The sequence below is a fragment of the Cupriavidus sp. IDO genome (assembly GCF_000812465.1).
Classification (GTDB): domain Bacteria; phylum Pseudomonadota; class Gammaproteobacteria; order Burkholderiales; family Burkholderiaceae; genus Cupriavidus.
Genome location: NZ_JWMA01000104.1, coordinates 56135 through 113008, shown reverse-complemented (window position 1 = coordinate 113008; position 56874 = coordinate 56135). Strand labels below are relative to the sequence as shown.

52 protein-coding genes and 1 tRNA gene (2 of these 53 only partly in view) are annotated in these 56874 nt (G+C 65.8%); 31 read left to right on the top strand and 22 right to left on the bottom strand.

Annotated features, from left to right (window positions below):
• From RM96_RS25240 to recA, 9 genes are all read right to left on the bottom strand, one after another.
• Positions 1-1544, bottom strand: the 5' portion of a protein-coding gene (locus RM96_RS25240) for a PglL family O-oligosaccharyltransferase (protein WP_039014459.1). Its footprint begins 253 nt before the window's first position; only the first 1544 of its 1797 coding nucleotides appear in the window; its start codon is at positions 1542-1544; its stop codon lies off the left edge, out of view.
• A gap of 121 nt (positions 1545-1665) precedes the next feature.
• Positions 1666-3489 carry a PglL family O-oligosaccharyltransferase gene (locus tag RM96_RS25235; RefSeq protein ID WP_039014458.1) on the bottom strand — a complete coding sequence of 608 codons (1824 nt, stop codon included), beginning with the start codon at positions 3487-3489 and terminating at the stop codon, positions 1666-1668.
• 59 nt (positions 3490-3548) lie between these two features.
• Complete coding sequence (locus RM96_RS25230; RefSeq protein ID WP_039014457.1) at positions 3549-4007, bottom strand: pilin; 459 nt, start codon at positions 4005-4007, stop codon at positions 3549-3551.
• Positions 4008-4312: 305 nt separating this feature from the next.
• On the bottom strand, positions 4313-5008 hold the full coding sequence (locus tag RM96_RS25225; RefSeq protein WP_039014456.1) for a TerC family protein: 696 nt from the start codon (positions 5006-5008) through the stop codon (positions 4313-4315).
• A gap of 242 nt (positions 5009-5250) precedes the next feature.
• A complete protein-coding gene (gene sucD, locus RM96_RS25220) occupies positions 5251-6132 on the bottom strand; it encodes a succinate--CoA ligase subunit alpha (RefSeq protein ID WP_039014455.1) in 882 nt (293 codons plus the stop codon).
• Positions 6133-6231: 99 nt separating this feature from the next.
• Complete coding sequence (gene sucC, locus RM96_RS25215) at positions 6232-7398, bottom strand: ADP-forming succinate--CoA ligase subunit beta (protein WP_039014454.1); 1167 nt, start codon at positions 7396-7398, stop codon at positions 6232-6234.
• A gap of 89 nt (positions 7399-7487) precedes the next feature.
• Positions 7488-8192, bottom strand: a complete 705-nt coding sequence (locus tag RM96_RS25210; RefSeq protein WP_039014453.1) for a DUF2889 domain-containing protein — start codon at positions 8190-8192, stop codon at positions 7488-7490.
• A gap of 308 nt (positions 8193-8500) precedes the next feature.
• Positions 8501-8974 carry a recombination regulator RecX gene (gene recX / locus RM96_RS25205; protein WP_039014452.1) on the bottom strand — a complete coding sequence of 158 codons (474 nt, stop codon included), beginning with the start codon at positions 8972-8974 and terminating at the stop codon, positions 8501-8503.
• Positions 8975-9075: 101 nt separating this feature from the next.
• Complete coding sequence (recA, locus tag RM96_RS25200) at positions 9076-10143, bottom strand: recombinase RecA (RefSeq protein WP_039014451.1); 1068 nt, start codon at positions 10141-10143, stop codon at positions 9076-9078.
• A 230-nt stretch (positions 10144-10373) separates the two neighbouring features.
• Between recA and RM96_RS25195 the strand changes: the two genes are divergently transcribed.
• From RM96_RS25195 to RM96_RS25175, 5 genes are all read left to right on the top strand, one after another.
• Positions 10374-11063: a response regulator gene (locus RM96_RS25195; protein WP_039014450.1), complete on the top strand. Its 690-nt coding sequence runs from the start codon at positions 10374-10376 to the stop codon at positions 11061-11063.
• A 70-nt stretch (positions 11064-11133) separates the two neighbouring features.
• The gene (locus tag RM96_RS25190) at positions 11134-12684 is read left to right on the top strand and encodes a sensor histidine kinase (protein WP_039014449.1); all 1551 of its coding nucleotides are present in this window, start codon (positions 11134-11136) and stop codon (positions 12682-12684) included.
• Entirely contained in the window at positions 12681-13004 is a 324-nt protein-coding gene (locus tag RM96_RS25185) for a DUF4212 domain-containing protein (protein ID WP_039014448.1), read from the top strand. The genes RM96_RS25190 and RM96_RS25185 overlap by 4 nt, the downstream gene beginning before the upstream one ends.
• Before the next feature lie 251 nt (positions 13005-13255).
• Positions 13256-14956 carry an MFS transporter gene (locus RM96_RS25180; protein ID WP_039014447.1) on the top strand — a complete coding sequence of 567 codons (1701 nt, stop codon included), beginning with the start codon at positions 13256-13258 and terminating at the stop codon, positions 14954-14956.
• Positions 14957-15114: 158 nt separating this feature from the next.
• Positions 15115-15191, top strand: a tRNA-Met gene (locus tag RM96_RS25175).
• Between the two features lie 103 nt (positions 15192-15294).
• Here RM96_RS25175 and RM96_RS25170 read toward each other — a convergent pair.
• The 6 genes from RM96_RS25170 to RM96_RS25145 form a co-directional block, all read right to left on the bottom strand.
• Positions 15295-15855 carry a YcbK family protein gene (locus tag RM96_RS25170; RefSeq protein ID WP_039014446.1) on the bottom strand — a complete coding sequence of 187 codons (561 nt, stop codon included), beginning with the start codon at positions 15853-15855 and terminating at the stop codon, positions 15295-15297.
• Positions 15856-15885: 30 nt separating this feature from the next.
• On the bottom strand, positions 15886-17583 hold the full coding sequence (locus tag RM96_RS25165; protein ID WP_082016701.1) for a L,D-transpeptidase family protein: 1698 nt from the start codon (positions 17581-17583) through the stop codon (positions 15886-15888).
• Between the two features lie 55 nt (positions 17584-17638).
• The gene (locus RM96_RS25160; RefSeq protein ID WP_052279733.1) at positions 17639-19297 is read right to left on the bottom strand and encodes an IS200/IS605 family accessory protein TnpB-related protein; all 1659 of its coding nucleotides are present in this window, start codon (positions 19295-19297) and stop codon (positions 17639-17641) included.
• Positions 19288-19923 (bottom strand): IS607 family transposase, encoded by a 636-nt coding sequence (locus RM96_RS25155; RefSeq protein WP_052279732.1) that lies wholly within the window; start codon positions 19921-19923, stop codon positions 19288-19290. Before RM96_RS25155 ends, RM96_RS25160 begins: the two co-directional genes overlap by 10 nt.
• Positions 19924-20296: 373 nt before the next feature.
• The gene (locus tag RM96_RS25150) at positions 20297-20707 is read right to left on the bottom strand and encodes a carboxymuconolactone decarboxylase family protein (RefSeq protein ID WP_039014577.1); all 411 of its coding nucleotides are present in this window, start codon (positions 20705-20707) and stop codon (positions 20297-20299) included.
• A 70-nt stretch (positions 20708-20777) separates the two neighbouring features.
• The gene (locus RM96_RS25145; RefSeq protein ID WP_039014445.1) at positions 20778-21845 is read right to left on the bottom strand and encodes a CaiB/BaiF CoA transferase family protein; all 1068 of its coding nucleotides are present in this window, start codon (positions 21843-21845) and stop codon (positions 20778-20780) included.
• 348 nt (positions 21846-22193) lie between these two features.
• Between RM96_RS25145 and RM96_RS25140 the strand changes: the two genes are divergently transcribed.
• Positions 22194-22640 carry a universal stress protein gene (locus tag RM96_RS25140; RefSeq protein ID WP_039014444.1) on the top strand — a complete coding sequence of 149 codons (447 nt, stop codon included), beginning with the start codon at positions 22194-22196 and terminating at the stop codon, positions 22638-22640.
• 52 nt (positions 22641-22692) lie between these two features.
• Here RM96_RS25140 and RM96_RS25135 read toward each other — a convergent pair whose 3' ends face one another.
• Both RM96_RS25135 and RM96_RS25130 read right to left on the bottom strand, forming a co-directional pair.
• Positions 22693-23718, bottom strand: a complete 1026-nt coding sequence (locus tag RM96_RS25135) for a serine/threonine protein kinase (protein ID WP_039014443.1) — start codon at positions 23716-23718, stop codon at positions 22693-22695.
• A 26-nt stretch (positions 23719-23744) separates the two neighbouring features.
• Complete coding sequence (locus tag RM96_RS25130; RefSeq protein ID WP_039014442.1) at positions 23745-25322, bottom strand: DEAD/DEAH box helicase; 1578 nt, start codon at positions 25320-25322, stop codon at positions 23745-23747.
• Between the two features lie 279 nt (positions 25323-25601).
• Between RM96_RS25130 and RM96_RS25125 the strand changes: the two genes are divergently transcribed.
• The 15 genes from RM96_RS25125 (at position 25602) to RM96_RS25050 (ending at position 41587) form a co-directional block, all read left to right on the top strand.
• A complete protein-coding gene (locus RM96_RS25125; RefSeq protein WP_039014441.1) occupies positions 25602-27296 on the top strand; it encodes a ClcB-like voltage-gated chloride channel protein in 1695 nt (564 codons plus the stop codon).
• Between the two features lie 108 nt (positions 27297-27404).
• Positions 27405-27782, top strand: a complete 378-nt coding sequence (locus RM96_RS25120; RefSeq protein ID WP_039014440.1) for a hypothetical protein — start codon at positions 27405-27407, stop codon at positions 27780-27782.
• Positions 27783-27866: 84 nt separating this feature from the next.
• The gene (miaB, locus tag RM96_RS25115; RefSeq protein WP_039014439.1) at positions 27867-29219 is read left to right on the top strand and encodes a tRNA (N6-isopentenyl adenosine(37)-C2)-methylthiotransferase MiaB; all 1353 of its coding nucleotides are present in this window, start codon (positions 27867-27869) and stop codon (positions 29217-29219) included.
• Between the two features lie 35 nt (positions 29220-29254).
• Positions 29255-30256, top strand: coding sequence for a PhoH family protein (locus RM96_RS25110; protein ID WP_039014438.1), 1002 nt, complete (start codon positions 29255-29257; stop codon positions 30254-30256).
• Positions 30257-31021: an rRNA maturation RNase YbeY gene (gene ybeY, locus RM96_RS25105; RefSeq protein ID WP_039014437.1), complete on the top strand. Its 765-nt coding sequence runs from the start codon at positions 30257-30259 to the stop codon at positions 31019-31021. It abuts the gene before it with no gap.
• A 117-nt stretch (positions 31022-31138) separates the two neighbouring features.
• Entirely contained in the window at positions 31139-32026 is an 888-nt protein-coding gene (locus tag RM96_RS25100; RefSeq protein ID WP_039014436.1) for an HlyC/CorC family transporter, read from the top strand.
• Positions 32023-33597 carry an apolipoprotein N-acyltransferase gene (gene lnt / locus RM96_RS25095; RefSeq protein WP_039014435.1) on the top strand — a complete coding sequence of 525 codons (1575 nt, stop codon included), beginning with the start codon at positions 32023-32025 and terminating at the stop codon, positions 33595-33597. Before RM96_RS25100 ends, lnt begins: the two co-directional genes overlap by 4 nt.
• A gap of 569 nt (positions 33598-34166) precedes the next feature.
• Positions 34167-35117: a glycine--tRNA ligase subunit alpha gene (gene glyQ / locus RM96_RS25085; protein WP_039014433.1), complete on the top strand. Its 951-nt coding sequence runs from the start codon at positions 34167-34169 to the stop codon at positions 35115-35117.
• Entirely contained in the window at positions 35114-35746 is a 633-nt protein-coding gene (locus RM96_RS25080; RefSeq protein ID WP_039014432.1) for a hypothetical protein, read from the top strand. Before glyQ ends, RM96_RS25080 begins: the two co-directional genes overlap by 4 nt.
• Positions 35747-35781: 35 nt before the next feature.
• Positions 35782-37905, top strand: coding sequence for a glycine--tRNA ligase subunit beta (gene glyS / locus RM96_RS25075; RefSeq protein WP_039014431.1), 2124 nt, complete (start codon positions 35782-35784; stop codon positions 37903-37905).
• Between the two features lie 21 nt (positions 37906-37926).
• Positions 37927-38505, top strand: coding sequence for a D-glycero-beta-D-manno-heptose 1,7-bisphosphate 7-phosphatase (gene gmhB / locus RM96_RS25070; protein ID WP_039014430.1), 579 nt, complete (start codon positions 37927-37929; stop codon positions 38503-38505).
• A gap of 16 nt (positions 38506-38521) precedes the next feature.
• On the top strand, positions 38522-39274 hold the full coding sequence (locus RM96_RS25065) for a lysophospholipid acyltransferase family protein (protein ID WP_039014429.1): 753 nt from the start codon (positions 38522-38524) through the stop codon (positions 39272-39274).
• A complete protein-coding gene (locus tag RM96_RS25060; protein WP_039014428.1) occupies positions 39271-40137 on the top strand; it encodes a M48 family metallopeptidase in 867 nt (288 codons plus the stop codon). Before RM96_RS25065 ends, RM96_RS25060 begins: the two co-directional genes overlap by 4 nt.
• A 127-nt stretch (positions 40138-40264) precedes the next feature.
• Positions 40265-40672 (top strand): lactoylglutathione lyase, encoded by a 408-nt coding sequence (gene gloA, locus RM96_RS25055; RefSeq protein WP_039014427.1) that lies wholly within the window; start codon positions 40265-40267, stop codon positions 40670-40672.
• Between the two features lie 63 nt (positions 40673-40735).
• Positions 40736-41587 (top strand): DMT family transporter, encoded by an 852-nt coding sequence (locus RM96_RS25050; RefSeq protein ID WP_052279742.1) that lies wholly within the window; start codon positions 40736-40738, stop codon positions 41585-41587.
• Positions 41588-41619: 32 nt separating this feature from the next.
• Here the strand turns inward: RM96_RS25050 and trpS are convergent, their stop codons facing one another.
• The 5 genes from trpS to RM96_RS25025 all read right to left on the bottom strand — a co-directional run bounded on the left by trpS (position 41620) and on the right by RM96_RS25025 (position 48579).
• Entirely contained in the window at positions 41620-42654 is a 1035-nt protein-coding gene (gene trpS / locus RM96_RS25045; protein WP_039014425.1) for a tryptophan--tRNA ligase, read from the bottom strand.
• Positions 42655-42718: 64 nt separating this feature from the next.
• Entirely contained in the window at positions 42719-43555 is an 837-nt protein-coding gene (gene rsmA, locus RM96_RS25040) for a 16S rRNA (adenine(1518)-N(6)/adenine(1519)-N(6))-dimethyltransferase RsmA (RefSeq protein WP_039014424.1), read from the bottom strand.
• An 18-nt stretch (positions 43556-43573) separates the two neighbouring features.
• Positions 43574-44629 carry a 4-hydroxythreonine-4-phosphate dehydrogenase PdxA gene (gene pdxA / locus RM96_RS25035; RefSeq protein ID WP_039014423.1) on the bottom strand — a complete coding sequence of 352 codons (1056 nt, stop codon included), beginning with the start codon at positions 44627-44629 and terminating at the stop codon, positions 43574-43576.
• Positions 44630-44649: 20 nt separating this feature from the next.
• Entirely contained in the window at positions 44650-46137 is a 1488-nt protein-coding gene (locus RM96_RS25030) for a peptidylprolyl isomerase (protein ID WP_039014422.1), read from the bottom strand.
• Between the two features lie 9 nt (positions 46138-46146).
• Entirely contained in the window at positions 46147-48579 is a 2433-nt protein-coding gene (locus RM96_RS25025; RefSeq protein ID WP_039014421.1) for an LPS-assembly protein LptD, read from the bottom strand.
• 158 nt (positions 48580-48737) lie between these two features.
• Between RM96_RS25025 and RM96_RS25020 the strand changes: the two genes are divergently transcribed.
• From RM96_RS25020 to purH, 10 genes are all read left to right on the top strand, one after another.
• Positions 48738-49772, top strand: a complete 1035-nt coding sequence (locus RM96_RS25020; protein WP_039014420.1) for an aminoglycoside phosphotransferase family protein — start codon at positions 48738-48740, stop codon at positions 49770-49772.
• A gap of 94 nt (positions 49773-49866) precedes the next feature.
• A complete protein-coding gene (locus tag RM96_RS25015; RefSeq protein ID WP_238587406.1) occupies positions 49867-50562 on the top strand; it encodes an AzlC family ABC transporter permease in 696 nt (231 codons plus the stop codon).
• Positions 50559-50882, top strand: a complete 324-nt coding sequence (locus RM96_RS25010; RefSeq protein ID WP_039014419.1) for an AzlD domain-containing protein — start codon at positions 50559-50561, stop codon at positions 50880-50882. The genes RM96_RS25015 and RM96_RS25010 overlap by 4 nt, the downstream gene beginning before the upstream one ends.
• Positions 50879-51640: an N-acetylmuramate alpha-1-phosphate uridylyltransferase MurU gene (murU, locus tag RM96_RS25005; protein WP_052279730.1), complete on the top strand. Its 762-nt coding sequence runs from the start codon at positions 50879-50881 to the stop codon at positions 51638-51640. The genes RM96_RS25010 and murU overlap by 4 nt, the downstream gene beginning before the upstream one ends.
• A gap of 95 nt (positions 51641-51735) precedes the next feature.
• The gene (locus tag RM96_RS25000; protein WP_039014418.1) at positions 51736-53130 is read left to right on the top strand and encodes an aminopeptidase P N-terminal domain-containing protein; all 1395 of its coding nucleotides are present in this window, start codon (positions 51736-51738) and stop codon (positions 53128-53130) included.
• On the top strand, positions 53127-53600 hold the full coding sequence (locus tag RM96_RS24995; RefSeq protein WP_039014417.1) for a hypothetical protein: 474 nt from the start codon (positions 53127-53129) through the stop codon (positions 53598-53600). Before RM96_RS25000 ends, RM96_RS24995 begins: the two co-directional genes overlap by 4 nt.
• Positions 53563-54807 carry a UbiH/UbiF/VisC/COQ6 family ubiquinone biosynthesis hydroxylase gene (locus RM96_RS24990; protein ID WP_052279729.1) on the top strand — a complete coding sequence of 415 codons (1245 nt, stop codon included), beginning with the start codon at positions 53563-53565 and terminating at the stop codon, positions 54805-54807. The genes RM96_RS24995 and RM96_RS24990 overlap by 38 nt, the downstream gene beginning before the upstream one ends.
• 346 nt (positions 54808-55153) lie before the next feature.
• Positions 55154-56215 (top strand): tRNA dihydrouridine synthase DusB, encoded by a 1062-nt coding sequence (gene dusB, locus RM96_RS24985; protein WP_039014416.1) that lies wholly within the window; start codon positions 55154-55156, stop codon positions 56213-56215.
• Positions 56212-56445 carry a Fis family transcriptional regulator gene (locus tag RM96_RS24980; RefSeq protein WP_039014415.1) on the top strand — a complete coding sequence of 78 codons (234 nt, stop codon included), beginning with the start codon at positions 56212-56214 and terminating at the stop codon, positions 56443-56445. The genes dusB and RM96_RS24980 overlap by 4 nt, the downstream gene beginning before the upstream one ends.
• A gap of 22 nt (positions 56446-56467) precedes the next feature.
• A protein-coding gene (gene purH / locus RM96_RS24975; protein ID WP_039014414.1) for a bifunctional phosphoribosylaminoimidazolecarboxamide formyltransferase/IMP cyclohydrolase crosses the window boundary here: on the top strand, positions 56468-56874 show its 5' end (the start). 1168 nt of this gene lie beyond the right edge of the window; the window shows 407 of its 1575 coding nt (coding positions 1-407); its start codon is at positions 56468-56470; its stop codon lies beyond the right edge, outside the window.

The following is a 56874-nucleotide window of genomic DNA, read 5'->3' as shown; positions in this document are numbered from 1 at the left end:
AGCAGGCTGGCAGCATTGTCCGGCGTGATGACCGCACGCTCGGCAATGTCCGCTTCGGCATGCTGGCGAAACCAGAATCGCGGCAACGGCAGCGTGTCGCGGCGCTCGGCACCGGCGTACTCGCGCGCCTCCACGCGGCGATAGTCCTGCCACATCGTCACCAGCACGGTGGCGGAAATGGTAACGAAGGCCGCGACAAGGCTCGTCGACATCCAGCGCGGCATGCGCCACTGCCCGAAGCCCGAAGGCTCCAGCCAGCCCAGCATGAAGCAGAACGGCAGGAAGAAGTACAGATAGTGCAGCGGATACTCCAGCATCGAGTGCGCGCACAGCATCGCCAGCCAGGTCAGCACCAGCACCGTCTGCTTGCGCTCCTCGCTATCGCCATGCCAGAGGCGAACCCGGATCACGCGCCAGAGCCAGGCAAGCAGGATCAGTCCGACACCGGCGGCACCAACGATGCCAGTCTTCGCCAGCAGGTCGAGAATGGCGTTGTGAGCGTGCAGGGACATCTCCACCTTCACCCGGACCTGCTCCATCTGCTGGAACTGCGCCCAGCCAAACTCGCCCCAGCCTACGCCGAGCCAGGGATGCGAGCGGAACATGGCGATGGCGTGGGTCCACAAGGCGCCGCGCGCGGAAATCTGGTCCTCGGCCTTCAGTTGAGCGAGCGTATCGAACAGGCGCCAGTCGAAAGCCTGCCCGGCTGCCTTGATCGTTGGATGCAGCACCAGCAGCATTACCACCATCGCGATCGCTGCGACGACCAGCCCCATGGGCCGGCGCATGGGATCGGCATCGCGTCGCACATCGCGAGCCAGCCATGCTGCCACCAATGCGTACACCGCTGCGAGCCCGACATGCAGCACGCCGGTGCGGGAGCCGGACAGTACGATGCCGCTTTCCAGCAAGGCAACTGCGACCAGCCACATCGGGAAGCGCAGTGAGCCGCGCGAGGCTAGCCACACTGAGGCCACCAGCGCGAGGCCTTCAACGGTGGCCTGGTGGTTGGGCTGGTTCAGGTTGCCCCAGAGGCGGCGGTTGTCGTCGTAGAAGTAGGGAGAGACTAGGCCGAAGGTCTTGGGTTCGAGGTGGAACAGCTGCACCCATTGCGCCAGGGTACCGAAGAGACCAGCGACGAGGAAGGCGACGGAGATGGCTGTCGTGACACCTTGCATTGCATCACGGTCGCCGCAGCTGCTCAAGCGCCAAGCGGCACACATGACTGCCGCGCCGAGGGCCAGCACCAGTTGGGTGGCCATACGACTGCCGGTGTAGTCAATTACGCCGGCTGCTGCCTGGATCAGGCTCGTCAGAATGAGCCACAGCGGGACAAGGACTACCCAGGGGACTGCCTTGGCATTAGCGGCGCCGGTCTGCCTTGCAGCGGCGTACCGGCTTACTACGGCGAAACAGAACAGTGCTGCGCTGGCCCATTCGCCGTAGAAGGTGGCAAGTGGCAGGGTGTGCTTGGATACCAATAATGGAAGTACCAACACCAAGGCAACTAGCCCTTCCAGAGCTGGCAAACTACGGACTGGCATGTGACAGTTGCCCCGTTGAAAGCGTGCATCATATCGCGAAATGAGTCACGCCTTCGCTGACCAGCCTCAGGGCTAGACGCTATCCCTAACTTCCTTAATGGCAGCCGCAAGGCGGCTGTACCTACCTGCCATATGCTATTACCGGATTACCGTCCACGCTCAACGTCTGCGAGACGCCAATCTTTTCCGCCTTGGGCTGCCCGTAGAGATTGAGCAATTTCTGCTTAAACTCATCGATTGCGCCCTTTTGCTCATCACACATTGCCAGCAGGCGTGCATACTGAACGTCAAACTGTCCATTAGACAAGTTCTTTAGACGCTGAACCTGAAGCAATGCCTCGCGGGGTCGATTATCTAGCGCCAACAGGACAGTGTAGCGTCGGATCATATTTGGAGTTGCCGATATGGTAAGCGCATTCTCATGCATCGCCAGCTTTTCAGACAGCAATTCCGGATCTAACTCCATTGCACCTGTCAGGCCATAGCGTGCCCAGTCTGCAAAAATGAAAGACGGGCTGGCAAAGTATCGTAATGCCCCTCTTTGCTCGTAAACCACTTCGGCTTTCCGATAGTCGAAGTAGCCTGCCACCAGACCTGCAGAGACGGTTACCAGCATGGCAATCGTCACTCCCGTTGAGAGACCTCTACTCATCCCTTGCCAGTACCGCGTTTCCGCCAACCCCATCATAAAGCATATCGGCAGCAGGAAGAACGCATAGTTCTGGGGGAACTCAAGCATTGCGTGCACCGCCACGACCGACACTACAGTAATGCAGTAAATACGCTGGACTGCGAAATCGCCTGCGCGGATCGCCCTAATACTGCACCAACACCAATACAGGCACGGTAGCAGGGTTGCCGCTGCTCCAACGAGCCCGGTCTTTGCCAGGAGATCGAGCACTATGTTGTGCGCGTTGTTGCCCATTTCCACGGGACCGAGACGGTCTGCGATCAAGTACTGCGCTCGAACATACTCACCCCAGCCAACCCCGAGCAAGGGATTCTGCTTAAAGACCTCAAATGCATAGCGCCACAGGGCCAGGCGTGGTGATATCTGGCCTTGTTCACTCATGCGCTCCGCCGCGGACGTAGCGAGACGAAGATCGAATGTCTGATTCAACCACGCCACAAAGAGCATCGCCGCTATCACAGCAAGTACAGGCAAAGCCCCGAACAAGGCAGCGCGCCACCATTTCACTGGAGGATATTCCGCTTCTTGCACACGCGCCATGATCAGCGCTGCCGCGGCTACGACTGCGGTTTGAATGATAGGGGTGCGCGATGCCGTCAGCGCTATGCCGATTGCAAGCACAATCAACACTCCCATTAGTGCAAAGCGACCAATGTCATGCATTCGACGGAGATAGAGTGCGCCGGCCATGGCCAAGGCGATGACGGTGCCGAGATGATTTGGTTGATATAGGTTGGCAAAAAGTCTTCGCCCGCTATCGTAGGGATAAGTTGCCACCCAGGGTGAATAGTGCGCCTCGATACCGAAGGCTTGCACCCATGCCATGCCAAACGAAATCAAGCCACAGAGCACGCTGCCAACGGCACATGCCCGCAATAGCCGCCTAGTTCTGTTGCGGTCGCAACCAAGCCACAATCCTGCTTGAATGGAAAGTATCGCGCACAAGCAAAAGAAAATAGCAAAGAACGACGGCACCGGACGCGAAACGCGCATCACGGTCAATTGGACCAACAACGCGACAATGAGGCCCACGGGAGCCCACGAAACCATGGCAATTGGGAGTTGACCGCCCCGACATATACGCATTAGCAATGCCGCGCCTGCTAGCAAAACTGAGATGGCAATCGCAAGGGATTCCGAGTAAAACGTCGAGATGGGAAAAGTGTGAGGAACGATCAGGAATGGTGCGGACCAGAGCATGAGTGTTAGGAAGAGCGCTGACCACGAACTGCTTGCATTGAGCGCGGCTTTCATTGCCCGTCTCCATAAGAAAAAGGGCATCCGAAGATGCCCTCTCTTGAGCTTGAAACGGCTTAGACGCCGGTCTGCGACTTGGTGCAACCACCGCCATCGGTCGCCGCCCACGTCACTGCATTGGATGTAAGCGTCGGAGTCAAGGTCACTGTGCAGGTAGTACCGAGTTGTGCCTTCGCTGCCATCAGGATAGCCGCGGTGGTGCCAGTAATCGTTACCGATGCGTTGGCCGGAGTCGGCAGTGTGGAATAACCTACTTCGCTGGTCAGCGCGGCAAGCGTATCACACGAGGTCACGCCGCCTGCATTGGTCTGAGTGCATTGCGCGATGGCCAACTTCAACGGTGCCACCTGCGAATACACATCCGACCAACGGCTACGCGTCACATAATCCTGATACTGCGGAATCGCAATCGCCGCCAAAATACCAATGATCGCCACAACAATCATCAGTTCGATCAGCGTAAAGCCCTTCTGGACACGGCGGCCCAGCTTCTTCAGTTGTTGTACCCGTTGCATGATTTGACCCCTCGAAGAGATTTTGGTTAAGCACTGCACGTCTTCGTAAACGCGACGCCAGAGCCATACAGCAGAATGCGTGCCAGCCTGCGATTCCCCATATGTGGGGTTCGATGCGACAAATTTCGTCACCCGCTCAGGTGATGGCTGCGGCAACTGGCAAATTTTGTCATCTGGACGCCGAAGCCGGCTCCGAAGCGACAAAATGTGCGATCACTCACATGAGTTAGTCGCCGAACTTCCGGTGCCGGGAATGACAAAGGCGGCTCGCAATGAGCCGCCTTTGTTGTGGCGCCGGACGCCCGTCAGGCCGTCTGCGCTGCCCGACGGCCCATCAGCTTGCCGACCAGAACCACCAGAATCGCCCCGGCGGCACCGAACACCAGGTGAGCGTGCGGGACGTTGACTTCGAACCACGCCGCATCGACCGGATCGCTGACCAGCATTTCACCGGCGAGGTAGCCCAGCAGCGCGGCGCCCAGCACGATGATGACCGGGAAGCGTTCCATGACCTTCAGCAGGATGGTGCTGCCGAACACGATCAGCGGGATCGACAGGCCTAGGCCCAGGATCAGGAGCATCAGCTGGCTGCCTTCGGGGCCCTTCTGGGCGGCGGCGGCCACGGCGACGACGTTGTCGAGCGACATCACGAGGTCGGCGATCAGGATGGTGCGGATGGCGGCCCAGATGTTGTCCTTGGCGTCGTGCCCTTCCTCGTCGTCATCGCCGTTCAGCAGCTGCACGCCGATGTAGACCAGCAGCACGGCGCCGATGATCTTCAGGTACGGCAGGCTCAGCAGCTTGACGGCGGCCACGGTCAGCACGACCCGCATGACGATGGCGGCGGCGCTGCCCCAGAAGATGGCCTTCTTCTGCTGGGCGGGCGGCAGATTGCGCGAGGCGAGCGCGATGACCACCGCGTTGTCGCCGGACAGGACGATATTGGTCAGGATGATCGATCCCAACGCAATCCAGAACGTGGTGGTGGACAACAATTCCACGGCAAGGCTCCTCAGTTTCTAGCTGTTTGTGTTTCCCGAACGCGCGCCACTGCGTGCTTTCGGATGTCTGAATTCACAGACATAGATGTTTATCGTACGAACCTTTCGGTTCGGTTTCAAACTGCATGTCGCTGGCTCAGGAGATACCCTAAGAAGCCGCTCACCAGAATGACATTGCCCCCGCACGGAGGCGGGGGCAATGAGACGCTGGGTTCCCGCCTTCGCGGGAACGACAGGCGCAGTTACAGCATCGCCTTGAGCAGGCGGGCCATTTCCGACGGGTTCTTGGTGACCTTGATGCCGCAGGCTTCCATGATTTCCAGCTTGGCCTGGGCGGTATCGGCGCCGCCCGAGATCAGCGCGCCGGCGTGGCCCATGCGCTTGCCCGGAGGCGCGGTCACGCCAGCGATGAAGCCAACCACCGGCTTCTTCATGTTTTCCTTGATCCAGTAAGCCGCATTGGCTTCGTCCGGACCACCGATCTCGCCGATCATGACCACGGCGTCCGTTTCCGGATCGTCGTTGAACATCTTCATCACGTCGATGTGCTTCAGGCCGTTGATGGGGTCGCCACCAATGCCGACAGCCGACGACTGGCCCAGGCCCAGCGCGGTCAGCTGGCCCACGGCTTCGTACGTCAGCGTGCCCGAGCGCGACACCACGCCGATGCGGCCCTTGCGGTGGATGTGGCCCGGCATGATGCCGATCTTGATTTCGTCCGGCGTAATCAGGCCCGGGCAGTTCGGTCCCAGCAGCAGGGTCTTCTTGTTCTCGCGGCGCATGCGGTCCTTGACTTCCATCATGTCGCGCACGGGGATGCCTTCGGTGATGCAGACCACCAGGTCCAGGTCGGCGTCAACGGCTTCCCAGATCGCGGCAGCGGCGCCTGCGGGCGGCACGTAGATGACCGACACGGTGGCACCGGTCTGGGCCTTGGCGTCCTTGACGCTGGCGTAGATGGGAATGCCTTCGAAGTCTTCGCCGGCCTTCTTGGGGTTCACGCCCGCGACGAAGCAGTTCTTGCCATTGGCATAGTCGCGGCAGCCACGGGTGTGGAACTGGCCGGTCTTGCCGGTGATGCCCTGGGTGATGACCTTGGTGTCTTTGTTGATCAGAATCGACATGCTGTAATCCTTTGCTTGGCTACGAGCGGCGCGCACAGGGGCTCAAGGGAGCGCCTGCGCACCGCTCGCGTTCGCGTGTGGTTGCGTTCGTGCGACGGCTTACTTGCCAGCGGCAGCGGCCACCACCTTCTGGGCGGCTTCTTCCATCGTGTCGGCGGCGATGATGGGCAGGCCCGATTCGGCCAGCATCTTCTTGCCGAGATCTTCGTTGGTGCCCTTCATGCGCACGACCAGGGGCACCGTCAGGTGCACGGCCTTGGAAGCGGAGATCACGCCTTCGGCGATCACGTCGCAACGCATGATGCCGCCGAAGATGTTGACCAGGATGGCCTGCACGTTCGGGTTCTTCAGCATCAGCTTGAAGGCTTCGGTCACCTTCTCGGTGGTGGCACCGCCGCCCACGTCGAGGAAGTTGGCCGGCTCGCCGCCGAACAGCTTGATGGTGTCCATGGTGGCCATAGCCAGGCCGGCGCCGTTCACCAGGCAGCCGATATTGCCGTCCAGCGAGATGTAGGCCAGGTCGAACTTCGAAGCCTCGATTTCGTTGGCGTCTTCTTCATCCAGGTCGCGGTAGGCGACGATTTCCGGGTGACGGAACAGCGCGTTCGAGTCGAAGTTGAACTTGGCGTCCAGCGCGATGACCTTGCCGTCGCCGGTCAGGATCAGCGGGTTGATTTCAGCCAGCGAAGCGTCGGTTTCATAGAACGCCTTGTACAGGCCTTGCAGGGCCTGGCGGGCTTGCGCCACGCTTGCGTCGGGCACCCCGATCTTGCGGGCGATGTCGTCGGCTTCAGCGTCGGTCAGGCCGACCGACGGCTCGATGATCAGGGTGTGGATCTTTTCCGGGCTGTGGGCAGCGACTTCTTCGATGTCCATGCCGCCTTCGCTCGACGCCATCAGCGCGACCTTCTGCGAAACGCGGTCCACCACCAGCGAAACGTATAGTTCCTTCTTGATGTCGGCGCCTTCTTCGATCAGCAGGCGGTTGACCTTCTTGCCTTCCGGACCGGTCTGGTGCGTGACCAGCTGCATGCCCAGGATGTTCGAAGCGTAGGTCTTGACGTCGTCGATGCTCTTGGCAACCTTCACGCCGCCGCCCTTGCCGCGGCCACCCGCATGAATCTGGGCCTTGACGACCCACACCGGGCCGCCGAGCGTTTCTGCGGCCTTCAGGGCCTCGTCAACCGAGAACGCGGGAATGCCGCGCGGAACCGGCACATTGTATTTGCGCAGGATTTCCTTGCCTTGATACTCATGGATATTCATGCGTGTTTCCTTTCGGGTAGGCGTAAAAGGTAGAAGGGAAGAATCTGAATGGAGACGAACTCTCTCGTCTGGCTGGCCGGTCCTGAGGATCAGCCGGAAGTGCCGGTCGGCCGGTCGGCCGGGACAGCGCCGTTGCCGTCGTTTGCGTGACCACCGCGGTCGCCATTGGCCGCGGCGGGCGCCTGAGGCGCGGTTGCGGCGGCAGGTGCTGCCTCGGCCCGTACCTTGGGCTTCGGCTGGTAACCATACCAGCGCGGGTAAAACTCGCGGACCACCTCGCCATCGAAGCGCAGCGCATGGCAGCCATGCAGCTGGTAAGGCGGTTCGGGATTGGGATCGTCGTCGCCGTTGTCGCGAATATTGATGACTTCGCCGGCAAATGCCTGGATTGCGGTGCTGGGCAATACGCCCGCAGCCTCGGTCAGGTGGGAGCAGCCCTGCACGCCGCCCAGTTGCTCACGAACCGCCTTGCGGAAGCCCTTGCGCAGGTTCAGGCCGATCAGCTTGCGGTAAGCCGGGCCGACCGTGTCGCAATGCGTCGGATACGGCACCCAGTCGGAGCAGGCCTCGGCATCCAGCACTGTCATGTTTTCGTCGATCGTGACGCGCAGCCACAGGTCGTGCAGGGGCTGGCCGACCGGCCGGATGCGGTTGCCGGCCAGGGCGATATCGCGCGGCTTGGTGTCGGTGAGGCGGACTTCGATGTCCCAGAGACCATCGTCCCGCAGATAAGCCTCGGCCGTGATGGCGCGGCGATGACGCGGGGAGCGGTTGACGGGCTGGGAGAGAGGCATGACCAGACTGGGAATACGGGGCAGGACGGCAGCAACGCCGAATAACCGGGGGAGTTTAACATGCCGGGGCGCATTGCCCGGGAACATCCTTGTGCGCCGGCTGTCGGCGCGGGATTGTCGTCCGACCAAAGCGGTGGAGGCAGGCCGCCCGCGGTTGGAAACCGGCAATTTTCTGCGGAAATCTCAAGGAGACCGGCCAGCCGGCAGCGGGAGCCGAACCTGCAGCGTATGCAAGCGTGGAGGCTGAATACACCTGCCGGCGGCGCAGGTAATCGACGGGATAGTGCTCAATAACGCACCAACGCAGGCTATTCCGCGGAATCCTCCCCGATCTCATCCTCGGCCCCCTTGATGACCTTACCGATCACCGAGCGCGAAAAGCCACGCGCCATCATGAAGCGGATCTGCTTGGCCCGCTCTTCCGGCGTCGCAGGTGGGGTTCCGAAGCGCTTGTGCCACACCTCGCGCGCGCGCTCGGGCTCCGTGGCGCGCAGCCGCTCCTGCAGATCGCTGAGCTGCTCGCCGCCAAGCTGGTGCGTCTTGGCTTCCTGCATCACGCGCGCCGTGCCATAGCGGCTGCCGCGCCGGTGCACCAGGCTATCGGCAAAGCGCTCGTTGGACAGCCAGTTCTCGCGCTCCAGGGCGTCGAGCAGGCGCTCCACTTCTTCCGGCGACTCGGCGTGTGGCGCCAGCTTGCGCGCCAGTTCGGCGCGGCTGTGCTCGCGGCGGGAAAGGTAGCCGACGGCGCGGGCCTTCAGGGACAGCGGGGGGCGGGTGATCATTGACGCTAATGAGCAATGGAAAGCCGTCGCGGCAAAGGAGAATGCAAAAGGGCTGGCGCACTGTCATGCGCCAGCCCTCGGGCTCGCCTCGCCGCCGACGCTTAGTCTTCCAGCGTCGCGGTCGCGGCCGCCGCCGGAACGCCGTTCATTGCCACGACGCCCAGCGCCGCACGGACCTTGTTCTCGATCTCGTCGGCAATATCCGGGTTCTCGCGCAGGTATTCGCGCGCGTTGTCCTTGCCCTGGCCGATCTTGTCGCCGTTGTAGCTGTACCAGGCACCCGACTTCTCGACGATCTTGGCGTCCACGCCCAGGTCGATGATCTCGCCCTGGCGCGAAATGCCCTGGCCGTAGAGGATGTCGAAGAAGGCTTCGCGGAACGGCGGCGATACCTTGTTCTTGACTACCTTGACCTTGGTCTCGTTGCCGATCACCTCGTCGCCCTTCTTGATCGAGCCGATACGGCGGATATCCAGGCGCACCGAGGCGTAGAACTTCAGCGCGTTGCCGCCGGTGGTCGTTTCAGGCGACCCGAACATCACACCGATCTTCATGCGGATCTGGTTGATGAAGATCACCAGGCAGTTGGTGCGCTTGATGGTGCCGGTCAGCTTGCGCAGCGCCTGGCTCATCAGGCGGGCCTGCAGGCCCGGCAGCGAGTCGCCCATTTCGCCTTCGATTTCGGCCTTGGGCACCAGCGCCGCCACCGAGTCGATCACGATCAGGTCGATCGAGCCCGAGCGCACCAGCGCGTCGGTGATTTCGAGGGCCTGTTCACCGGTGTCCGGCTGGGAGATCAGCAGTTCGCCCACGTTCACGCCCAGCTTGGAGGCGTAGTTCACGTCGAGCGCGTGCTCGGCGTCGATAAAGGCGCAGGTGCCGCCAAGCTTCTGCATTTCCGCCACGACCTGCAGGGTCAGCGTGGTCTTGCCCGAAGATTCCGGACCATAGATCTCGACCACGCGGCCGCGCGGCAGGCCGCCGACGCCAAGCGCGATATCCAGGCCGAGCGAACCGGTGGAGACCACCTGGATGTCCTTCTCGACCTCGCCATCGCCCAGGCGCATGATCGAGCCCTTGCCGAACTGCTTCTCGATCTGGGAGAGCGCGGCGGCAAGCGCCTTTTGCTTCTCGGCGCTCACGCCGGCACCTGCCTTCTTGTCGTCCATGGTCGTCCTTGAGTCAATGGTGGTAACAATGGTGTATAAATAGGCCGCATGTGGCGCGGCACCGGCATTTTCCGGCGCGAGCGCCTGACCCGGCTGTCTGCGCGGCCGCCCTCCGGGGCAGTCCACGCGGAATGTGCGGGTACTGTATAAAAAAACAGTATGCTTGGCAAGCCCTGTCGCGCCCCTTCCACAGGCGGCGGCTGGTTATGCCGGCCAGGGTGGAGACAACCATGCGCATTCTGATCGCTGAAGATGACGACGTGCTGGCCGATGGCCTCACGCGCTCGCTGCGCCAGTCCGGCTACGCCGTCGACCATGTCGCCAACGGGCTCGAGGCGGATTCCGCGCTGTCGACCCAGACTTTCGACCTGCTGATCCTCGACCTGGGCCTGCCGCGCATGTCCGGGCTCGAAGTCCTCAAGCGGCTGCGCGCCCGCGGCGCGATGCTGCCGGTGCTGATCCTGACCGCCGCCGACAGCGTGGACGAGCGCGTCAAGGGCCTGGACCTCGGCGCCGACGACTACATGGCCAAGCCTTTCGCCCTGACCGAACTGGAAGCGCGCGTGCGTGCGCTGGTGCGGCGCGGTGCCGGCGGCGGCGCCACGCTGATGCGGCACGGGCCGCTGGCTTACGATCAGGTCGGCCGCATCGCCTACCTGAATGAACAGATGCTCGAGCTGTCGGCGCGCGAGATCGGCCTGCTGGAAATCCTGCTGACGCGCACCGGCCGGCTGGTATCGAAGGAACAGCTGGTGGACCACCTGTGCGAATGGGGCGAGGAAGTCAGCAATAACGCCATCGAGGTCTACGTGCACCGCCTGCGCAAGAAGATCGAGGTTGGCGGCATTCGCATCGCCACCGTGCGCGGCCTCGGCTACTGCCTGGAAAAATTCCAGCCGGCGCTGGCCACGCACAGCTGATCCGCGCCCGTACCCTCTTCTCACGCAGCCGCCATCCCATCTCGACCTGCCTTCCCGTGACCAACCCGAGATGAACCTGCTGCGACTGCCCTGGCGACGCGCCCATCGGCCCCGGACTGCAGCCCGGCCGCCATCGCCTTCCGCAACCGACGACGAGGCGCTGGCCGACGCCCTCCCGCACCTGGAGGAAAGCACCGCGCATCCGGCACCGCGCTCGCTGTTCGGCGAAATCCTCGACTGGATGCTGGCGCCCCTGCTCCTGCTGTGGCCGATGAGCATTGCGGTCACGTATCTGGTGGCCAAGTCGATCGCCAACGGTCCGTTCGACCGCTCGCTCGAAGCCAGCGCCATTGTGCTGTCGCAACAGGTGCGCGAAGTCAACGGTCGGGTCACGCTGCAGCTGCCGCTGTCGGCGCGTGAAATCCTGCGCGCCGACGAAACCGACAACATCTACTACCAGGTGGTCGGCAAGCGCGGCGAGTATGTAGCGGGCGACCATGACCTGCCGCTGCCGTCCGAGGACGATCAGGGCCATCCGGGCCTGGTGTCGCTGCGCGACGATCGCGTGGCAGGCAATGACGTGCGCGTGGCCTACACCTATATCGACCTGAAGAACGTCGGTGGCACGCAACCGGTGCTGGTGCAGGTGGCCGAGACGCTCGACAAGCGCGCGCGGCTGGCTAACGAAATCATCAAGGGCGTGATCCTGCCGCAGTTCGTGATCCTGCCGCTGGCCGTAGTGCTGGTGTGGTTCGGCCTCACGCGTGGCCTGGCGCCGCTGACGGCGATCCAGCAGCGCATCCGCGCGCGCAATCCCGGCGACACCAGTCCCATCGATGAACGCGCCGCGCCGCAGGAAATCACGCCGCTGGTGGCGTCGTTCAACGACCTGCTGGCGCGCCTGGATCAGTCGGTGCAAACCCAGAAACGCTTTATCGCCGACGCCGCGCACCAGATGAAGACGCCGCTGGCGGGGCTGCGCATGCAGGCCGAACTCGCGCAGCGCGAGCAATCGCCGGAAGAACTGCGCCGCTCGCTCGCGCAGATTGCCGGCAGTTCCGAGCGCACGGCGCACCTGGTGACGCAGTTGCTGTCGCTGGCGCGCATGGAGAACGTGGCCGGCGCGGGCAGCATGGCCGCGCTCGACCTGTCGGCGCTGGCGCGCGAAGTGGTCAAGGACTGGCTGCCGCAGGCCTGGGCGCGCAGCATCGACCTGGGCCTGGACGCCGGCGATCATCCGGTGATGGTGCAAGGCAACCGGCTGATGCTGACCGAGATGCTCAACAACCTGCTCGACAACGCGATCCGCTACACGCCCACCGGCGGCCACGCCACCGTGCGCGTCAGCGCCGATCCGTTCGAGCCCTTCGCTTATCTCGATGTGGAAGACACCGGCCCCGGCATCGCGCCGGCCGAGCGCGAACGCGTGATGGAGCGCTTCTACCGCGTGCTCGGCACCAATACCGAAGGCAGCGGCCTGGGCCTGGCGATCGTGCGCGAGATCGTCCAGCAGCACGGCGGCGAGGTCAACATCACCGATCACGTCTACCAGCAGGAACCGCGCCTGGCTGGTGCGCATTTCCGGGTGACACTGCGGCGCCCCGAAGTCGAGCCCTCATGAAGCACGAGCCTCCGCAAATTCCGCCTGCCGAGCGGCAGGCCTGGCACCACAACCTGCGCTGGATCGGCGTGCTGCTCGTCGTCTGGTTCGTGGTGACGTTTGTCGCCAGCTGGTATGCGCGCGAACTCCGGTTTGACTTCTTCGGCTGGCCGTTCTCGTTCTGGGTCGGCGCGCAGGGTGCGCTGATCATCTACGTGCTGATGGCCGCGCTCTACGCCTGGCGCATGAACCGGGCCGACGAGGATGCTGACGAACACCCGATCGCCCCCACCCCACCTTCGCAGGGCGCCTCGCGCAGCGCACACTCGGATGCTGCATAGCGGCATTGCCGGTGCCCCGCAAATGCCTGCCTGCCGCGGCCGCAACCCACCGCAATGCAGCATGAAAATGCCGGTCAGCGGCTAGCGTATACCCCGACGCAATTCGCGTTTTTGCGCGCGAATCTGTCAGAAGTCAGTAAGTTTCGCGACCCACAATCCTTGCAACTTCGGCAGCACGGCCGCAGCGCGCCGCTGCGCGCGCAACGGCCGGCGGGCCGCCGGAGATCCATTCGACAGACGGAGGGGACAAGATGGCTAACGCGCAGAACGTTGCGGTGCCCGGAGGGGGCGCCCAAAACGCACCGATGACGCACGAAGAGAGGAAGGTGATTCTGGCCTCCTCGCTGGGCACGGTGTTCGAGTGGTATGACTTTTATCTGTATGGCTCGCTGGCGGCCATCATCGCCAAGCAGTTCTTCGCGGGCCTCGACCCCACCTCCGCCTTCATCTTCGCCCTGCTGGCCTTCGCCGCCGGCTTCATCGTGCGGCCTTTCGGCGCGCTGGTGTTCGGCCGCCTCGGCGACATGATCGGGCGCAAGTACACCTTCCTGATCACCATCCTGATCATGGGTATGTCGACCTTCATCGTCGGCCTGCTGCCCGGCTATGCCACCATCGGCTGGGCCGCGCCGATCATCCTGATCGCCCTGCGCATGCTGCAGGGCCTGGCGCTCGGCGGCGAGTACGGCGGCGCGGCCACCTACGTGGCCGAGCATGCCCCGCACGGCAAGCGCGGCTCCTACACCTCGTGGATCCAGACTACCGCCACGCTCGGCCTGTTCCTGTCGCTGATCGTCATCCTGCTGTGCCGCAACCTGACCGGCCCGGCCTTCGATACCTGGGGCTGGCGCATCCCGTTCCTGGTCTCGATCCTGCTGCTGGCCATGTCGGTCTACATCCGGCTGTCGATGAGCGAATCGCCGGCCTTCCAGAAGATGAAGGCCGAGGGCAAGACCTCCAAGGCGCCGCTCACCGAGAGCTTCGCCCAATGGCGCAACCTCAAGATCGTGATCCTGGCGCTGGTGGGCCTGACCGCCGGCCAGGCTGTGGTGTGGTACACGGGCCAGTTCTACACGCTGTTCTTCATGACCCAGGTGCTGAAGGTCGACGCCACCACCGCCAACCTGCTGATCGCGGGCTCGCTGGTGCTGGGCACGCCGTTCTTCGTCTTCTTCGGCTCGCTGTCGGACAAGATCGGCCGCAAGTGGATCATCATGGCGGGCTGCGCGCTGGCCGTGCTGACCTACTTCCCGATCTTCAAGGGCCTGACCCACTACGCCAACCCGGCGCTGGAACGCGCCCAGCAGTCCGCCCAGATCGTCGTCACCGCCGATCCGAAGCAGTGCTCGTTCCAGGGCAGCCCGATCGCCCGCGAGATCGACTTCCGCAGCTCGTGCGACATCGCCAAGCGGACCCTGGCCCAGGCTTCCGCCAGCTATGAAGTGGTGAACGCTCCGGCCGGCACCACCGCTACGGTGAAGATCGGCGACAAGGAAATCACCTCGATCAATGGCACGCTGGTTCCGGCCGGCCACAGCTTCGACGACGCCAGCAAGAAGCAGATCGCGGCGTTCAAGAAGGAAGTGGCTGACTCGATGGGCGCGGCCGGCTACCCGACCAAGGCCGACCCGGCGCAGATGAACACCGTCATGGTGCTGGTGCTGCTGACGATCCTGGTGATCTACGTCACGATGGTGTACGGCCCGATCGCCGCCATGCTGGTCGAACTGTTCCCGACCCGGATCCGCTACACCTCGATGTCGCTGCCCTACCATATCGGCAACGGCTGGTTCGGCGGCCTGCTGCCCACCATCTCCTTCGCGCTGGTGGCGCAGAACGGCAACATCTACTACGGCCTCTGGTACCCGATCATCATCGCCGCGGTCACCTTCGTGGTCGGCGCGCTGTTCGTGCGCGAAACCAAGGACGTGAACATCTACGCCAACGACTGAACGAGGTAGTGCAGGCAAGACCGATCCGGTAATCGGTCGCTCCAGCCGGCAGGCCAACTGGCCTGCCGGTTTTCTTTTGGCCGCAGCGGGCCCGGAAACATTCTTGAGATAAAGGTGTTGACAGCCCAAAAACTACCGGTATAATTGCGGTCTTCGTTGGCGAATTAGCTCAGTCGGTTAGAGCGACGGAATCATAATCCGCAGGTCCGGGGTTCGAGTCCCTGATTCGCCACCATCTATTTGAAAAGCCGCGATCCCGCATGGGTTCGCGGCTTTTTTCTTTGGGTTGCGCTGCGCATGCAGCGAACCTGCGCAACGGCTCCCGCCACTTACACCTCTTACCAGTAGCGCACGCGTCCGGTATCGACATGGACGAACTGCTCGGACTGGTAGAAGCCCACGCCACCGCCTTGCAGGGACTTCGCCGCGTCACGCACGTCCGCCAGGGGAACGCCGGCCAGCCGGATGTCGATGGCCTTGCCGTCCATGTGCAGGCTGTGCTTCGCCACGCCGCCGCCGCGCGTATTGCGCAGCCGCGTATTGGTGGCCGGGCTGCGGTAGCCGGAGATGACCTGGAACGGGCTGTCTGTGCCGAGCGTGCGGCGCAGCTGGAACAGCAGGTCGAACAGCTGCGGATCGATCACGCCGACCTGTCCCGAGTAGTGGTCGCGCAGGAAGCCGTTAAGCGTGGTCAGCGCGTCCGGCAGGAAGCGATCGCCCACCGCGTAGACCAGCGAAATGCGTTCTCCGGTATGCGTGTGGTCGAAGGCGAGCGAGCGGGCATCGGGCAGGCTGGCCAGTGCCTGGCGTGACGTCAGCGGCATCAGCCCGGCTGCAAGCGCCAGCCCGCCGGTGGCATGAAGGAAACGGCGGCGTGCCATGCGCGTCGCATGAATCATGGGAAACCCTCTTGAAGTGCTCGCAGCGCATCAGGGCGTGCGGCCCGCAGCACTCGCGATGGCTGCCGGCGCGCGGCGCGCGGGGCGTTGCCGCAACGCCTGGTCCAGCAGCTTGTCATGACCATAGATGTCTGGCAGGAAGGATACACGACCATCGGCCCGCGCGATCACCGTGCCGTACGCCAGCACGACCGGCAACGGCTGCTGCAGCCGCACCGTGCTGGACTTGCCGCGGGTCATCGCGTCGCGGATGCGGGTCTCGGTCCAGTCGGGCATGCCCTGCATGACGAATTTTGCGAGTGCCACGGGTTCCTCCACACGGATGCAGCCGTGGCTGAAGTCGCGCCGGTCACGCTTGAACAACTGCGGCGTGGGCGTGTGGTGCAGGTAGATGTTCTCGTTGTTGGGGAACACAAACTTGATATCGCCAAGCGCGTTCATCGGCCCGGGGCGCTGGCGGATGCGCATGCGCCCGTTCAGCACGGCGTCCAGGTTTGCATCGGACAGTGTGGTCACCGCCTTGCCATCCCCGCTCACGAACTCGAATCCCTGCCGCGTGAAATAGCCGGGATCGCTGCGCAGCTGCGGGACAGTCTCGCGGCGCGCGATTGACGGGGGCACATTCCAGTACGGGCTGAATTCGATATAGCGCATGTCCTCCTTGAACAGCGGCGTGCGGGTGTCAAGCGCCTTGCCCACGATCACCTTCATCTCGAGCTTGATATCGAGCTTGCCGTCGTGCAGTTCGTAGGCACGCAGCATGAATTCCGGGACGTTGACCACAATCATGCGCGGCCCGTCCAGCGGGGTCCAGCGCAGGCGCTCCATGGTCAGTTCAATCTGCCGCACGCGGCTGGCGATGGGGGTATTGAGCTGCGCGAGTGTCCCCGGCCCGAGCACGCCATCGACCTCCAGGCCGTGGCGGGACTGGAAAGCCTTCACACCATCGACCACCACGCCTTCATAGCGCCGCGGCGCCGGCGTGCCGGCGGGCAGGTCGCCCAGCGCCACCAGGCGCGCGGTAAGCGCGGCGGTGCCCGCGTAGGGCTGGCCCGCGGTCAGTTTCGCACCGGGCAGCCGCGGCAGCGGCTGCGCCCAGGCTGGCTGTGCGGCGATGTCACGATAGCGGGCCAGGGCCGCCCGCAGCGTCCCATACAGCGGAAACGCCGGCGCGGCCTGCCGGATCGCTTCAGGCAGGCGGTGCGCCGCCACGGCGTCGCGCAGCCAGGTAGCCGCATCGAACGGCCGCTCGGCCTGCGGCGAGAAATTCGCGCGCACCGTCCGGGGATTCACGCGGCCGGCATGCAGGTCGGCCAGCATCTGTTCCATCGCGCCGGTCAGCGCAGCGTCAAGGCGCGCCGCGGCGTCCGGTGCCAGGGCCGGCCCGCTGGCCGCCTGGGAAACCGCCTGGCGCAGCGTGTCCGCATCGTAGTCGGCGGGATCCAGGCCATCGGCGGCGGCCGCAGCCAGCGCATCGACTGCCTGCTGGGCCTCGGGCGAGGGGCGGCCCTGCGCAAACCATAGCGGAGCCTGCGCCAAGGCCGGCAGCGCGAAACCGGCAGCCGCGCATGCGAGCGCGCCGGCAGCAATGCAGCGCGCCAGCTGTCGGGCGGCGCCGTGCGGCGATGCATTGCGCGCAATGTGCTCAGGCAGCCGGGGAAGGAGGCGGGCAGCAATGGCTGCGGAGGTGGCGCCGGTGCGGCGCACAGCGGTCAGGAACGAGGGCATCGACAGGCTGGACCAGGATTCGTCGTACACGTCCGACAGTCTACCGCTAACATCACTAGGAACAAATCTGCTCACCGCTTCGCGGTGAGCTATTTGATTTGATTCCCGCAGGGTTCACGGTGCCCCCGCTCGGCCCTCGCGACTTGACGCCGCGGGACGCCCCGACCTTTCGCGCAACAGATTTCCTCTGTGCGGCGATCATCTCGCGCCGGAACTTGCCCAGAGCCACGTGGATCTCACCCCAAGATGTGCCGCCAGCCTCCGAACGATTCCTTGCAGGTAGCCGGAAGACAGCGGTCACACCCATGATAGATACCGGTGTCGATACCTCTCTTGGAATGTTTTCCTTGCAGCCCTGCGACCGACGGGCTATGACACCCGCGGCCGCTTTATGGACGCTAAGCCCACGCGGCTTAGCGTATTTGACCAGCCCAGCCACCGACGTGTAGGCCGGGTCCACCTTGATTAGCTCGACGCCGCGCCGGTGGCACTTCGAGGCGAGCAACTGCTGATACTTCGCGTAGGCAAGACCCGACAGCGCCCGCGCCTGCGCGGGCGTCATCGCTGTCATGTCCTTCTTCTTGTCGGCGAAGTTGAGATCTTCGCCGGCGATCGGCTTGCGCACCTTCAGCGCATATTCGACCACCTCCTCCAGCGCATCGGACAAGATGGCGTCGCGCTGCCCGCTGCTCTTGCCCTCGAACGTAAGATCGATTCGCCACGCCTTGATGACGTTTCCGCCCGGATCGGTCTCTGCGACGGCAAGACGGTCGGCGTTGAAGTCGATGCCGATCGCGCCGAACTTACGGCTAAGGGTCGATACCTTCGTCTCCGGCCGATCAAACGAGACCATCAAGCGGTAGCCCTTGTGATCCTTGTGGATCAGCCAGGACAGCGCCTTGCCATCGCGTAGGGCGCGACGCAGATCGGCCTCATCGTACGGGAACGTCAGTCCAGGCAGAACGAGGTACTTATCCTTGCTCGTGAGTTTTTCCGGCCTCGGACCGCCGTCTGCCGGCCCGCAGGCAGCCGCCACGGCATCGGGCAACCTGATGCGCAGCGCGAGCAGGCCATCCTCACCAACAAACAGCGTGCAGGATTGGTTACCGCCTTTTTCGTCGCCGGATCCGAGGAAGAAACATTCATGGTTGCGCGCGGCATCCCAATCCTTCTTCCACGCTTTGTGATTGGCGTAGCCGTTCTCTGAGAGGTTGAACTGCTTGTGGAAGAGCTTGCGCGAGCCAAAGCAGATGCCGGGCACATTCGCGGCCAAGCGGACCCTGAACTCCTGAATCTGCTTGTCCAGGCGTTCGATCTTAAGTTCAATCTTGCGTTTTTGTTTGGTCCAGCGCTTGAACACCTTGGTGGTGACAAGAACTTTCTTCGACGCGATTTCCGCGAGCTTCTTGTCGTACCCTTTGAGACGCTCCTTCAGTTTTTGAACATCGCCGCGCTTGTCCTTGATGCCCTCTGTCAACAGCTCACGAACGCTGTCGATCGATCCCTGCAAATCGTTGAACAGGCCATTGAAGTAGCGGGCGGTGAGGCCGTACTGCTGGCAGAATTCAGTCTTGTAGTCCTTGGCCTTGCCACCATCTTTTGCCACGCGCGCGTAGAGCTTGCGCTTATGCAGGCCGTAGTGCGCGCACAGCCGATCCAGCACTGGAATGGCTTGCGACGCAATCGGCGGGCGCGTTTGGATGGTCAGTTGCAAGGGCAAAGTTCTTCGTTCTTAGTGTGCCGTGATTTAATCACATTCGCGTCCGCTTGCAAGGCTTTCAGATTTTTCCGACTGCGCGTGCCATACAGTCGCGGAGAGAAGACAGTCAGGATTTCGACCAGATCCTCGGTGAGTTGTTGTTCGCGCGAAATGTCTTCTTGTGCGTCGAGCACCACCACCTCGACATCGAAGACGTCGCAGATGCGGAACTCCGACCCGAAGCGCAGCAGCCGGTCCTTCGTCACGAGCACGATGCGCGTGACCTGACGCATCAGGATCTCCCGCAGCAGCGTCAGCAGGCCCTTCTTCTTGTAGTTCAATCCAGAGCCGAGGTCAGTAATGACCTCGATGTTGGGCCAGCATTGCTGCTCGCAATGTCGCTGTAGTCGAAGCGCCTGGCTTTGCAGTTGCCCCTTCTGGTCATGCGATGACACGCGGGCGTAGGCAATGGTCTTACCACCTTTTGGTGGACCGGCTTGTCTTAATGCATCTCGCATCTTGGCAAGGTCATAGCGCCTGTGACCTCCCAACGTGCGGCAGGCCGGCGTTAGCCGGCCTGCCTTGTCCCAGCGCCGCAGCGTTACCACGGCAACACCCAACATCACCGCCAATTCTCCAATCGAGCATCATTGCACAACGACTCCTCATCACAAATAATGTGGAGCGTACGCAACTAATGATCAGGTTTGGTTAGAGATTTGGGCTACTGTTGGAAACCCCAGCGCCTGCCGCAACATTGTCGGCTCCAGTACCTTTCGCGCACCCAGCTCGCGGACAAGCTGGGCGGAAACAGCCATCCGGATGGTGGGATGATCGTCGACGATCAGGGCTCAGTCCAATTGCGGCTCCTTCCGGTTCCTTGACGAGCGGCCAAGGATAGGGGGCCTGGACGCTTGCCGACGGCGGAATCCGCCACGTGGTCATGCAGCAAGGACTTCGCGTACCAAGGAAATTTCCGGCCGGACTGTAATCCGGACCGCTGTGAAAAGGAATCTATACGCCCGCTGCGTCGAGCACTTCGCTCAGCTTGCGGCTGGCATCCAGCGCCGCCGGGAATCCGCAATAGACCGCGCTGTGGACCATCAGCTCGCGCAGCTCCTGCGGCGTCACGCCATTGGCCAGCGCGCCGCGCAGGTGCCCGGCCAGTTCCTGCGGCCGGTTCAGCGCAATCAGCATCGAGACCGTGGCAAGGCTGCGCTGCTTGCGGTCCAGCCCCTCGCGCGTCCACACGGTGCCCCAGGCAAACTCCGTCACCAGTTGCTGCAGGCTGGTGTCGCCCTGCTGCGCGGCGGCGTCCAGTGCGCGCTGCACGTGGGCATCGCCCAGGACTTCGGTGCGCACGTTCAGGCCGGCTTCGAAGGCGGCGGTAGAGGCATAGGCGGGCTTCTGTTCGGGCTGGCTCATGGCGAGGATCTCCGGATCTGGCAGGAATGCCGGCATGTTATCCGAAGGCCGGCGCCACGAGCTGCTGCGCTTACTTCTGGTCGGCGGGCATGAAGCGCGGCGCCGGCGCCGAGCGCGGCACCTGGCGATCGCCCTGCGTGTGCAGGCGGTATGTGCCGCGCGCCTGGTTGTGCGGATGGCGTGCCGCCTCGTCGAGGGTCAGCACCGGTGCAAAGCACACGTCGGTGCCTTCCAGCAGCGATTGCCAGTGCGTGCTGGGCCGCGACGCGATGCGCCCGGCGATGCGTGCCTTCACCACAGGCCACTGGGCACGGTCGTACTGCGCGGCGGGATCGATGTCGGTCAGCTCGAGCCGTTCCAGCAGTTCGCGGTAGAACTGCGGCTCCAGCGCGCCGAGCGTGATGGCGCGCCCGTCGGAGCAGGTGAACACGTCATAGAACGGCGAATCGTGGAAGGGGCTCGGCTGCGGACCGCCCAGCGTGCCCGCGGCGCGCGACACCTGCACCAGCGAGCCGAGCATGGCGACGATGTCGGTGATCGCGGCATCCACCACGCAGCCCTGCCCGCTCGTGCGCGCATGCAGGATGGCGCTGGTGATGCCGAAGGCCAGGCCGAGCGCGCCGGTGGCATCGCCCATCACGGTCGGCGGCACCATCGGCAGCGCCCCGTCGCGCGCGGCCATCGACAGCAGCCCGGTCAGCGCAATGTAGTTCAGGTCGTGCCCGGCGCTCTGCGCCAGCGGCCCGGTCTGCCCCCAACCGGTCATGCGGCCATAGACCAGGCGCGGATTGCGGGCGTGGCAGTCCTTCGGGCCCAGCCCAAGCCGCTCCATCGCGCCCGGGCGCAGGCCTTCGATCAGGGCGTCAGCGCCTTGCACCAGCTCCAGCGCGGCGGCTACGCCTTCGGGCGACTTCAGGTTGATCTGCACGACCTGCTTGCCGTGCTCCAGCTCCATGTCGGCCGGAACTTCCTGCCCGCGCAGGATGCGGCGCGCGTCCGGCGCGACCGGCCGCGTCACCAGCGTGACTTCGGCGCCAAGGCCGGCAAGCATCGCGCCGCACAACGGGCCCGGGCCGATGCCTTCGAATTCCACGACCTTGATGCCGCGCAGCGGCAGGAGGTTGGCTGGCTGACTCATGGGTGCTGTCTCCGGTGGGCGCATCCCGGCGGCGCCGCAGGCTTGGCACGGGATCGCATTGTTCTTCTGTGACCGGCGGCGCTCTGGCTCGGGTGCCGCCGGCTGGTCCGGAAGTCATGCTACGCGCTGCACCCGCCAGCCGGCAATGGCGAAAAGTTTCATGTCAGTTGACCGATTCCGCCCCGGCAGCCGCCATCGTAAAAATGCGATGTGACTTGATCTATGTCTGGTCCCGGCGGGACACTAGCTGCCATGATGGTTCCAGGCGCCGGCGCGCCGATGCGGCAGCCCCGGCACTTTCGAACCACCTGGCCTGTTAAAACAGCCCCTACCCAGGAGATACCCGCCATGACCAATATCGTGCTCGCCACCGACGGCTCACCGTTCAGCGACGCCGCCGCGCATTTCATCGCCGAAGGCAAGCTGCTGCAGACGGGATTCACCGTGCATGTACTGCATGTCGCGCCGGAAGTCAGCGGCCAGGTGCGCGCCTTCGTCAGCAAGGAGACCATCGACGCCTGGCACCAGGAAGCCAGCGACAAGGCCATGGTCTCAGTCTGCGACATCCTGGGCGCCGCCAACGTGCCGTTCGAGCGGCACGCGCTGCATGGCTTTGCGCCGGAGCGCATCGTTTCCTTCGCGCGCTCGGTCGACGCGCAGGCGATCGTCATGGGCACGCACGGCCGCGGCTCGTTCTTCAACGCAGTGATCGGCTCTGTGGCAGGACGCGTGCTGGCGCAGGCGGATTGCCCGGTGCTGCTGGTGAAGGCGCCTGCGAAGGCTGCCAAGGCGTAACAACGAAAACGGACGCCGCGGCGTCCGTTCTACCTGCACAAGCCAGGATTATTCAGGCGCCCCACAGGGGCGCTTCGTCCATCAGCGCGACCTGTTCGCGCAGTTCCAGAATGCGGTCCTGCCAGTAGCGCGCCGTGCCGAACCACGGAAACGCCGCAGGAAAGGCCGGGTCGCGCCAGCGGCTCGCCAGCCATGCGCTGTAGTGCAGCAATCGCAAGGTGCGCAGCGCCTCCACCAGCCACAGTTCGCGCGGCTCGAATTCAGCAAAATCCTCGTAGCCGGCAACGATATCGGCCAGCTGGTCCTGCATGGCGGCGCGATCGCCTTCGAGCAGCATCCACAGGTCCTGCACGGCAGGCGCCATGCGGGTGTCGTCGAAATCGACAAAGTGCGGGCCGGCCGCGCCCAGCGCAGTGCCGCGCGCATCGTCTTGCCCGATCCACAGCACGTTGCCGCGATGGCAATCGCCGTGCACGCGCAGCAGGCGGACATCGCCTGCCCGGTCGTAGCAACGACGCACGCCGTCGAGCGCGAGATCGGCCACGGCCTGCCATGCCGGGCGCAGATCGTCGGGAATGCAGTTGTTCTCCAGCAGCCAGTCGCGTGAGGCCACGCCGAAGGTGTCGACGTCCAGCGTCGGTCGTGCCTGGTACGGCTGCGTGGCGCCAATGGCATGGATGCGGCCGATAAAGCGGCCAAGCCAGGTCAGTGTGTCGGAGCGGTCCAGCTCGGGCTCGCGTCCGCCGCAACGGGGAAACACCGAAAAGCGGAAGCCCGCATGATGCAGCAGCGTGCTGCCCGCCTCGCCGGCAAGGGCCGGGACGGCGGGAACCTCGGCATCCGCCAGCTGCTGCACAAAGGCATGTTCTTCGAGGATGGCGGCATCGGTCCAGCGGCCAGGGCGGTAGAACTTGGCCACTACCGGCGCCGCGTCCTCGATGCCGACCTGCCACACGCGGTTCTCGTAGCTGTTCAGCACGAGCAGCCGCCCGTCGGGACGAAAGCCGGCGCTTTCCAGCGCGTCGAGGATCAGCTCGGGCGTCAGGCCGGCATACGGGACTTCGTCATGGGCATGCATGGCCTGGCCGCCTCGTCCCGTGCCGCTCAGCGCGCCGGCTTGGCGCGGTTGCCGCCCAGCAGCGCCGCCTGCGGCGCGGGACGGCGGTTGCGTGCGGGCGCGCCGGCTGCATCCTGCGCCTGGCGCGGCTGCTGCGGCGCGGCGCGGTTAGGGTTGCGCGGCTGGGCCTGCCCGGCGTTGCGATTGCCGCCGGGCTGGGCGCCATTGGCTGCGGCGTTGCCGTTGCGCTGGCCACCCTGCGCCGGGCGACCACGCGATTGTCCTTGCGGCTGTGCGGCCGAAGCATTGCCTGCCGGACGCGCACGCGACTGGCCCTGCGGCTGTCCGCCCGCTGCGGCGGCTGGCCTGGCCGGCGCCTGGCCACGGCCGCGACCGCCGCCCTGCCCTTGTCCCTGCCCGCCGCGTTGCTGGCGTCCCTTCTGGATCGGCTCCGGCGCGATGGTCGGATCGACTTCGAACCCCGGCAACACCGTCTCTTCGATCTTGCGCTTGATCAGGCGCTCGATGTCGCGCAGCAGGCCGTGCTCATCGACGCAAACCAGCGAGATCGCTTCGCCCTCGGCGCCCGCGCGGCCGGTACGGCCGATGCGGTGCACATAGTCTTCCGGCACATTGGGCAGGTCAAAGTTGACCACGTGCGGAAGCTGGTCGATGTCGATGCCGCGCGCGGCGATATCGGTCGCCACCAGCAGGCGCAGCGTGCCGGTCTTGAACTCCGACAGCGCGCGCGTGCGCGCCGACTGGCTCTTGTTGCCGTGGATGGCCAGGGCCGACAGGCCGTCCTTGGTCAGCTGCTCGGCCAGGCGATTGGCGCCGTGCTTGGTGCGCGTGAAGACCAGCACCTGGTGCCAGTCGTGCTCGCGCACCAGATGCGCCAGCAGTTCGCGCTTGCGTTCGCGGTCGACCGGATAGACGCGCTGCGCCACCGTTTCGGCGGTGGTATTGCGGCGCGCGACCTCGATCGATGCCGGGTTGTTCAGCAGGCGGTCGGCCAGCGCGCGGATATCGTCCGAGAACGTGGCCGAGAACAGCAGGTTCTGGCGCTTGGCCGGCAGGATATTGAGGATCTTGCGGATATCGTGGATGAAGCCCATGTCGAGCATGCGGTCGGCTTCATCAAGCACCAGCAGTTCCACCTGCGAGAGATCGATGGTGCGCTGGGACACGTGGTCGAGCAGGCGGCCGGGCGTGGCCACCACGATTTCGACGCCGCGTTTCAGCTGTTCGATCTGCGGGTTGATGCCCACGCCGCCGAACATCACCATCGAGCGCAGCTTGAGGTATTTGCCGTAGTTGCGCACGCTCTCTTCAACCTGCGCAGCCAGCTCGCGCGTCGGCGTCAGCACCAGCGCGCGGATCGGCGGCTTGCCGGCACGTTGCGCACCGGCGCCGGCACGGGCCGCGGCCGACTCGGAAAGCAGCTGCAGCATGGGCAGGGTAAAGCCCGCGGTCTTGCCGGTGCCGGTCTGTGCGCCGGCCAGCAGGTCACCACCTTTGAGGATGGCGGGAATTGCCTGGGCCTGAATCGGGGTCGGCGTGGTGTAGCCCTGTTCGGCCACGGCACGCACAAGCTTGTCGGACAAGCCAAGTTCGGAAAAAGACATGAGTTGATGCTTCGGCCAGCCCGTTGCGCACGAGGTGCGCCAATCGCACGGATGACCTGGGTAATCTGGAGCGAGCCGGCCGGGGGGCCGGCGAAACAGGGCGACTGGGCCCGCTTACGTCGCGAAAGGTCGGTAGTGTACCAGCCCGGCAAGAACCGATTCTGCACATGATTCGATCGCCCGTGGCGGCGACGGCACACGCACGGCGTGAGGGTGGCGCTGCGCTATCATGGCGCCCATCGCGCTCCGTGCTCCGGAGCCACCGAACCCACACCGATCATGCGGTTCCGCTTTCTCGAAGATCAGGAAGTCACGCTGTTTGCGGCCATTCCGGTCGGCATCGCAGCAGGCGTCGTCACGACGCTGTTCAAGGAAGCGCTCGAATCCACCGGTGCTGTCGTCTTTGGCAGCCATGCCGACGTGGTGGCCATCTTCGCGGGCCTCGCGCTGGCGTGGCGCGTGATCATCCCCGCACTTGGCGGCGCCCTTGCCGGCGCCCTGCTCGTGCTCTCCAACCGCCTGGCCCGCAGCAATCCCGGCGCTGCCGACTATATGGAGGCAGTCGCGAACGGTTCCGGGCACCTGCCCGTCCGTATTACCTTGCTGCGCTCCCTGTCATCGTTCTGCTCGATCGTCAGCGGCAGCTCGGTCGGCAAGGAAGGCGCCATGATCCAGCTGGCTGCGCTGTGCGGTTCGCTGTTTCCCTCCACCCGCATTGAGAGCGCCGCCGGCGGCTCCAATATGCGCCGGATGCTCACGGCATGCGGTGCGGCTGCCGGCCTCGCCACCGTGTATCACACGCCGCTATCGGCGGCCGTGTTTGTCGCCGAAGTGGTATTCGGCGCGCTCGCAGTGCAAAGACTGATGCCGCTGTTCCTCGCATCGGTCGCCGGGGCGATGGTCAGCCAGTGGCATGGCGGGCTGCAGCCGCTCTACCCGGGGCTCAATATCTCCCTCGACCTGCGGCCGGAGATGCTGCTGGCCGCCGTGGCACTCGGCGTGGTGGCGGGCATTACCGGCGCACTGTTCCTGCGTGCTTCCGGCATCGCCCGCGCGCGTTTCTCGCACGTGCCTGGCGGGCCGGTTGCGCGCCTGGCCCTGGGTGGCGCACTGGTCGGCCTGCTGGCCATGGCGGTGCCGGAGGTCGTGGGCAACGGCTATTCGACGATCCAGACCATCCTGCAGGAACAGCCGCTGAGCGTGCCGGTAGCGGGCGTGCTGCTGGCCAAGCTGGCGGCCACGGTGATAAGCATGGGTTCCGGCGCGGTGGGTGGCGTGTTCACCCCCTCACTGTTCGTAGGAGCGGCGCTGGGCCAGTTGCTGGCCATCCTGCTCGGCATGCAGATGCCGGGATTCGCGGCAACGCCGGTGCTGTCGCTGGTCGGCATGAGCGCCTTCCTGGCCGCGACCAGCCAGGCGCCGCTGATGTCGGTGCTGATGGTGTTCGAGATGACGCTGTCGCCGGCGCTGCTGCTGCCGTCGATGATCGGCGCGGTGGCGGCGTACTACACGGCATCGCGCTGCCAGACGCTGTCGCTGTACAGCGTGATCGCCGAGCGGGTGCAGGCCTCGGCAGCTGTCGAGCATGCCCGCACCATGACCCTGTCCGGCCTGTGCGACCCCACCGATACCACCATCGACCCCGGCGCCACGCTGGCCGCCGCTGCCGACAAGTTCGCGGAAACCGGCACGCGCTATCTCTACCTGGTCGAGCCTGACGGGCGCCTGGTCGGCGCACTCTCGATCCACGCCGTGCAGCGCGCCCAGCGCGAGGGCTCCGACGCCACCCTGCTGTCACTGGGCGAGCGCGACTTTCCGGCACTGACGCCCGACTCGCGGCTGCGCGACGCGCTGGAAGTCTTCGCCGGTCACGGCATCAACCGCGTTCCGTTGATCCGCGACACCGGCAGCCGTGAGCTGCTCGGCACCGTTTCCAAGCAGCGTGTGCTGCAAGAGGCATCCTGTCTGTTCTGATTCCGGTTCGGCGACGGCAACCGCCAAGCAGGGCGAACGGGTAAAATGACGGGTTGCCCATTAACGCCTCACTATTTTCCAACCGCTTCGCCATCTGACGGAGTCCCCATGCCTGCTGGCCGTTCCGCGCAACCGAATTCGCGTCTTCTGAAGCTGCTGCACCCCCTGGCCGCCGCCGCGGCCGTGATGCTGTCGTCCGCCGTATTCGCCCAGCCGGTCCGGGTGATTCCCGACGACGCGCAGCAGGCAAAACTGGTCATCGCCGCGCCGGCGGCCAATGCGCCGCAGAGCGCGAAGCTGGACGGCAGGGTCGTCGGCGTCGCGCCGGGGCTGCGGCTGTTCGGCACCGACAACCAGTTGCTGAGCACCGCGGCCGTGGCCGGCCAGAAGCTACCGGTGCGCTACAAGCTCGACCTGTACGGCCAGCTGCTGACCGCCTGGGTGCTGAGCGAGCAGGAACAGAAGGCACTGAAGGCAAAACCTTAGTCCCCGGGCGGCGCGGATTCCCCCGCACCCTCCGTGTCGTTGCAACACCCTGATGCCCCCAGGTCAACCACTGAGATCGGCACCATGAAGAAAGTTTTCGTCAAGACGTACGGCTGCCAGATGAACGAGTATGACTCGGACAAGATGGTCGACGTCCTCAACGCCAGCCAGGGGCTGGAACCCACCGACAACGTCGAAGACGCCGACGTGATCCTGTTCAACACCTGCTCCGTGCGCGAGAAAGCGCAGGAAAAGGTGTTCTCCGAACTGGGCCGCATGAAAGCGCTGAAGGCGGCCAAACCCGACCTGGTAATCGGCGTGGGCGGCTGCGTGGCCAGCCAGGAAGGCGCGAGCATCGTCTCGCGCGCGCCGTATGTCGACGTGGTGTTCGGCCCGCAGACGCTGCACCGCCTGCCCGACCTGATCGCGCGGCGCCAGCGCACCGGCCAGTCGCAGGTCGACATCTCCTTCCCCGAGATCGAGAAGTTCGACCACCTGCCGCCCGCGCGCGTGGATGGCCCGAGCGCCTTCGTGTCGATCATGGAAGGCTGCTCCAAGTACTGCAGCTACTGCGTGGTGCCCTACACCCGCGGCGAGGAAGTGTCGCGTCCGTTCGAGGACGTGCTCGCCGAGATCGCCGGCCTGGCCGAACAGGGCGTGCGCGAAGTCACGCTGCTGGGCCAGAACGTCAACGCCTATCGCGGCGCGATGGGCGGCACCAGCGAGATCGCCGACTTTGCGCTGCTGATCGAATACGTGGCCGAGATCCCCGGCATCGAGCGCATCCGCTACACCACCAGCCACCCGAAGGAATTCACCTCGCGCCTGATTGAGCTGTACGGCCGCTGCGACAAGCTGGTGAACCATTTGCACCTGCCGGTGCAGCACGCTTCGGACCGCATCCTGATGGCGATGAAGCGCGGCTACAGCGTGCTGGAATACAAGAGCATCATCCGCAAGCTGCGCGCGCTGCGGCCCGATATGTCGCTGTCGTCGGACTTCATCGTCGGCTTCCCCGGCGAGACCGATGCCGACTTCGACAAGCTGATGGCAATGATCGAAGAGATCGGCTACGACACCTCGTTCTCGTTCATCTTCAGCCCGCGGCCCGGCACGCCGGCCGCCAACCTGTCGGACGACACGCCGCACGAGGTCAAGCTGCGCCGCCTGCAGCACCTGCAGGCCACCATCGAAGAGAATGTGCAGCGCATCAGCCGCGATATGGTCGGCACGGTGCAGCGCATCCTGGTCGAAGGCCCGGCGCGCAAGGACCCGACCGAGCTGCATGGCCGCACCGAGAACAACCGCGTGGTCAACTTTGCCCTCCCTGGCGTGCCGCAGGCCGGGCGTGACCGCCTGGTCGGCCAGATGGTCGACGTGAGCATTACGCAGGCCTTCCCGCACTCGCTGCGCGGTGAAATCGCGGTGCGCCAGTAAGCGCCGGCGTCGCGCAGAGACCCAACGTGCCCAAGATGAAGATTGCTTTCGCCGAATTCGTCGCCCCCAAGGACGACAACACCCGCCTGCAGAACCTGTGCGGTCCGCTCGATGAAAACCTGCGCCAGATCGAACAGGCGCTGGACGTGACCATCCAGCGCCGCGGGCACCGCATGACGGTGCGCGGCGCCAACGCGAACGATGCCGCAGTGGCGCTGGAGCGGTTCTACAATCAGGCGCGCTCGGCGCTCTCGATCGACGACGTGCAGCTCGGCCTGGTCGAGACGCGGCAGATTTCCGCCCACGGCGCCTACTTGCCGGAGAACGATGATGAGGTCAATGGCCTGCGCGATCTCGACGACGAATCGCCGGTGCTGCACACCCGCCGCGCAGGCCTGCACGGCCGCACCGTCGCCCAGCGCGACTACCTGCGCAACATCCTGTCGCACGACCTGACGCTGGGCGTTGGCCCGGCGGGCACCGGCAAGACCTATCTGGCCGTGGCCTGCGCAGTCGATGCGCTCGAGCGCGACGCCATCAAGCGCATCGTGCTGACCCGGCCCGCGGTGGAGGCCGGCGAGCGCCTCGGCTTCCTGCCCGGCGATCTCGCGCAGAAGGTCGACCCGTACCTGCGCCCGCTGTACGACGCGCTCTATGACCTGCTCGGCTTCGACCGCACGCAGAAGATGTTCGAGCGCCAGATGATCGAGATCGCCCCGCTCGCCTATATGCGCGGACGCACGCTGAACCACGCCTTCATCATCCTGGACGAGGCGCAGAACACCACGCCCGAGCAGATGAAGATGTTCCTCACGCGCATCGGCTTCGGCTCCAAAGCGGTGATCACCGGCGACACCACGCAGATCGACCTGCCCAAGGGCCAGAAGAGCGGCCTGGTCGAGGCCCAGCACGTGCTGCGCGATGTGCGCGGCGTGGCGGCCACGCGCTTTACCAGCATCGACGTGGTGCGCCATCCGCTGGTGGCGCGCATTGTCGATGCCTACGACGAATATCACGCCCAGCACAAGGACGCTTAATTGAATTCCAAGAACACCAAGTCTTCCGGCGCCAGCCTGATCCTGTTCGACGCCGACGGCCGCGCGCGCAAGAGCGCCGCGCACGCGCTGCGCGTGCAACTGCCTGACGGGCGCAGCCTGACGGTGGACCTGTCACTGGCCGCCGACGGCGTCGTGGCGCTGCTCGCCGAGCACACCGATACCCGCCAGCAGGCCGGCTTGCTGGTGCGCCCCGACAATCACGACGCCCTGTCGGTGGCCATCACCGCCACCCCGGTCGTGACCACCACCGGCACGCCAGCCACACCGCCGTCGCTCGAACTGGAAGTCCAGGAAGGCGACGGCGTCGGCAAGCGCGAAGGCCTGCCCAGGCGCCGCCAGATCGAAACCTGGGTGAAGTCGGCCCTGTACGCCGATGCGGCGCTGACCATCCGCTTTGTCGGCGAGGAGGAAGGCCGCACGCTGAACCGCACCTATCGCGGCAAGGATTACGCCACCAACGTGCTGACCTTTGCCTACGCCGAGAGCGAGGACGATCCGGTCACGGGCGACATCGTGCTGTGCTGCCCGGTGGTCGAAGCCGAAGCGCGCGAGCAGCACAAGCCGCTGGAAGCGCACTATGCGCACCTGATCGTGCACGGCGTCCTGCATGCGCAGGGCTACGAGCACGAAGACGACACCGAGGCTGAGGAAATGGAAGCGATCGAGACCGAGACGCTGCAGGCGCTCGGCTACGCCGACCCGTACCAGGACGAAGGCGCCGAACGCGGCGCACGCACGCATTGATGCAGCAAGACGGGCGCCGTTCGCAGCACATGGCGGACGGCTCTACTGGCCTGTCATCTTTGAAAACAGGCTTTTAGTGTATTCTTCAGACGATCTCCACCACGCGCTCGCCGCGACATGAACGACCCCTATCCCAGTTCGAAGCCTGCTCACCTGAAGCAGACGGATCGCCCCAGATCACTTCTCGAACGCCTGTCTGACTTTATTTCCCCTGAGCCGGATTCCCGCGCGGAGCTGCTCGAAGTGCTTCAGGACGCGCATGAGCGCAACCTGATCGATGCCGATTCGCTCTCCATGATCGAAGGGGTGTTCCAGGTTTCCGAACTGACCGCACGCGACATCATGGTGCAGCGCTCGCAGATGGATATGGTCAACATCGCCGACGCGCCGGAGGCTTTCATCCCCTTCATGCAGCAGACGGCGCACTCGCGCTTTCCGGTCTACGAAGGCAGCCGCGACAACATCATCGGCATCCTGCTGGCCAAGGACCTGCTGCGCTACTACACCGACGAGCAGTTCGACCTGCGCGAAACGCTGCGCCCGGCGGTCTTCATTCCCGAATCGAAGCGGCTGAACATCCTGCTGCGCGAATTCCGCATCAACCGCAACCACATCGCCATCGTCGTCGACGAGTACGGCGGCGTGGCGGGCCTGGTCACCATAGAGGACGTGCTGGAGCAGATCGTCGGCGACATCGAGGACGAATTCGACCTCGACGAGGACCACGACAATATCCTGCCGCTGCCCGACGGCGGCTGGCGCGTGCATGGCCTGACCGAGATCGGCCAGTTCAACGAGGCCTTCGGCACGGGCTTTTCCGACCACGACGTCGATACTGTTGGCGGGCTGTTGTCCAACCATCTTGGCCACGTCCCGCACCGCGGCGAAATCATCACGCTGCCGCCGGTCCGCTTCGAAGTGCTTCGCGCCGATGCCCGGCAGGTCCACCTGCTGCTCGTGCACCGCGAATCTCCCGCAAGCTCCGCCGCCGTGGCTGACGCATGAAGCGTCAGGCCCCGACCTGGACCGGCGCCGCCAGCGCCGGGCGCGAACGGACGCGCGGCGCCACCATGACACGGCTGTTGCTGGCCGGCGTCCTCGGCATTGCCCACACGCAGGCCTTCGCGCCGCACGACTGGTGGTGGCTGCAGCTGCTGTCGCTGGCCGGACTTGCCGCGCTGCTGGCCGATGCCCCGCGCGCGCGCATCGCGGCCGCCACCGGCTATGCCTTCGGACTGGGGTGGTTCCTGTCCGGCATCTGGTGGCTCTATATCAGCATGCATGTCTACGGCGAGATGCCGGCATGGATGGCCGCGCTGGCGGTCGTGCTGTTCTCCGGCTACCTGTCGCTGTATCCGGCACTGGCCGGCGCGGTCTGGCACCGTGTTTCGTCCCGCCTGCCCCGCTCCGTGTTGCTGGCGCCGCTGGCGTTCGGCGCGGCGTGGGGGCTGTCGGAATGGCTGCGCGGCGTGGTCTTTACCGGCTTCCCCTGGTTGTCGGGCGGCTATGCGCATACCGATGGGCCGCTGGCGGGCTTTGCGCCGCTGATCGGCGTCTACGGGATCGGTGCGCTGGCCGCAGCCACCGCGACATTGCTGGTCGCGGCGGTGCGGGTCCTCGGCCAGCGCGACTGGCGCCGCGGCGCGCCGGCGGTCGTCATCGCGGTCGTACTGCCTGCCGCGGGTGCCGCGCTGGCGCCGCTGGCGTGGACAACGCCGGCGGGCAAGCCCATTTCGGTCAGGCTGCTGCAGGGCAACGTCGCACAGGACATCAAGTTCGAAGCGGCCGGCATCGAGCGCTCGATCGAGCTGTACCGCGACATGATCACGGCCGCACCGGCTGATCTCGTGGTAACGCCCGAGACCGCCTTTCCGGTGATCCTCCAGGAGCTTCCGGTCGAAGTTGCCGTAGCGGTACGCGACTACTCCATCCAGACCGGCACCACCGTGCTGTTCGGTGCCGCCGGCGCCGATTCCCCGGTCGACTTCACCAACAGCGTGTTCGGCCTCGGGCCGCAGACTGAGCGGCTCTATCGCTACAACAAGCACCACCTGGTGCCGTTCGGCGAATTCATTCCGCTCGGCTTCCACTGGTTCGTGGACATGATGAAGATGCCGCTCGGCGATTTCCGTCGCGGCGGGCACGACCAGCCATCGCTGCCCGTGCGCGGCATTCGTGTGGCGCCCAATATCTGCTATGAGGATCTGTTCGGCGAGGAAATCGCGCAGACGCTGCGCCAGCAGGACGTGCCTGCGAACGTGCTGGCCAACCTGACCAACCTGGCGTGGTTCGGCGATACCATCGCGCTCGACCAGCACTTGCAGATCTCGCGCATGCGCGCGCTGGAAACGCGCCGCCCGATGCTGCGCTCGACCAATACCGGCATGACTGCCGTGGTGACGCCCGATGGCGCCGTCCAGGAGCGGCTGCCGACGTTCACGGTCGGCACCCTGACCGCGACGGTACAGGGCATGCAGGGCATGACGCCGTTTATCCGATGGGGGAATGTGCCATTGCTGGCGGTGTGCGTGCTCGTCCTGGCGCTGGCTGCCTGGCGCGCGCGCCGGGCCGGCTGATTCGGGCCCCGGGGCAACATCTGCTGCCTCCCCTGCGCGGGTAGCGCCAGGGGTCTTGCCGGGCAAGGCTCCGCGGTGGTGTCGCCGCCGCGGAACCGGCATTCAACCTGTCAACCTGTTCAGCTCATCAGGCCGGTAACGACCGAGACGGCTGCCGCAGCGATCATGACTGCGATGGCGACCAGATAAGGCTTGCGAGAGAGAAGTGTCATGATCAACGTCCCCAAAAATAAATAACCGACAGTCAAACCCCCGAGGCTGCCCCGGATACGGCCGCCGCCGGCGGCCAACTGTCTATCGCAACTCTCTGTAGGGGTTGCTTACCAATACTGTATACAAAAACGATATCGGCAAGGGCGGGAACAACCTGAAATCCGATTCGGTATTTTCCCGATGCGTTGCGAAAGGCCGACACGGCCCGCAGGCCTGCCAAACGGGGCTGGCAGGCAAAAAACCGATAGAATTCGGGGTTTGGCACAAATCACGTGCGGCGGTCCCTGCACTTGCCTGGCGGGCGCTTCGCCCCCGCGCAGCCCGGCGCCCTGGCGGGACCTCTACCTAGTCTTCATATGCTGACCTTCCAACAAATGATTCTGACCCTGCAGGCCTACTGGGACCGGCAGGGCTGCGCACTTCTGCAACCCATCGATCTGGAGGTCGGCGCGGGGACTTCACACGTGCATACGTTCCTGCGCGCGATCGGGCCCGAGCCCTGGCGCGCCGCCTACGTGCAGCCGTCGCGCCGTCCCAAGGACGGGCGCTACGGCGACAACCCCAACCGCCTGCAGCACTACTACCAGTACCAGGTGGTGCTCAAGCCCGCGCCCGAGAACATCCTCGAGCTCTACCTCGGATCGCTCGAGGCACTGGGCCTGGACCTGAAGCAGAACGACATCCGTTTCGTCGAGGACGACTGGGAGAACCCCACGCTCGGCGCCTGGGGCCTGGGCTGGGAAGTCTGGCTCAACGGCATGGAGGTGACCCAGTTCACCTACTTCCAGCAAGTGGGCGGCATCGACTGCAAGCCGATTACCGGCGAAATCACCTACGGCATCGAGCGTCTGGCGATGTACCTGCAGAAGGTGGAGAACGTCTACGACCTGGTCTGGACCGAATGGGTCGAGAACGGCGAGACCCGCCGCCTGACTTACGGCGACGTGTACCACCAGAACGAAGTCGAGCAGTCGACCTACAACTTCGAGCACAGCAACACGGAAATCCTGTTCCGCCACTTCTCCGAGCACGAGGGCGAGGCCAAGCGGCTGATGGGCGATACCGGCGAAGCCGCCGACGAGGCTGCCGCCAGGAGCGCAACGCGCCTGGCGCTGCCGGCCTACGAGCAGGTCCTGAAGGCCGCCCACACGTTCAACCTGCTGGACGCCCGCGGCGCGATTTCCGTGACCGAGCGCGCCGCCTACATTGGCCGCATCCGCAATCTGTCGCGGCAGGTGGCGCAGGCCTACTACGATTCGCGCGAGGCCCTGGGCTTCCCGATGTGCAGCGGCGGGGCCAAGGCATGACCATGCTCGTGCGCAGCACGCTCTGCTGCGCCGTGATGCTGGCCGCGCTGGGTGCCGCGAGCAACGCGGCTGGCGCGCGCACCAGCACACAGGCGCCGACCCCGCAGGCGCTGCTGCTGCCGGCCGACCTGTCGAACGTGTGCGAGGCAGACCCGCAGGCGCTGCAGCAGGCCATCGCGCGCCACTGGCGGCCGTCGCTGAACGCGCTCGACCAGTGGACGCAGCTGGTGCGCTCGTTCTCGTGCGACCTGTCGGGCTCGAAGGATCTCGGCTGGCACCGGGTGCCGCTGCGCGCGTACGAAAGCGCGATCCGCTACCCGCTGACCTGGGTCGAGTACGAAACCCGCAACGGCCGCTCCCGCCGTACCGTCAAGACGTACTACTCGGCCGCGCAGCTGCCGCCGAAGATCGACTTCTGGGTGGGCGGGCGCATCGACGAGATCCGCTATGACAAGCGGCTGCGCCGCATCGACGCGCGCTTCCCGGCCGCGGGCAGCCGCGGGGTCGCGAGCGGCCCGGCCAGTGCAGCCGCCGCCGCGGAGTGCGCCTCGACCACGCTGCAGTTCCGGCAACAGAACGGCCTCTGGCTGCTGTCCGGAGTAGAACCTAATCTTTCGCCGCGCTGCTAATTGCCGCGCGAGCCACTACTTGTTGGAAACGATTCATGTCGCAACCCATGACCGACTCGCTGCTGATCGAACTGTTCACCGAAGAGCTGCCACCCAAGGCGCTGGCGCGCCTGGGCGACGCCTTCGCGCAGGGCCTGTTCGCCGGCCTCGGCGAGCGCGACCTGCTTGAGCCCGGTGCCGCCGTGACGCCCTACGCCACCCCGCGCCGCCTGGCAGCGCTGGTGACCGGCGTGCGCCGCAGCGCGCCGGACCGCGAGCAGCGCGAGAAGGTCCTGCCGCTGTCCGTGGCGCTGGACGCCAATGGCGAGCCCACCGCCCCGCTCGGCAAGAAGCTGGCGGCGCTGGCCAGGTCGGTCGGCGTTGCCGAAATCGACTGGCAGACCCTGGAGCGCGCTTCCGACGGCAAGGCCGACGCCTTCTTCTACCGCTACACCGCGCGCGGCGCCGAACTGGCTGCGGGCCTGCAGGCCGCGCTGGACGACACCATCGGCAAGCTGCCCATCCCGAAGCTGATGAGCTACCAGCGCCCGGACGGCAGCACCGTGCACTTCGTGCGTCCGGCGCACAGCCTGATCGCGCTGTTCGGCGCGGAAATCGTGCCGGTCTCGGTGCTGGGCCTGGATGCCAGCAACGTCACGCAGGGTCACCGCTTCCTGTCGCACGGCGTGATCGAGATCACGCACGCCAATGACTATGCGAAGCAGCTGGAATCGGCCGGCCGCGTGGTCGCCGGCTATGCCGACCGCCGCGAGCGCATGCGCACGGCCCTACTCAAGGAAGCCGGCCCCGACCAGGTGATCATGCCCGAGGCGCTGCTCGACGAAGTGAACTCGCTGGTGGAATGGCCAGTGGTCTACGCCTGCCACTTCGAGGAAGCCTTCCTCGCGGTGCCGCAGGAATGCTTGATCCTGACCATGCAGACCAACCAGAAGTACTTTGCGCTGACCGATGCCGAAGGCCACCTGCGCAACCGCTTCCTGATCGTCTCGAACCTCGCCACCGACACGCCGCAATCGATCATCAGCGGCAACGAGCGCGTGGTGCGCCCGCGCCTGGCCGATGCCAAGTTCTTCTTCGACCAGGACCGCAAGAAAACCCTGGCCTCGCGCGTGCCGCAACTGGGCAGCGTGGTCTACCACAACAAGATCGGCACCCAGCTCGACCGCGTGCAGCGCCTGCAGCAGATCGCCGGCCATATCGCCGATGCGCTCAACGCGGCCGGGGTGCCGGTGGACAAGGCCGCCGCCATGCGCGGCGCCGAGCTGGCCAAGGCTGACCTGCTGACCGACATGGTCGGGGAGTTCCCCGAACTGCAGGGCACGATGGGTACCTATTACGCACGCCACGACGACGAAGCCGAAGACGTGGCGCTGGCCTGCTCCGAGCACTACCGCCCGCGCTTTGCCGGCGACGCGCTGCCGGATGGCGCCGTCAGCACTGCCGTGGCGCTCGCCGACAAGCTCGAAACGCTGGTCGGCATCTGGGGCATCGGCCTGCAGCCGACTGGCGAGAAGGATCCGTTCGCCCTGCGCCGCCATGCGCTCGGCATCCTGCGCATGCTGATCGAAAAGCCGCTCGCGCTCTCGATCGAATCGCTCCTGGCGCTGACCGAGCAGGCCTTCGCCGGCATCCCGGCGGTCAAACCCGCCCGCGAAGCCATCACCGACTTCCTGTACGACCGCGTGCGCGGCTACCTGAAGGACAAGGGCTACACCACCAATGAAGTGGAAGCCGTGGTCAGCCTGCGCCCGCAGACGCTGCACGACGTGCTGGGCCGCATGGAGGCCGTGCGCACGTTCGCCGCGCTGCCGGAAGCCGAGGCCCTGGCCGCCGCCAACAAGCGCATCACCAATATCCTGCGCAAGACCACGGAAGCCATCGGCGCCGTCAACCCGGCGCTGTTCCGGGAAGAGGCCGAAGGCGCGCTGCACGGCGCCATCGAGAAGGTGCGCCCGGCGGTGGAAGCCGCGTTCGCGAATGGCGACTTCACCGCGGCCCTGCGTGACCTGGCGCAGCTGCGCGATGCCGTCGACCGTTTCTTCAACGACGTGATGGTGATGGCCGAAGACGCGCAGCTGCGCGCCAACCGGCTGGCGCTGCTGGCCTCGCTGCACACGCTGGCGAACCGCGTGGCGGACATCTCCAAGCTGGCCGCCTGACCAGCGTACCCGGAGCCAGACATGCCACAGACGCCCCCAAGGTTTGTCATCCTCGACCGCGACGGGGTCATCAACCTCGACAGCGACCAGTTCATCAAGTCGCCCGACGAATGGATTCCCATCGCGGGCAGCCTCGAGGCCATCGCGGCGATGAACCAGGCGGGCTATCGCGTGGTCGTAGCCAGCAATCAGTCCGGCATCGGCCGCGGCCTGTTCGAGATGAGCGCGCTCAACGCCATGCACGAAAAGATGTACAAAGCGCTGGCCAACCTGGGCGGTCGCGTTGACGCCGTGTTCTTCTGCCCGCATACCGCGGCAGACGCCTGTGACTGCCGCAAGCCGAAGCCCGGCATGCTGGAGCAGATCAGCGAGCGCTTCGGCGTCGAGCTCAAGGGTGTGCCGGTCGTGGGCGACTCGCTGCGCGATCTCGAAGCCGGCGTGGCGGTTGGCTGCACGCCGCACCTGGTGAGGACCGGCAAGGGCCAGAAGACGCTGGACAAGGGCGGCCTGCCTCCCGGTACGCGTATCCATGACGACCTGCGCGCGTTCTCGCGCTGGCTGACCATTGGCGAAGGCGCCCAGCGCCCGCCCGCTTCCTGACACACCCTCTGCTTCGATGATCTTTCTTCGTTCCCTGCTGTTCGCGCTGTACCTGCTGGTGCTGACGCCGCCCTACGCCTGCGCCTGCTTCCTGGTCTTCCCGTTCATGAGCGCCGACCGGCGCTTTCGCTTCGTGCGTGGCTGGCCGCGCCTGGTGATCGGCGCCGCGCGGCTGATCTGCGGCATCGACTATCGCATTGAGGGCCGCGAGAATTTCGACGGCGTGCTCGACAAGCCGGTGGTGCTGCTGTCCAAGCACCAGTCCGCATGGGAAACCGTGGCCTACGTGGCGCTGATGCCCAAGCCGCTGTGCTTCGTCTTCAAGCGTGAGCTGCTGATGGTGCCGTTCTTCGGCTGGGCGCTGGGCATGCTCAAGATGGTCCACATCAACCGCAAGGAAGGCACGCGCGCGTTCGCTTCCGCTGCCAGGCAGGGCCGCGAGCGCCTGGCCGAAGGCGCCTGGATCATCATGTTCCCGGAAGGCACGCGCACGCGCTCGGGCCTGGAGAAGCCACGCTACAAGAGCGGCGGTGCGCGCCTGGCGGTAGAGACCGGCGCGTGGGTGGTGCCGATGGCGGTCAACTCCGGCCGGCTGTGGCCGCGCAATTCCTTCTTCAAGTATCCGGGCACGGTCACGATCTCGATCGGGCCGGCCATTCCCTCGGCCAACAAGACCGCGGACCAGCTCAACGCCGAAGTCCAGCAATGGATCGAGCGCGACATGCGCCGCATCGACGCGCAGAGCTACCGCGGCGGATCGCCTGCATGAAGCTGCTGCGACCCGCCCCAGATACGCCCGGCGCCCAGATGGAGCTGCCGCTGGCCGAAGCCGCACCGGGAGCCGCACTCGGTGGCGCAGGCCTGTCGGTCGGCCCCGAGTCCGCACCGGCACCCTGGCCAGCGCCGCAACCCAATGCGCGCGCATTGCGGGTCGGTGAACATACGCTGCACTACGCACTCAAGCGTTCGTCGCGCCGCACCATCGGCTTTACCATCGATGATCGCGGGCTGTCGATCACGGCGCCGCGCTGGGTGACGCTGGCCGATATCGAATCGGCCATCCATGAGAAGCAGCGCTGGATCCTCAACAAGCTCGGCGAATGGCGCCACCGCGAAGCGCGGCGCGTGCTGCCCACCGTGCAATGGCGCGACGGCGCCAGCCTGCCCTTCCTGGGCCAGCCGATCACGCTGAGCCTCGAATCGCCCATCGGCGCCCTGCTGTTCGATGGCGACACCCGCATCCTGCACCTGGCCCTGCCGGCACACGCGGAGGAGCAGCAGATCAAGGATCGTGTGCAAGGCTGGATGCAGCAGCAGGCGCGGCGGTTGCTCGCCGAACGGCTCGAGATCTACGCCGGGAAGCTGGGCGTGCGGCATACCGGCTTCGCGCTGACCTCCGCGGCGACCCGCTGGGGCAGTTGCACCGCCGACGGCAAGATCCGCCTGAACTGGCGCCTGATGCACTTTCCGCTGTCGATGATTGACTACGTGGCGGCGCACGAACTGGCGCACCTGAGGGAAATGAACCACGGGCCGCGCTTCTGGGAAACGGTGGAATCCATCTTCCCGGAATTCCGTGATGCCCGCGCGCAGTTGCGCGCGCATCCGCCGGAACTGCTGCCGACTTTCTGAGCTCGTCAGGGCCACCGCCGGTGTGCTTCGTCCAAACGCACTAAAATGGCGCCTTCCCTTACAAGATCCTCGGCATATCAGGCATCGCCCGAGATGCCGCGGACGAAAACAACCTGAAGGCCCTCAAATGCGACTCCTCCATACCATGCTGCGCGTCGGCGACCTGCAGCGCTCCATCGATTTCTACACCCGCGTCCTCGGCATGCAGCTGCTGCGCGAGAGCGACAATCCCGAATACAAGTACCGCCTCGCCTTCGTCGGCTACGGCCCCGAGAGTGAAACCGCGGTGCTGGAACTGACCTGGAACTACGGCGTGGACAAGTACGACCTGGGCACCGCCTACGGCCATATCGCGCTGGAAACCGACAACGCCGCCGCGGCCTGCGAGCGTATCCGCGCCGCCGGCGGCAAGGTGAGCCGCGAGGCCGGCCCGGTCAAGGGCGGCACCACGGTGATCGCGTTTGTCGAAGATCCCGACGGCTACAAGATCGAGCTGATCGAGCGCCATTCCACCCGCGACGCCAGCCGTCCCTGAGCGGCGGCCGCGGTGGATGCGCAGACACTAAGACGCCCGCTCGACGGCACCGCCATCGGCCTGATGGTGGTGCTGTGCGCGGCCTGGGGCCTGCAGCAGGTCGTCATCAAGGTCACCGCGCCGCTGATGGGCGCCGTATTGCAGGCGGGCGTGCGCTCGGCCGTGGCGGCGCTGCTGGTATTCGGCTTTGCCGCCTGGCGCGGCACCCCGATCTGGCGGCGCGACGGCACGCTCAGCGCCGGGCTGCTGGCCGGCCTGCTGTTCGGCGCCGAGTTCTTCTGCATTTTTGTCGGGCTTGGGCATACCACGGCCTCGCGCATGGCGGTGTTCCTCTACACCGCGCCGATCTTTACGGCGCTTGGCATGCACTTCGCGGTAGCTGGCGAGCGTCTGCACAGCGACCAGTGGCTCGGTGTGGCGCTGGCGTTCGTTGGCATGGCGCTGGCGTTTGCCGACGGCATCGCCGCGCCATCCGCGCATAGCAGCACGCTGCTGGGCGATGCGCTCGGGATCCTCGCGGGAGCACTGTGGGCCGCGACCACGGTGGTGGTACGCGCCAGCCGCCTGGCCAGCGCGCCGGCAAGCAAGACGCTGCTCTACCAGCTGGCCGTGTCCGCCGTGCTGCTGCTCGCGATGGCGGTAGCCGCAGGGCAGACCGAGACGGTGCAACTGGATGGGATGGTGCTGCTGAGCCTGTTCTACCAGTCGGTGCTGATCGCGTTTGCGAGCTACCTGACGTGGTTCTGGCTGCTGCGCCAGTACCTGGCTTCACGCCTGTCGGTGTTTTCCTTCCTGACGCCGCTCTTTGGCGTGGCCTTTGGTGTAGTGCTGATGCACGACGCCGTGGGACCGCGCTTTGCGGTGGCGGCCCTGCTTGTGCTGGCAGGCATCGTGCTGGTCAACCGGCGCGCCTGAAGCGGCGTGCCGGCATTCCTCTCGCACTTTCTTCAGCCGCGCTGCTCGAACGAGAACGTGCCGAGCGCCGCTCGCACTTCATCCAGCGTTTGCTGGGTGACCTCACGCGCCTGCTCGGTGCCCTTGCGCAGGATGTCGAACACATAGCCCGGATCCTTGGCCAGCGCTTCGCGGCGCTCGCGGATCGGGGCCAGCAGGTCCTGCAGCACGCCTTCGACACGGCGCTTGAGCACCATGTCGCCCAGGCCGCCCTGGCGGTACTGTTCCTTCAGCGCTTCCACCTCGTCCGTGCGGGGATCGAAGGCGTCCAGGTAGGTGAAAACCATATTGCCCTCGACCTGTCCCGGATCGGACACGCGCAGGTGGTTCGGATCGGTGTACATGCTGTGCACCGCGGCCTTGATCTGCTCGGGCGAGGCGCCCAGCGCAATCGCGTTGCCCTGCGACTTGCTCATCTTGGCCTTGCCGTCCACGCCCGGCAGGCGGCCGAACTTGGGAATCAGCGCCGTGCACTGGGGCAGCACATCGCGCCCGACCTGGTGATTGATGCGGCGCACGATCTCGTTGGTCTGCTCGATCAGCGGCGCCTGGTCTTCACCCACCGGCACCACCACGGCCTTGAAGGCGGTGATGTCGGCGGCCTGCGCGACCGGATAGCAGAGGAAGCCCGCGGGAATATCGCGGCCGAAGCCGCGTGCCTGGATCTCGTCCTTGATGGTGGGATTGCGCTCCAGGCGCGCCACCGTCACGAAGTTCATGTACAGCAGCGTCAGCTCGGCCAGCGCCGGCAGTTGCGACTGCACCACGATGGTGGTCTTCTCGGGATCGATGCCGACGGCCAGGTAGTCGAGCGCGACTTCCAGCACGTTGCGCCGCACCTTGTCGGGGTCGCTCGCGTTGTCGGTCATGGCCTGGGTATCGGCCAGCAGCAGGTACTGCTGGTGCGAGTCCTGCAGCGCCACGCGGCTCTTGAGCGAGCCGACGTAGTGGCCCAGGTGGAGCGGGCCGGTGGGACGGTCACCGGTCAGGATGACGGGGCGCCGGGTGGGTTGGGTGTTGGCTGTCATTGGCGAAGGGTCGCGGGAATTACTGGCAAGGATTTACTGGAGTTGAGCGGGTTGCCGCAGTGGGTCAGGCCTGGCGCCTTGCCGGGCTGCCGTCGCCGAGCCGGCGCGCCAGCTCGACGTACTCGCCGACCGGCACTTCCTCGGCGCGGCGGCCGAGGTCGAAGCCGATCGCCTCGAAGTCGATCTGGTCGCGCAGGAACGACAGCGTGTTGCGCAGCACCTTGCGGCGCTGCGAGAACGCCGCCGTGACGAGGTCGCCCAGCACGGTGATGTCGCATTCGGCATACGGCGAACGCAGCCTGCCGTCGTCATGGCGCGGCCATGGAATCATGCGCACCACGGCCGAGTCGACCTTGGGCGGCGGATTGAACGAACCCGGCGGCACATCGAGCACGTATTCCATGTAGTAGCGCACCTGCAGCATGATCGACAGCCGGCCGAACGCCTTGCTGCCGGGCTGCGCCACCATCCGCTCGACCACTTCCTTCTGCAGCATGAAATGCTGGTCGCGCACCTGGTCGGCAAATGCCATCAGGTGGAACAGCAGCGGGCTGGAGATGTTGTACGGCAGGTTGCCGACGATGCGCAGCGGCCGGCCGGGCACCTCCAGCTTGCTGAAATCGAAAGCCAGGGCGTCGCCGGCGTGGATCGCGAGACGATCGCCATAGCGGCGCTTGAGGCGCTCGACGAGGTCGCGGTCGAGCTCGACCACCTGCATCTGCGGCAGGCGCTCGAGCAGCGGATCGGTCAGCGCGCCCAGTCCGGGGCCGATCTCGACCAGCACGTCTTCCGGCTGCGGATTGATGGCATTGACGATGCCGTGAATGATGGTGTCGTCGACCAGGAAGTTCTGCCCGAATCGCTTGCGGGCCACATGGCCCTGGTGCACGTTTGAACGCATGGAATGTCTGACCGGCTCTTAGTGTGGTGGCCTGGCGCCGGGAGCGGCGCCAGTGTGCCTGCCGTTGGCGTGGCCGGCCATGGTGATGGCACTGCGGATGGCTTCGATCATGCTGCCGTGCTCGGCCTGGCCGCTGGCGGCGAGGCCAAGCGCGGTGCCGTGATCCACCGAAGTGCGGATAAAGGGCAGGCCGAGCGTGATATTCACCCCGTGCCCGAAGGTGCCGTACTTGAGCGGCGCCAGGCCCTGGTCGTGGTACATGGCCAGCACGCAGTCCGCGTCGCGCAGATGGCGCGGCTGGAACAGCGTATCGGCCGGATACGGGCCGCGCGCATCGATGCCCGCATCGCAGGCCAGCGCCAGCGCCGGTTCGATAATGTCGATCTCTTCGCGGCCCATGTGCCCGCTTTCGCCGGCATGGGGATTCAGCCCGGTCACCAGGATGCGCGGCCGTGCAATGCCGAAGTACCGGCGCAGGTCGGCATCGATGATCGAGAGCGTTTCCACCAGCAGCGGCACCGATAGCGCATCGGGCACCCCGCGCAGCGGCAGGTGCGTAGTGGCCAGTGCGACGCGCAGCATGGCGTTGTCGTGGGCGGGCTGGGGCCCGGCCAGCATCATCACCACGCGCGGCACGCCGGCGCTTTCGGCCAGGTATTCGGTGTGCCCGGTGAAGGGCACGCCGGCGTCGTTGATGGTGCTCTTCTGCACGGGTGCGGTGACCATTGCCGCATATCGCGGCGCCACGCCGCCGTGCGCGCGGCAACCGGCGATGGCGGCATCGAGCAGCGCCAGCACGTAGCGGCCGTTGCGCGCATCCAGGCGCCCCGGGTCGCATGCGACGCCGAGCCCGACGTGCTCGACCACCACGTCGCCCTCTGCAATCTTGCGCTTCCACGCGTGCGCCACGCCGAGCGCCTCGGCACGCGACGCCAGCAGGTGGGTATCGCCCAGCACATGGAAACGATAGTGGCCATTATTCCCCGCGAACTGCAGCAGCGCCTCGATGGTGATATCGGGGCCGATACCGGCGGGTTCGCCGGTCGAGATGGCTAGAGCAAGCGGGTCTGGCATGGCGGGGATGGGCGGCGCGATCAGCGCTGGCGGTTGACGCGATACTCGACGTACGCCTGCGAGCGCAGCTGGCGCACCCAGTCATCATAGGCGGCGCGCAGCTTCTGTTCGCGGATTTCCGCACGCGCGAAGTCGCGCCGCTTCTCGGGCGCCATCTCGGTTTCGCGGCGGTTGAGCACCTGGATCAGGTGCACGCCGAACTGGGTCACCACCGGCTCGGACACTTCGCCCGGGCGCAGACGGTTCATCGCCTGTTCGAATTCCGGCACCAGCTCGCCCGGCGAGACCCAGCCCAGATCGCCGCCGGCCTGGGCCGAGCCATCCTGCGAGAAACGCTTGGCGGCATCGGCAAAATCGCCGCCGTGCGAAATGCGGTCGCGCAGCGTGCCGAGCTGGCGGCGCGCTTCGGCCTCCGGCATGTTGGGGCCGGTGCGGATCAGGATGTGCCGGACCTGGGTCTGGGTGATCTTCGAAGCGGCGGCGGGATTCGATGCCGCCGCCGGCGCGGCGCGCTTGGCCACCAGCTTGATGATATGGAAGCCGTTGGCGCTCTCCACCACCTGCGGCGCCACGGCGCCGGTCTGCAGATCGACCACCGCATTGGCAAACAGCGCCGGCAGCCGGCCGATTTCGCGGAAGCCCATCGTGCCGCCCTGGGCCGCTTCCGGGCCTTCGGAGCTGGACTGGGCCAGCTGGGCAAAATCTGCGCCGCCCTGGGCCTGCTTCAGCAGTCCTTCGGCCTTGGCGCGCAGCGCCTGCTTCTGTGCGTCGGAGGCATTTTCGGGCACGCGCACGAGGATCTGCGCCACGTTGTATTCGGTCGGGCCGGACGCCGCCCCCTGCTGGCCGCCACGGGCAGCGAGGTAATTGTCGATCTCGCCGTCATAGACCTGTACCTTGGAATCCACTTCACGCTCGCGCAGGCGAATCACCTGCACCTGCTTGCGCAGTTCGTCGCGGTACTTGGTCCAGGTCATGCCGCTTGCCTCGACGCGCTTGCGCAGGTCGGTTGCGTTCATGCGGTTCTGCTGCGCCACCGATTCGATGGCACGGTCGACTTCCTGGTCCGTCACGCGGATGCCGGCCTCCTGGGCAGCCTGCGTCTGCACGCGTTCCATCACCAGGCGCTCCAGCACTTCCCCGAGCAGGTCGGCCCGGGCCGGCGCGGGCCGGTTGGCGGTGCGCAGCTGGTTCTCGATCTCGTCGGCCCGGTCAAGCAGTTCGCGACGCGTGATCACGCTGTTGTTGACCACCGCGACCACTTCATCCACCAGCTGCGAGCGCCTGGCGTCGGTAGAGGGCTGCGGCACGCCAAGTTGCGGCTGGCTGGACGGCGCCGCGACGTCACTCGCCTGCGGCACAAAGACGCCACTGGCGCGCGGCCCCTGGGAAGGCGCCTTGAGCTGGGCCATGGCCGGCGCAGCAAGCGCCGTCAGCACGGCCGGCAGCAGCAGCCGGTGCCACTGCGTCATGAGAAGGGAAAACACGGCGAATTCTTGACGTTTCATCGTAATCCGTCATTCATAGTGATCAAGCTGGGACGTTGGCACCGGCTTTGCCGAGACAGGTTCGTACCCAGGAATATTCAGGCGCAGGATGTCCAGCGGATTCGAGCCGATCTTCGACAGGCCGCGGAACTCGACCTGCAGGAAGACCCGCCCGGTGTAACCCTGCGAGGTATTGCGGAAGCGCTGATAGACGATCCGCCCCACCCAGCAGTCCGCCGCGTACTCGACGCCGGCGAGCGAATCGACCATCTGGTTCGCGTTCAGGTCAAAGGCGAAACGTCCGATGCCATAGGCACGCTGTGTGATCGGCCACTGGCCCGAGATCTCGAACTGGTCGATCGCGGTATTGTCCGTCACCGCCGTCGGACGCCGGTAGCGATAGCCGAGGTTGAGCAGCTTGCGCGGCTCCGGGCGCCACGAGAACGCCACGTTCGAGTAGTTGACCCGGTCCGTATCGGGGTTGTACTGGATGCCTGCATCCAGATAGTAGCCCCGGAACATCTGGATCGTCGTGGCGGCCAGCAGGTCGGAACTGCCTGCTTTCGGGTCCGGCAGCGTGCCGTTGATCTGCACGCGCTGCCCGGAGAAATCATAGCGCTGGGCGATGGTGCCGCGGAAGCGCTCGATCCCGGTATCCGCTTCGATCAGGCGCGTGGTCAGGCCTGCCGTCAGCTTGTTGTTGTCGGCGACGCGGTCGTAGCCGGTGAACGGATTCTCGCTGAAAATCTGGCCATAGCCGAAGTCCGACTGCACCGTATCGAACAGCGGGAACTGGCTCTGGTCGCGGAACGGCGTGTAGACGTAGAACAGCCGCGGCTCCAGGGTCTGCAGGTAGTTCACGCCGAATAGCCGGCTGACCCCGGGCGCATTGCGCTCGAAGGTCATGCCCGAATCGAAGCTGAAGGTCGGCACGGTGCGCGAGAAGTTGTTCTGTGCCGTCGGGGTGTTGCTCTGCGCCTCCATCTGGTATTGGGTCGCATTGAAGATCACCTTCGGCGTGACATACCAGCCCGGCCGCACGATCGGATAGCTGATGCTCGGCTGGATAAACATCCGCTCGCCCTGCGGCTGCTGGAAGCCGGTCGACGTCAGCGGAATGCGGAAGCGCGTGTAGTCCGCCTCCACCTGCACGTCGAAACCGCCAAGGTCATAGCGGATGTACTTGCCGTTGAGCTGCGGCACCCGTTCATACGAAGGCTCGCTGGGCAGCAGGGTCTGGAACTTCTGTACGCGCGCCAGGACCGTGAAATCTTGCCAGTTGTACGTGACGCCGCCTTCCTGCACGTATTGGCGCAAAGTCGATTGCGCCACGCTGCGGGTCAGGTCGTCCGGATATTTATCATCCGATACCCGGTTCACGTTCAGGTAGGCATTGAGCCCCGTGGCCAGCCTCTGGTTGTGCTGGATCGAATAGGCCCAGCGATTGGTGCGGGTCTTCTGGTCGTCCGGCAGGAAGTCGCCGCGCACCCGGCCCGAATAACCATCGCCCAGGTAGCGATAATCTTCGCCAAGCATCACGCCGCGCGAGCTCATTACGCGGGGAAAGAGCGTCAGGTCGCGGTTCGGCGCGATGTTGAAGTAGTACGGCGCGGTGATATCCAGGCCGGAACGCGAGCCGTAGCCGATCAGCGGCGCCAGGAAGCCGCTGCGGCGCTCGTCGGTAAGCGGGAAGCTGAACACCGGCGCGGCCGCGATCGGCACGTCGAAGAAACGCAGCACGCCGCCGTGCGCCACGCCCACCTGGCGGTCGTTGTCGATATCGAGCTGCCTCGCGCTGAAATACCAGTCCGCATTGTCGGGCGAGCACGTGGTGTACGACGCGTGCTTGATCGTGCTGCGATCCTTGTCCAGGAAATCGATGCGCTCGGCCTTGCCGTTACCACCCGTCTGCTGGAAATAGTAGTCGGGCGACAGCATGTAGCCTTCGTTCGCCTCGACCTTCATGCGCGCCTCCGGACCCACGGCCAGGGTACCGCTGCGCGACAGGCGGGCGTTGCCTTGCACGAAGGCTTCGTCGGAGTCCTGGTCGTAGGTCAGCTTGTCGCCCTTGACCACGCCGCCATCGCGGCGCAACTCGGCATTGCCCTCCATCTCCACGCCGCGCTCGTTGTAGCCGGTCATGCGATCGCCGGAAACGAAGGTTGGCGGATTGGCATCGGGCTCGCTCGCCTTGCCCGGCTCGGCCAGGCGCGGCAGCAGTTCGCCGGAAACCGAAGGCGGAGGCGGCGCCTCGGGTGCCGCTTCGATGGCGGGCTCGGCCTGGTCCAGGTCGGGAATTGCCGAACCGGACATCTGGGCGTGCGCGCCCACCGACAGCCCGGCCATGGCCAGCACGAGCGGCCGCAGCGCACTGACGGGCAACCGGCCAGAGCGGCGGGAAGGGCCGGAGGGCGCAGGCGACAGGATGGCCTTATTGTTCGGTGATCGTCGTTGTTCGGTCATTCGCGGGTCGTCAGTCAGGTCAGTGGCCGCGGCTCGCCTGCAAGCCGCCAGCCCCCGCCGGAGCAGGCTGCGGGGCAACGAAGGCCCCTCCCGGGAGCCGTCCCGGTGCCCGGGTCTGGTCGGGTATTATACGGGGCAACCAATTCTCCCTTTCCGGCATGGCAGCACTTCTTCACGACCCGCGCCTGGACCAGCTCAAATCCTGGGTGTCCGGACTCGGTCCGGCCTGGTCCGTCGACCCCGATTCCTGCGCCCCCGCATCGGCCGATGCCAGCTTCCGGCGCTACTTCCGCGTCAGCACCGGGCACCCGGCCCATCCGACAGCGATCGTGATGGATGCGCCGCCATCGCACGAGGACTGCCGGCCGTTCATCCACGTCGCTGCGCTGTTCGGCGCGGCCGGCGTGACGGTGCCGACGGTGCTGGCGCAGGACCTGGAGCAGGGCTTCCTGTTGCTGGCCGACCTCGGCAACCAGACCTACCTGTCCCGGCTCGACGATTCCAGCGCGAATGGCATGTATGCGGATGCCGCGGCCGCCCTGGTGAGCATTCAGGCCGCCACGCGTCCCGGCGAGCTGCCGGCCTACGACCGCGCCCTGCTCCAGCGTGAGCTGGACCTGTTCCCGCAGTGGTACGTGGCAAAGCATCTCGGCGCTACCCTGAACGACGCCCAGCAGGCCGACCTGCGCGAAGTGATGGACACGCTGCTCGCCAACAACCTGGCGCAGCCGCAGGTGTACGTGCACCGCGACTACCACTCGCGCAACCTGATGGTGCTGGAAGGCGGCGCCAACCCCGGCATTTTGGATTTCCAGGACGCCGTCATCGGCCCGATCACCTACGATGCCGTCTCGCTGTGGCGCGACGCCTACATCGAATGGGACGAGGAGCAGCAACTGGACTGGCTGATCCGCTACTGGGAACGCGCCCGCAAGGCCGGCCTGCCGGTGAGCGCCGACTTCGGCGAGTTCTACCGCGATTTCGAGTGGATGGGACTGCAACGCCACCTGAAGGTGCTCGGTATCTTCGCGCGCCTCTACCATCGCGACGGCAAGGACGGCTACCTGGCCAACCTGCCCCTCGTGCTCAAGTACACCCGCCAGGTGGCCGGCCGCTACACCGAGCTGCGCAAGCTGATCCGCCTGCTCGATGCGCTCGAAGGCGTCGCAAGTCCGGCCGGCTATACCTTCTGAAGCCGCTGCCGTGCCCCCGACGCCAACTCCCGAAGACCAGCCGGTCATCACGCGCCGTGGCGAATGGTGGGCGGGCGCGCGCGCGCTCGCGCCCATGTTGCTCGGCGTGGTGCCGTTCGGCCTGATCTACGGCGTGCTGGCCGTCGGCGCGGGCATGCCGGCCTGGCTGGCCTGCGCGATGAGCGCCATCGTGTTTGGCGGCGCCTCGCAGATGATCCTGACCCAGCTGTGGTCGGCGGGCACGCCCGCGCTGGTGATCGCGCTGACCGTGGCGATGGTGAACCTGCGCCACGCGCTCTACTCTGCCACCATCGCGCCCACGCTGGCCCACCTGCCGCGCCGCTGGAAGGCATTGATCGCCTACCTGCTGACCGATGAGGCCTTTGCCGCGATGACGCACCGGCTCGCCGATACGGGGCCGCGCGCACGCTACCGGCACTGGTATTACTTCGGCGGCGGCTTCGCGCTATGGGCGAGCTGGCAGGTATCGACGCTCGCGGGCGTGCTGGTCGGCGCCCAGGTGCCGCGCGACTGGCCGCTTGACTTCTTCCTGCCGCTGACCTTCATCGGCATCATCGTGCCGGGCCTGAAGCACCGCTCGCAGGTCGCGGCGGCGCTGGCCGCCAGTGTGCTGGCGGTGGCCTGCTTCGGCTTTCCGCACAAACTTGGCCTGATGGTGGCAGCCCTCGGCGGCATTGCCGTCGGCATGTTGGTACTCGGCCGCGGCAAGGCCTCCGGCCAGCGCCCGGCGGCGAGCCGCGCGCCGGTCGGCAAGGAGCCTGCGGCATGAGTCACCTGACCTTGCTCTGGGTATTCCTCGGCGCCGGCATGGCCACCTTCCTGATCCGGCTGTCCTTCATCGCCGTCGAAGGCCGCGTGCGGCTGCCGTCCTGGTTCCGCACCGCGCTGCAGTTCGTGCCGGCGGCGATGCTGTCGGCGCTGATTGCGCCGGACCTGCTGATGCAGGACGGCGCGCTTTATGTAAGCCCCGCCAACGCCCGGCTGGTGGCCGGGCTGGTGGCCATCGTCATCGCCGCGCGCACGCGCAGCGTGGGCTGGACCATTGCCGGCGGCATGGCCGCCCTGATCGCCGTGGAGAGACTGTTTTGAAAGTGATGATCCTCGCCGCCGGGCGCGGCGACCGCATGCGCCCGCTGACGGACACCTGCCCCAAGCCGCTGCTGCCGGTGGGCGGCAAGCCGCTGATCGTGTGGAAGATCGAGTCGCTGGCGCGTGCCGGCCTGCGCGATATCGTCATCAACCATGCCTGGCTCGGCGAGCAGATCGAGGCGGCACTGGGCGATGGCAGCCGCTTCGGCGTGCGCCTGTCCTATTCGGCTGAAACCACCGCGCTGGAAACCGCCGGCGGCATTGCCAAGGCGCTGCCGCTGCTGTCGGCCCATCCGGAGCGTGGCGAGATCTTCCTGGCGGTGTCGGGCGACATTTTCTGCGGGTACGACTTCCGCAAGCTGCTGCCGCGCGCACACGGCATGGCCGGCGCGCCCACGCCTCGCATGCACCTGGTGATGGTGCCCAACCCGGATTTCCATCCGCACGGCGACTTCACGCTGGCACGCAACGGCTTGCTGTCGCTCGACGAAATACCGGCCGACGGTGGCGAACGGCTGACGTTCGGCAATATCGGCCTGTACGACACGCGCCTCTTCACCGCGATCGAGCCCGGCACCAGAGTGCCGATGACGCCCTACTACTGGGAGGCCATCGAGGCCGGCAGCGCCACCGGCGAACGCTTCGACGGCCGCTGGGAGAACGTGGGCACGCCGTCGCAACTGGCGGCGCTCGATGCTGCCATCATGGCGCCTGCCGTCGATGCGGTGACCCAGGTCCGCATCGCACGCGGCGCCTGAGGCACCCGCCCGCCGCGATCCCAGCGGCTTGCGGAGGCCTGCGCGCCCAGCGGCGTTAGAATTTGATGCATTCCCACCTCTTAGCTGGCGACTCCATGTCCACTCCAGATTCCGCACTCCTCGCCGCCTGTCGCGATCGCCGCGCCCGTGTGCTGCAACATCTGCGTGCCAACGGCGGCGGCGTTGCCATCCTGCCCACCGCCCCCGAGGCCATGCGCAACCGCGACAGCGACTACCCATACCGGCACGACAGCTATTTCTATTACCTGACCGGCTTCACGGAGCCCGAAGCCGTGCTGGTGCTGGTAGCCGGCGCCGGCAGCGAGCCGGACCGCAGCATCCTGTTCTGCCGCCCCAAGCACGAAGAGCGCGAAATCTGGGACGGCTTCCGCTACGGCCCCGAGGGCGCCCGTGCGGCGTTCGGCTTTGACGAAGCGCACTCGGTGGAAGAGATCGATGCGACCCTGCCGGCGCTGCTGGCCAACCGCGCGCAACTCGCCTACCCGCTGGCTGCCTCGACCCGCACCGACATGCAGATCCGGCGCTGGCTCGATGCCGTGCGCACGCAGGGCCGTGCGGGCGTCGCCGCGCCGGCCGCCGCCCTCGACATCCGCACCCTGCTCGATGAAATGCGGCTGTTCAAGGACGCCGGCGAGCTGGCCACCATGCGCCGCGCCGGCGAGATTTCCGCGCGCGCGCACGTGCGCGCCATGCAGGCCTCGCGCGAGGGATTGCGCGAATATCACCTCGAAGCCGAACTGCTTTATGAATTCCGTCGCCACGGCGCACAAAGCGTGGCGTACAACTCGATCGTCGCCACCGGCGCCAACGCCTGCGTGCTGCATTACCGCGCCGGCCCCGCCGAGCTGAGGGATGGAGACCTGTGCCTGATCGATGCTGGTTGTGAGCTGGACGGCTACGCCTCCGACATCACCCGCACCTTCCCGGTTTCCGGACGCTTTTCTCCGGCGCAGCGCGAGTTGTATGACCTGGTCCTGGCCGCGCAGGACGCCGCCATCGCCGAAACGCGCGCGGGCGTGCCATACAACGTGCCACACGATGCCGCCGTGCGCGTGCTGGCTCAGGGCATGCTCGACACCGGCCTGCTCGACCGCAACAAGGAAGGCACGCTCGACGACGTGCTGGCCAGCGGCAGCTACCGCCGCTTCTACATGCATCGCACCGGCCACTGGCTCGGCATGGATGTGCACGATGTGGGCGAATACCGTGTCGCCGCCGCGTCTGGCGAGGGTGAACGCCCGTGGCGCCCGCTGCAGCCCGGCATGGTGGTGACGGTGGAGCCCGGCATCTATGTGCGCCCGGCCGAAGACGTGCCCGAGCGCTACTGGCATATCGGCATCCGCATCGAGGACGATGCGGTCGTCACCGACGGCGACTGCGAGATCATCACGCGCGGCGTGCCGGTCAAGCCCGACGAGATCGAAGCCATCATGCGCGAGCCGCGCACGGCAGGCGGAGGTGCACGATGATCCGCTGGCTGCGCAGAATCCTTCCCGGCGGTTCCCAGTCCGGAAACGCGCCGGCCCGTCGGCACGACCCGAGCGAGCCGTTCGTGGTCAATCTCTATGATGACCGCGTGGTGGTGCACCGCCCCGACGGGCAGCGCGAAGAGCTGGAGTGGGATGTCCTGAAACGCGTGGTGGTGCGCGTGTCTGACCGCGCACCATGGACAGGCACTGCCTGGCTGATCCTGGCTGGGGCCGCCGACAGCGCCAAGGGCTGCGTAGTGCCGCTCAATGCCGCCAACCATGCCGCGCTGTTGGAACGACTGCAGGCGCTGCCCGACTTCAACCAGCAAAAGCTCGACAACGCCTTGCGCGATGCCGCAGCCGGCAAGTCGCGCTCGGATGCGATCTGCTGGAAGCGCGGCGCCGATCCGCAGGAGCGATCGCCGGTCGCCAATGACGATGTCGCCGACGATACCGCGCGCCATGGCTGATGTGCGCGATATCGCCATCGTCGGTGGCGGCCCGGTGGGCCTCGCGCTGGCCGGCCAGCTGCTGCGCACCACCGACTGGCGCATCACGCTGATCGACGCCGCGACGCCGGCACGCGCAGCGCGCGATCCGCGCGCCATTGCACTGTCGCACGGCAGCCGGCAGTTGCTGGAGCAGATTGGCGCGTGGCCGGTGGCCGGCAGCGCGATCGAGCATATCCATGTGTCGCAGCGCGGTCACTTCGGCCATGTCAAGCTGCACCACGACGACTATGGCGTGCCAGCGCTCGGTTATGTCGTGCGCTACGGCGAATTGTGCGAGACGCTGGAACGAGCGCTCGCGCGCGCGGCGCATGACATGGGCGAATCGCGGCTCGAGCGTGTTTTCGAGACGCGCATCGACGACCTCGAGCAGGACACGCCTGCCAGCGGCGAGGACGACCCGGCAGGCACGGTGCGGCTGCGCGGAGTGGGCCACGACAACCTGCCCGCCACGTTCGCCGCACATATCGCCGTGCAGGCCGAAGGCGGTCTTTTTCACCAGCAGGCCGCACATGGCGGCCGCGGTGCACAACGACGCGACTATGAGCAGACCGCGATCATTGGGCATGTGACCTGCACACGGCCGCAACTGGGATGGGCCTGGGAACGCTTCACCGAAGAAGGCCCGCTGGCACTGCTGCCGTATGAGGAACACGGCACACCGGGCTACGCGCTGGTGTGGTGCTGCTCGCCGGATCAGGCCACGCGTCGGCTGGCCCTGCCCGAAGCGGAGTTCGCCACCGAACTCGCCGACATGTTCGGTGGCCGCCTGGGCCGCTTCGCGCTGGCCGGCAAGCGCCACGCTTTCCCACTGGGCCTGAATGCGGCCCCGGTTACCGTCAAGGGCCGCATCGCGGCGGTCGGCAATGCGGCGCAGACGCTGCATCCGGTAGCCGGCCAGGGGCTCAACCTGGGCCTGCGCGATGCTTTTGCGCTGGCAGACTCCCTGAGGGCCGGCTGCACACCGCGCGCGCTGCAGGCATTTGCGGAGCGTCACCGCGTGGACCGCGCTATCACGATCGGCGTGACCGACCTGCTGCCACGCATATTTGGCGTGTCCTACCCGCTGGCCGGGCACGCACGCGGCGCTTCGCTGGCAGCGCTGGCCTGCCTGGCCCCGCTGAAACATGCGCTGGCGCGGCACATGATGTACGGCATGCGTCGATAAGACGAACTTCCGCGTGGCGCCCGCATCACTCCTCGACCCGGATCCGGCGCCATTCCGTACATGACGCAATGATTTTGCTGCCAAGGCCGTCGTCGTTGCGCCCCTAATTCAATTCAGTCATTTTCGTGGTTCCGGGCAGCATCTATGCTCAATTCTTGGGCAGCCCCATCCGTTTGGCGGTAGAATCCTGCCCTCGCACATGCCCCGATTTCCCGCCGACTACTGTTTCGGCACGGGCATGTTTTTTCGTTTCGCTTCAGTTTCATAGCCTGGCTCTCCCCCTTCGCCGCACAGTGCGCCACGCACGTGCCGGCCGGGGCATGGCCCTCGGAACCGCCGCCCAATCGTGCAGATCGGACCTCACCAACTTCGCAACAACCTGTTCGTCGCTCCCATGGCAGGCGTGACGGACCGGCCGTTCCGCCAGCTGTGCAAGCAGCTCGGCGCCGGCTACGCGGTGTCGGAGATGGTGGCGTCCAATGCACAGCTGTGGAAGAGCGAGAAGACCATGCGCCGCGCCAACCACGCCGGCGAGGTCGAGCCCATCGCCGTGCAGATCGCCGGCGCCGAGCCGTCGATGATGGCCGAGGCGGCCCGCTACAACGTGGACCGCGGCGCGCAGATCATCGACATCAACATGGGCTGCCCGGCCAAGAAGGTATGCAATGTGGCCGCCGGCTCGGCGCTGCTGCAGAACGAGCCGCTGGTGGTGCGCATTGTCGAGGCCGTGGTCGGCGCAGTCGGCGACCGCGTCCCGGTCACGCTCAAGATCCGCACCGGCTGGAACCGCGAGAACCGCAATGCGTTGCGTATCGCGCGCATGGTGGAAGACGCCGGCATCAGCATGCTTACCGTGCACGGCCGTACGCGTGCCGACCTGTATCACGGGGAAGCGGAGTACGAGACCATCGCCGCGGTCAAGGCAGCGGTCTCGATCCCGGTGGTCGCCAATGGCGATATCACCACGCCGCAAAAGGCCAGGGAGGTGTTGGCGCTGACGGGCGCCGACGCCATCATGATCGGCCGCGCGGCACAGGGCAGGCCCTGGCTGTTCCGCGAGATCGAACACTTCCTGCAGACCGGCGACATGCTGCCGTCGCCGGAAGTGGCCGAGATCCGCGCGATCATGAACGCGCACCTGGAAGACCATTACGCCTTCTACGGCGAGTTCACCGGTGTGCGTACCGCGCGCAAGCATATCGCGTGGTACACACGCGGGCTGCGCGGCGCGAACCTGTTCCGCCACCGCATGAACACGCTGGAGTCCACCGGCGAGCAGCTGGCCGCGGTCAACGCCTTCTTCGATGAGCAGGCGCAGTGGTCGGACCGGCTGGTGTACGTGGACGATGCCACGCCGGATGAAGACGAATCGAACAACAACAAGAAACGGGAGTTGCTTGCCGCATGAGCCGCAACGCTATCGACCAATGCATCCGGGACAGCCTGGATACCTACTTTCGCGATCTGGACGGTGAAGAGCCGTCCAATATGTACAACATGGTGCTCGAGGCCGTCGAACGGCCCCTGCTCGAGGCCGTGATGGTGCGCGCCGACCGCAACCAGTCGCTGGCCGCCGCCTACCTGGGCATCAATCGCAACACGCTGCGCAAGAAGCTGCAGCAGCACGGTTTACTTTGAATTTGAAGCGTCTCCCACAGCCATGATCAAGCAAGCCCTACTCTCCGTTTCCGACAAGACCGGCATCGTCGAATTCGCGCGTGAACTGAACGCGCTCGGCGTCACGCTGCTTTCCACCGGCGGTACCGCCAAGCTGCTGGCCGACAGCGGCCTGCCCGTGACGGAGGTGGCCGACTACACCGGCTTCCCGGAAATGCTCGACGGCCGCGTGAAGACACTGCACCCGAAGGTCCATGGCGGCATCCTGGCACGCCGCGACCTGCCCGAGCACATGGCTGCGCTGGCCGAGCACAACATCCCCACCATCGACCTGCTGGTGGTGAACCTGTACCCGTTCCAGCAGACCGTCGCCAAGGATGACTGCACGCTGCCCGACGCGATCGAGAACATCGACATCGGCGGCCCGACCATGCTGCGCTCGGCGGCCAA

What these genes read in the sequence shown, in the direction of transcription:
- RM96_RS25235 (WP_039014458.1), bottom strand. Translation starts at nt 3,489, where the DNA reads ATGAAAGCCGCGCTCAATGCAAGCAGTTCGTGGTCAGCGCTCTTCCTA.
- RM96_RS25230 (WP_039014457.1), bottom strand. Translation starts at nt 4,007, where the DNA reads ATGCAACGGGTACAACAACTGAAGAAGCTGGGCCGCCGTGTCCAGAAG.
- sucD (WP_039014455.1), bottom strand. Translation starts at nt 6,132, where the DNA reads ATGTCGATTCTGATCAACAAAGACACCAAGGTCATCACCCAGGGCATC.
- sucC (WP_039014454.1), bottom strand. Translation starts at nt 7,398, where the DNA reads ATGAATATCCATGAGTATCAAGGCAAGGAAATCCTGCGCAAATACAAT.
- RM96_RS25210 (WP_039014453.1), bottom strand. Translation starts at nt 8,192, where the DNA reads ATGCCTCTCTCCCAGCCCGTCAACCGCTCCCCGCGTCATCGCCGCGCC.
- recX (WP_039014452.1), bottom strand. Translation starts at nt 8,974, where the DNA reads ATGATCACCCGCCCCCCGCTGTCCCTGAAGGCCCGCGCCGTCGGCTAC.
- recA (WP_039014451.1), bottom strand. Translation starts at nt 10,143, where the DNA reads ATGGACGACAAGAAGGCAGGTGCCGGCGTGAGCGCCGAGAAGCAAAAG.
- RM96_RS25195 (WP_039014450.1), top strand. Translation starts at nt 10,374, where the DNA reads ATGCGCATTCTGATCGCTGAAGATGACGACGTGCTGGCCGATGGCCTC.
- RM96_RS25190 (WP_039014449.1), top strand. Translation starts at nt 11,134, where the DNA reads ATGAACCTGCTGCGACTGCCCTGGCGACGCGCCCATCGGCCCCGGACT.
- RM96_RS25185 (WP_039014448.1), top strand. Translation starts at nt 12,681, where the DNA reads ATGAAGCACGAGCCTCCGCAAATTCCGCCTGCCGAGCGGCAGGCCTGG.
- RM96_RS25180 (WP_039014447.1), top strand. Translation starts at nt 13,256, where the DNA reads ATGGCTAACGCGCAGAACGTTGCGGTGCCCGGAGGGGGCGCCCAAAAC.
- RM96_RS25170 (WP_039014446.1), bottom strand. Translation starts at nt 15,855, where the DNA reads ATGATTCATGCGACGCGCATGGCACGCCGCCGTTTCCTTCATGCCACC.
- RM96_RS25165 (WP_082016701.1), bottom strand. Translation starts at nt 17,583, where the DNA reads ATGCCCTCGTTCCTGACCGCTGTGCGCCGCACCGGCGCCACCTCCGCA.
- RM96_RS25150 (WP_039014577.1), bottom strand. Translation starts at nt 20,707, where the DNA reads ATGAGCCAGCCCGAACAGAAGCCCGCCTATGCCTCTACCGCCGCCTTC.
- RM96_RS25145 (WP_039014445.1), bottom strand. Translation starts at nt 21,845, where the DNA reads ATGAGTCAGCCAGCCAACCTCCTGCCGCTGCGCGGCATCAAGGTCGTG.
- RM96_RS25140 (WP_039014444.1), top strand. Translation starts at nt 22,194, where the DNA reads ATGACCAATATCGTGCTCGCCACCGACGGCTCACCGTTCAGCGACGCC.
- RM96_RS25135 (WP_039014443.1), bottom strand. Translation starts at nt 23,718, where the DNA reads ATGCATGCCCATGACGAAGTCCCGTATGCCGGCCTGACGCCCGAGCTG.
- RM96_RS25130 (WP_039014442.1), bottom strand. Translation starts at nt 25,322, where the DNA reads ATGTCTTTTTCCGAACTTGGCTTGTCCGACAAGCTTGTGCGTGCCGTG.
- RM96_RS25125 (WP_039014441.1), top strand. Translation starts at nt 25,602, where the DNA reads ATGCGGTTCCGCTTTCTCGAAGATCAGGAAGTCACGCTGTTTGCGGCC.
- RM96_RS25120 (WP_039014440.1), top strand. Translation starts at nt 27,405, where the DNA reads ATGCCTGCTGGCCGTTCCGCGCAACCGAATTCGCGTCTTCTGAAGCTG.
- miaB (WP_039014439.1), top strand. Translation starts at nt 27,867, where the DNA reads ATGAAGAAAGTTTTCGTCAAGACGTACGGCTGCCAGATGAACGAGTAT.
- RM96_RS25110 (WP_039014438.1), top strand. Translation starts at nt 29,255, where the DNA reads ATGAAGATTGCTTTCGCCGAATTCGTCGCCCCCAAGGACGACAACACC.
- RM96_RS25100 (WP_039014436.1), top strand. Translation starts at nt 31,139, where the DNA reads ATGAACGACCCCTATCCCAGTTCGAAGCCTGCTCACCTGAAGCAGACG.
- lnt (WP_039014435.1), top strand. Translation starts at nt 32,023, where the DNA reads ATGAAGCGTCAGGCCCCGACCTGGACCGGCGCCGCCAGCGCCGGGCGC.
- glyQ (WP_039014433.1), top strand. Translation starts at nt 34,167, where the DNA reads ATGCTGACCTTCCAACAAATGATTCTGACCCTGCAGGCCTACTGGGAC.
- RM96_RS25080 (WP_039014432.1), top strand. Translation starts at nt 35,114, where the DNA reads ATGACCATGCTCGTGCGCAGCACGCTCTGCTGCGCCGTGATGCTGGCC.
- glyS (WP_039014431.1), top strand. Translation starts at nt 35,782, where the DNA reads ATGTCGCAACCCATGACCGACTCGCTGCTGATCGAACTGTTCACCGAA.
- gmhB (WP_039014430.1), top strand. Translation starts at nt 37,927, where the DNA reads ATGCCACAGACGCCCCCAAGGTTTGTCATCCTCGACCGCGACGGGGTC.
- RM96_RS25065 (WP_039014429.1), top strand. Translation starts at nt 38,522, where the DNA reads ATGATCTTTCTTCGTTCCCTGCTGTTCGCGCTGTACCTGCTGGTGCTG.
- RM96_RS25060 (WP_039014428.1), top strand. Translation starts at nt 39,271, where the DNA reads ATGAAGCTGCTGCGACCCGCCCCAGATACGCCCGGCGCCCAGATGGAG.
- gloA (WP_039014427.1), top strand. Translation starts at nt 40,265, where the DNA reads ATGCGACTCCTCCATACCATGCTGCGCGTCGGCGACCTGCAGCGCTCC.
- RM96_RS25050 (WP_052279742.1), top strand. Translation starts at nt 40,736, where the DNA reads ATGGTGGTGCTGTGCGCGGCCTGGGGCCTGCAGCAGGTCGTCATCAAG.
- trpS (WP_039014425.1), bottom strand. Translation starts at nt 42,654, where the DNA reads ATGACAGCCAACACCCAACCCACCCGGCGCCCCGTCATCCTGACCGGT.
- rsmA (WP_039014424.1), bottom strand. Translation starts at nt 43,555, where the DNA reads ATGCGTTCAAACGTGCACCAGGGCCATGTGGCCCGCAAGCGATTCGGG.
- pdxA (WP_039014423.1), bottom strand. Translation starts at nt 44,629, where the DNA reads ATGCCAGACCCGCTTGCTCTAGCCATCTCGACCGGCGAACCCGCCGGT.
- RM96_RS25030 (WP_039014422.1), bottom strand. Translation starts at nt 46,137, where the DNA reads ATGAAACGTCAAGAATTCGCCGTGTTTTCCCTTCTCATGACGCAGTGG.
- RM96_RS25025 (WP_039014421.1), bottom strand. Translation starts at nt 48,579, where the DNA reads ATGACCGAACAACGACGATCACCGAACAATAAGGCCATCCTGTCGCCT.
- RM96_RS25020 (WP_039014420.1), top strand. Translation starts at nt 48,738, where the DNA reads ATGGCAGCACTTCTTCACGACCCGCGCCTGGACCAGCTCAAATCCTGG.
- RM96_RS25015 (WP_238587406.1), top strand. Translation starts at nt 49,867, where the DNA reads ATGTTGCTCGGCGTGGTGCCGTTCGGCCTGATCTACGGCGTGCTGGCC.
- RM96_RS25010 (WP_039014419.1), top strand. Translation starts at nt 50,559, where the DNA reads ATGAGTCACCTGACCTTGCTCTGGGTATTCCTCGGCGCCGGCATGGCC.
- RM96_RS25000 (WP_039014418.1), top strand. Translation starts at nt 51,736, where the DNA reads ATGTCCACTCCAGATTCCGCACTCCTCGCCGCCTGTCGCGATCGCCGC.
- RM96_RS24995 (WP_039014417.1), top strand. Translation starts at nt 53,127, where the DNA reads ATGATCCGCTGGCTGCGCAGAATCCTTCCCGGCGGTTCCCAGTCCGGA.
- RM96_RS24990 (WP_052279729.1), top strand. Translation starts at nt 53,563, where the DNA reads ATGACGATGTCGCCGACGATACCGCGCGCCATGGCTGATGTGCGCGAT.
- RM96_RS24980 (WP_039014415.1), top strand. Translation starts at nt 56,212, where the DNA reads ATGAGCCGCAACGCTATCGACCAATGCATCCGGGACAGCCTGGATACC.